This window comes from Streptomyces sp. NPDC048275, assembly GCF_040652275.1.
Classification (GTDB): Bacteria; Actinomycetota; Actinomycetes; order Streptomycetales; family Streptomycetaceae; genus Streptomyces.
The window spans coordinates 1-57,671 of record NZ_JBEZLR010000018.1 but is presented as its reverse complement, the minus strand read 5'-3'; the positions used below and the strand labels follow the sequence as shown (position 1 = coordinate 57,671).

The window sequence follows — 57,671 nt, the reverse complement described above, 5'->3', positions numbered from 1 at the left end:
CAACCCCGCGGTGTGCGCGAGCAGTTCAGCAATCGTGGCCTCCCCCGCGCCAGTACCCGGCAGGTGCTTCTCCAGCGGGTCACCCAGGTCGAGCAGCCCCTCGTCGCGCAACCGCAGCACCAGCACGGCGGTGAAGGTCTTGGTGATCGAGCCGATCCGGTACTGCACGTTCTCGTCCGGCCCGTGCCCGTCCACCGATGTGCGCGACCCGTGCCACACCGGCTCCCCGCCCCGGACGATCGCCGCGATCAGTGACGGCGCCCGCCCCTCGGCCTGAGCAGCGGCGATACGGTGCAACAGGGCTCGGCGTGTGGCCGGCAGCAGCTCTTCCTGAAGTGTCGTCATGCCCCCAGTCCACCTGGCCCGACACCTCGCGTCGAGTCCATTTTCCGCATGCGGACCGCATGTCTCCTGTGCCCACGCCACGAAGCCGGATCAGGTCTGTGCCATGTCCACGAAGCGCGAGTAGTGGCCCTGGAAGGCCACGGTGATCGTGGCCGTCGGGCCGTTACGGTGCTTGCCGACGATGATGTCCGCCTCGCCCGCGCGCGGTGACTCCTTCTCGTACGCGTCCTCGCGGTGCAGCAGGATCACCATGTCTGCGTCCTGCTCGATCGATCCGGACTCACGAAGGTCGGAGACCATGGGCTTCTTGTCTGTGCGCTGCTCGGGGCCACGGTTGAGCTGCGACAGTGCGATCACCGGCAGCTCCAGCTCCTTGGCCAGCAGCTTCAGGTTTCGCGACATGTCGGAGACCTCCTGCTGTCGGCTCTCGGACCGCTTGCCGCCGGACTGCATCAGCTGCAGATAGTCGATGACCACGAGCTTCAGGTCACTGCGCTGCTTGAGGCGGCGGCACTTGGCGCGGATCTCCATCATCGACAGGTTCGGGGAATCGTCGATGTAGAGCGGCGCGGCCGAGACGTCCGGCATGCGGCGCGCGAGCCGGGTCCAGTCCTCGTCGGTCATCGTGCCGGATCGCATGTGGTGCAGGGCGACGCGGGCCTCGGCGGACAGCAGACGCATCGCGATCTCGTTGCGCCCCATTTCGAGCGAGAAGATCACGCTGGGCATGTTGTGCTTGATCGAGCAGGCTCGCGCGAAGTCCAGTGCCAGGGTCGACTTACCCATGGCCGGACGCGCGGCGATGATGATCATCTGGCCCGGGTGCAGCCCGTTCGTGAGCGAGTCGAGGTCGGTGAAACCGGTCGGCACTCCGGTCATCTCGCCCGACCGCGAGCCGATCGCCTCGATCTCGTCGAGCGCGCCCTCCATGATGTCACCGAGCGGCAGATAGTCCTCGGTGGTGCGCTGCTCGGTAACCGCGTAGATCTCGGCCTGGGCGCTGTTGACGATCTCGTCGACGTCGCCGTCGGCCGCGTATCCCATCTGCGTAATGCGCGTGCCCGCTTCGACCAGACGGCGCAGAACCGCGCGCTCGTGGACGATCTCCGCGTAGTACTCGGCGTTCGCCGCCGTCGGGACCGTCTGGACGAGGGTGTGCAGATACGACGCTCCGCCGACCTTGGTGATCTCACCTCGCTTGGTGAGCTCGGCGGCGACGGTGATCGGGTCGGCCGGTTCACCCTTCGCATACAGGTCGAGGATCGCCGTGTAGATCGTCTCGTGCGCGGGGCGGTAGAAGTCGTGGCCCTTGATGACCTCGACGACATCGGCGATTGCGTCCTTGGACAGGAGCATGCCACCAAGGACGGACTGCTCGGCGTCCAGATCCTGCGGCGGCACGCGCTCGAAGGACGAACCTCCGCTCTCCCACGGTCCGTTGTCCCGGTCGCGGTCGTGCTGTTCGTCGCGACCCCGGCCACCATCGCGGCTCCGACGGGAAGATGGCAGACGATCGCTGGGACCGCTGTCGGCCCACGGGTCGTCCAAGGGCTCGGAAATGCTCACCGAGCCACCTCCTCCCGTCCGCCGAGCGGACCTAGCCGTGCTCTTCATTTCTACGGCACGGCACTGACAAATAAGAGGCCCAACTCCGCTTCTGACGCGTCGGTTTTGCGAGCTTTCCGAGGGCGATGGAGAGAGTGGGCGACGCACCACGTTAGGCCTGCGGGCACCGTCAGCCAATCTGGTTATCCACAGGCCATGTGGACGACGGCCCGGATGCTGTGGAGAACTCCGCGAAACCTGTGCACGACTCGGTGGACAGGCCTGTGAACAAGCCCTCAGCGACCCGGAGGAACTGGCTCTGACCTGCCACTTTCCCGTCCACCGGCTGTGCAGAAGAAAAACTTTCCCGGTCGGGCCAAGATCCCTGCAAGCAGGGCGCTGCGACACGCCCAGCGAGACCGATCGTAAGGACCTCTGGCACCTTGCATCTCTTACCTGTGGAAGATTAGATTGGTGCTCATGACACAGGCTCCCGCGGCGCCCAGGGCCGCCCGACGCCGGCATGACCGAGAGATCGTCGCGCTGGCTGTTCCGGCCTTCGGCGCACTCGTCGCCGAGCCTCTCTTCGTGATTGTCGACAGCGCCATTGTCGGCCACCTGGGCACCGCGCAACTGGCCGGTCTCGGCGTCGCCTCCGCCCTTCTCATGACAGCCGTCAGTGTCTTCGTCTTCCTCGCCTATGCCACCACCGCCGCCGTCGCCCGCCAGGTCGGCGCGGGCGATCTGCCCGCCGCCATCCGTCAGGGCATGGACGGCATCTGGCTGGCGCTGCTGCTCGGCACCGCCGTCATCGCGGCTGTCCTGCCCTCGGCGCCCGCTCTGGTGGAACTCTTCGGCGCCTCACACACCGCAGCCCCATACGCGACCACGTACCTGCGCATCTCGTCGCTCGGCATCCCCGCGATGCTCATCGTGCTCGCCTCCACGGGGGTCCTGCGCGGGTTGCAGGACACGAAGACGCCGCTCTACGTCGCCGTCGCGGGCTTCGTCGCCAACGCCGTGCTCAACGCGGGCCTTGTCTACGGCGCCGACCTGGGCATCGCGGGATCCGCCTGGGGCACCGTCATCGCCCAGTTCGGCATGGCCGCGGTCTACCTGTTCGTCGTTGTCCGCGGAGCCAGGAAGCACGGTGCCTCGCTACGACCGGACGCCACCGGGATACGGGCCTGCGCCCAGGCAGGTGTACCCCTGCTCGTGCGCACGCTGTCGCTGCGGGCGATCCTCATGATCGCGACTGGCGTCGCAGCCCGCCTGGGGGACACCGACATCGCCGCGCACCAGATCATCATGGGGCTGTGGAGCCTCCTCGCCTTCGCGCTCGACGCGATCGCCATCGCCGGGCAGGCCATCATCGGGCGCTATCTCGGCGCGAACGACATACAAGGGGCCCGCGAGGCCTGCCGCCGGATGGTCCAGTGGGGCATCGCCGCCGGTGTCGTCCTCGGCCTGTTGGTGATCGCCGCCCGCCCGCTCTTCCTTCCCTTGTTCACCAGCGATTCGGCCGTCCAGAACACGGCGTTGCCCGCTCTGGTCCTGGTGGCAGTCTCGCAACCGATCAGCGGGATCGTCTTCGTCCTGGACGGGGTCCTGATGGGCGCGGGGGACGGGCCGTACCTGGCCTGGGCGATGCTGCTCACCCTGGCGGTCTTTACTCCGGTCGCACTGCTGGTGCCCGCGGCCGGTGGCGGGCTCACCGCACTCTGGGGAGCGATGACGCTGATGATGGCGGTAAGGATGCTGACCCTGTGGCTACGCTCCCGCTCAGACCGCTGGATCGTCACGGGCGCGACACGCTGACCAAGCCGCCCGACCAAGCGGGCTGACCGAACACCAGCAAGCGGCTCGTTTCACGTGAAACCCACCCCCCCGTTTCACGGGAAACACCACCTTCCCCGAACCGCCGCTTCCCCCTGAACTCCCGTTTCACGTGAAACGAAGAAGGGCCGCACCCCAACGGGTACGGCCCTTCTCTCAGCTATGCCGAGCGCAGCGATCAGGCCGCGACGACCTCGATGCTGACCTTGGCGGCAACCTCGGGGTGCAGACGCACGGACGTCTCGTGGGCGCCCAGGGTCTTGATCGGCGAGCCCAGCTCGATGCGGCGCTTGTCGACCTCGGGGCCACCGGAAGCCTTGATCGCGGAAGCGATGTCGGCCGGGGTGACGGAACCGAAGAGACGACCGGCGTCGCCGGAGCGAACGGCCAGACGGACCTTCACGCCCTCGAGGCGGGCCTTGATCTCGTTGGCCTGCTCGATGGTCGCAATCTCGTGGATCTTGCGAGCACGACGAATCTGCTCGACGTCCTTCTCGCCGCCCTTGGTCCAGCGGATCGCAAAGTTCCGCGGGATCAGGTAGTTGCGAGCGTAACCGTCCTTGACGTCGACGACGTCGCCCGCAGCACCGAGGCCGGAGACCTCGTGGGTGAGGATGATCTTCATGTGTCAGTCACCCTTCCCTTATCGCGCGGTGGAGGTGTAGGGCAGCAGCGCCATCTCACGGCTGTTCTTCACGGCCGTGGCGACGTCACGCTGGTGCTGCGTGCAGTTGCCGGTCACGCGGCGGGCACGGATCTTGCCGCGGTCGGAAATGAACTTCCGCAGCATGTTCGTGTCCTTGTAGTCCACGTACGTGACCTTGTCCTTGCAGAAAGCGCAGACCTTTTTCTTCGGCTTGCGCACAGGCGGCTTCGCCATGGTGTATCTCCTGTGTGATCAAGAAGTGGGGGTACGGCCCACCCTCGGCCCGGGGGCCTAGAAGGGGGGCTCGTCCGAGTAGCCGCCGCCAGAGCCGCCGGAGGATCCGCCGGAGCTTCCGCCCCAGCCGCCACCGCCGCCGCCCTGGTTGCCACCACCAGCGGGAGCGCTGGTCGCCCAGGGGTCGTCAGCGGGAGCACCGCCGCCGCCCTGCTGACCGCCGCCGGAGCCACCGCCCCAGCCGCCGCCCTGCTGGCCGCCGCCACCGCCGCCGCCGTAACCGCCCTGGCCACCTCGACCGGTGGTCTTGGTGACCTTGGCCGTGGCGTTCTTCAGGCTGGCGCCGACTTCCTCGACGTCCAGCTCGTAGACCGTGCGCTTGACGCCCTCACGGTCCTCGTAGGACCGCTGCTTCAGCCGGCCCTGCACGATGACGCGCATGCCTCGCTGGAGCGACTCGGCGACGTTCTCCGCCGCCTGACGCCAGACCGAGCAGGTCAGGAACAGGCTCTCGCCGTCCTTCCACTCATTGGTCTGACGGTCGAAGGTGCGGGGGGTGGACGCGACACGGAACTTCGCGACCGCCGCACCGGAAGGGGTGAAGCGCAGCTCGGGGTCGTCGACAAGATTGCCGACGACCGTGATGACGGTCTCGCCTGCCATGGGGGTACCTCTCGGCGGGTTTGCTGCTGGCTGCTTGCTGCTACTCGTTGCCCGAGATCAGCTGAGCTGGAGAGCTCAGTGGGTCTCGGGACGGAGGACCTTGGTCCGGAGGACCGACTCGTTCAGGTTCATCTGGCGGTCGAGCTCCTTGACGACCGCAGGCTCGGCCTGCAGGTCGATGACCGAGTAGATGCCCTCAGGCTTCTTCTTGATCTCGTAGGACAGACGACGACGGCCCCAGGTGTCGACCTTCTCGACCTTTCCGTTGCCCTCACGGACGACGGAGAGGAAGTTCTCGATCAGCGGGGAGACAGCGCGCTCTTCGAGATCGGGGTCGAGGATGACCATCACTTCGTAGTGACGCATGTGGAACCCACCTCCTTTGGACTCAGCGGCCACGGTCGTTCCGTGGCAGGAGGGTTGTGATGCGTACGCAACGGTATCGGCCGCCACTGACAACGGGGCTTCCCGATCGGGGATCCGAACGGGACGACCTGTCGTGGCTTGTCGAGGCCTGGCATGGCCTGGGCAGACACCGGTGCAGAGGGTACAGAGTACCCGCACACCCGCTTCCGGTTGAAATCCGGCCGGGGTGACCGTCAATCTGTACACATCGGGTGTGTATGGCGCTACGATGCGCCGCCTTCCGCAGGAGGTGCCCCATGGCACAGACAATGCGACCCACCATCGCCGGCTCCCTGCTCGCGACGGACCACAAACGCCACCTTCTCCAGGACGCGCTGCTCGCGGTGACCCTGGTGCTCGGCGCGACGGCTTTCATCACGGCACAGTTCCACAGCCTGCATCTGATCAGCTCGTGGACGGGACTGCTGGGCATCATCACCGGTGCCAGCGGCCAGTTCATCTCGGAGACGACCCGGGAGCGCTTCGGGCTGATCCTGGGTCTCGGTGCCTCGGCCTTCGGCTTCTTCCTCGGCATGTCACAAGGCGGCCTCTTCGGCGGCCTCATCGGCTGAGGTCGACGAACCACTCGGGCACCAATACCCGCCCGGGTAGACCGACACAACATCCCATAACGTCCTGACCACGCATCGGTCCGGACGCAGGATCCATACGGCCAGACGGGGCGCTCGCAGGGCGCAGTAGGCTTCGGCGCGAGAGCCGGAGCCCCTGTACCCATGGGGACACACCAGCCCGAGGAGCGCCCCGAATGAGCCTGACCCTGAGGACCATCAGCCGAGAGCAGCATCTGGCATACATCCAGAGCCTGCCTTCGGCGAGCCACATGCAGGTCCCGGCGTGGGCTGATGTCAAAGCGGAGTGGCGCTCGGAGAGCCTCGGCTGGTTCGACGACAGGACCGGCGAGATGGTGGGCGCCGGGCTGGTGCTGTACCGCCAGCTGCCCAAGATCAAGCGCTATCTCGCCTATCTGCCCGAGGGCCCGGTCATCAACTGGTACGCGCCGAACCTCGACGAGTGGCTGCAGCCGATGCTCGCGCACCTCAAGCACCAGGGCGCCTTCTCCGTGAAGATGGGCCCGCCGGTGATCATCCGGCGCTGGGAGGCCACCTCCATCAAGGGCGGCATCCAGAACCCGGACGTGAAGCGCCTGCGCGACATCGAGGCCGACTTCATCGAACCGCGCGCCTTCGAGGTCGCCGACAAGCTGCGCCGCATGGGCTGGCAGCAGGGCGAGGACGGCGGCGCGGGCTTCGGCGACGTACAACCGCGCTACGTCTTCCAGGTGCCGCTGGCGAACCGCTCCCTGGAAGAGGTGCACAAGAACTTCAACCAGCTGTGGCGCCGCAACATCAAGAAGGCCGAAAAGGAACGCGTCGAGGTCGTCCAGGGCGGCTATCACGACCTTGAGGAATGGCAGCGGCTGTACGAGATCACGGCCATCCGCGATCACTTCCGGCCCCGCCCGCTGTCGTACTTCCAGCGCATGTGGACGGCCCTCAACACCGAGGACCCCAACCGGATGCGGCTCTATTTCGCCCGGCGCGACGGCGTGAACCTGTCCGCGGCGACGATGCTGGTCGTCGGTGGACACGTCTGGTACTCGTACGGTGCCTCGGACAACATCGGACGTGAGTTCCGGCCCTCGAACGCGATGCAGTGGCGGATGCTGCGCGACTCGTACGCCCTCGGGGCGACCGTCTATGACCTGCGCGGCATCTCCGACTCGCTGGACGAGACCGACCACCTTTTCGGCCTGATCCAGTTCAAGGTGGGCACGGGTGGGCAGGCCGCCGAATACCTCGGAGAGTGGGACTTCCCGCTGAACAAGCTGCTTCACAAGGCGCTCGACATCTACATGTCGCGCCGCTGAGCCAGTCCGAAACAAGCCCCCCACCGCGTCCCGAACCGCATGTCGAGCCACTGATCCGGCCCGGTATCGCCACGTCGGCCCGGCGGATCCGCCACAATTTCCTTTCACACCTCTGATACACCGCAGCCACAAGAAAGGTTCCGGGACCGGCCATGGCGCTCACGCTCTACGTCGACACCGCGCGCTGGCGGGCACACCACAAGCAGGTGTCCGAGCAGTTTCCGGGGCTGGTCCCCGTCTGCAAGGGCAACGGCTACGGCTTCGGCCACGAACGGCTCGCGGACGAGGCCACCCGCCTGGGCGCGGACGTCCTCGCTGTCGGCACCACGTACGAAGCCGCCCGGATCAAGGACTGGTTCGGCGGCGACCTGCTGGTCCTGACGCCGTTCAGGCGGGGCGAGGAGCCCGTACCGCTGCCCGACCGTGTCATCCGCTCGGTGTCGTCCATCGACGGCGTGTACGGCCTCGTGGGCGCCCGTGTCGTCATCGAGGTGATGTCCTCGATGAAACGGCACGGCGTGAGCGAGCAGGAACTGCCGCATCTGCACTCCGCCATCGAGAACGTCCGGCTGGAGGGCTTCGCCATCCACCTGCCGCTGGACCGCACCGACGGCTCCGACGCCGTCGAGGAGGTCATCGGCTGGATGGACCGGCTGCGCGCCGCCCGCCTGCCGCTGCACACGATGTTCGTCAGCCACCTCAAGGCCACGGAACTCGCGCGGCTGCAGCAGCAGTTCCCGCAGACCCGCTTCCGGGCGCGGATCGGCACGCGGCTGTGGCTGGGGGACCACGAAGCGACCGAGTACCGCGGGGCCGTCCTGGACGTCACGCGCGTCTCCAAGGGCGACCGCTTCGGCTACCGGCAGCAGAAGGTGGCCTCCGACGGCTGGCTCGTCGTCGTGGCGGGCGGTACGTCGCACGGAGTAGGGCTGGAGGCTCCCAAGGCGCTGCACGGTGTCATGCCGCGCGCCAAGGGTGTCGCCCGCGCCGGCCTCGCCACGGTCAACCGGAACCTTTCTCCGTTCGTCTGGGCGGGCAAGCAGCGCTGGTTCGCCGAGCCCCCGCACATGCAGGTTTCGATCCTTTTCGTGCCCGCCGAGGCCACGGAACCGAAGGTCGGCGACGAGCTCGTGGCCCATCTGCGGCACACCACCACACAGTTCGACCGCGTCGTCGAACGCTGACGTCAGGGTCGTACGCCCCCCAGCACCCCTCCGACAGCCCAAAGGCCGTACACGGACCCCGTGTACGGCCTTTCGCGTGGCGTTTCCCTACGACCTGCTCACAGACCTGCTCACACCCCGCACGCGCACTGTTCGCTCAGGGCGAACCGTCCCCCGCGGCCGGCGCGGGCGAACCCTGGCTGCCCCAGTCCACCGGCGGCCCGTCGAAGTGGGCCGCATGCCGCGGCGGATGGGACGCCGGACCGAACACGAACACGTCCTCCGCGCCGTCCAGAACACCGCCCGACGGATCGTCGTCGCCGGCCTTGCGCACCATGTCCCGCTCCGGCATGAAGATGTCGCGCACGACCACGGCGCACAGGTACAGCGTCCCCAGCAGATGGGCGGCGATGGCGATCTGGTACCCGTCGGTCGGCAGGCCCTTGTGGGCGTCCCCGCTGGTCGTGTACGCGAGGTACATCCAAATCCCCAGGAAGTACGCCACCTCGCACGCCTGCCAGATCAGGAAGTCCCGCCAGCGCGGCCGGGCCAGCGCGGCGAGGGGGACGAGCCACAGTACGTACTGGGGCGAGTACACCTTGTTGGTGAGGATGAAGGCGGCGACGATCAGGAAGGCGAGCTGGGCGAAGCGCGGGCGGCGCGGAGCGGTGAGCGTGAGCGCGGCAATGCCCGCACAGACGAGCACCATCATGACCATCGCCAGCGTGTTCGCCATGTCGGAGGTGATCGTGACCTTCCACCAGTTCGAGACGAACAGGAAGACCGAACCGAAGTCGATGCCCCGTTCGCGACTGAAGCTGTAGAACTTCGCCCAGCCTTCCGGGGCGAGGTACATCACCGGAAGGTTCACCACGAGCCAGGCCCCGACGGCGCCCATGAGCGCGTTCCCGAACTCGCGCCACTTGCCGGCCCGCCAGCACAGCACGAGAAGCGGACCCAGCACCAGGAACGGATAGAACTTGGCGGCCGTGGCGAGTCCGGTCAGGATGCCGAAGGCGAGCGCACGGCCCCGCGACCACATGAGCATCGCCGCGGCCAGCAGGGCCACGGCGAGGAGGTCCCAGTTAATGGTGGCCGTCAGCGCGAAAGCGGGCGCGAGGGCGACCAGGAGGCCGTCCCAGGGGCGCCTGCGGTGAATGCGCGCGGTGCATACGGCGATGACCGCCGCGCACACCATGAGCATCCCGGCGTTGACCATCCAGTAGATCTGCTCCTGGTCCTGGATGCTGCCGCCGCCCGGCGTGAGCCAGGCCGCCACCTCCATGAACACACCGGTCAGCACCGGATACTCGAGGTAGTCCATGTCGCCGGGAAGCTTGTCGAAGTACGGCACGAGACCGTCGGCGAATCCGCGCCCCTGGTACAGGTGCGGGATGTCCGAGTAGCACGCGTGCGTGTACTGCGAGCTGGCCCCGAAGAACCAGCCGCCGTCGTAGCACGGCAGCTTCTGCACCATGCCGAGGGCAAACATGCCGATCGCGACGAGCGCGACGACCCGTACGGGGGTCCACCAGGACGTCCCGAACAGGGCCCTTCGTCCGATGGGGCCGCCGATCAGCTCACTTCCGGCCGCGGCGACCTCGTCCTCCTTGGTCGGCCGCACCGGCTCCGGCTCGCGCACGCTCGCTCGCGTCGTCTCTGCACTGGGCATGGCGCACATCCTGCCGTACGGAGCTGAGAGCGCGCGGTGCGGCGACCGATGCCTTCCCCGCTCCCCGCCGCTTGTGATCAAGACCACACAATGTCCCGGACATGGCACAGGGGCCGTCAGCCAAAGCTGACGGCCCCTGCTTGTGCGGGCTCCGCGTCCCTCGCTCAGCCCGTCTGGCCTCCGAAGATGCCGCCGTTGGTATTACCTCTGGTATTTCCATTGGCGGTGTCGGTCGCCGTGGGCGTGGGCGATACGTCTCCGGTCGGATCACCGGTTTCGGTGCCCCCCGTTTCCGTCCCGCCGCTGTCATCGCATTTCCAGAAGTTGTTACATGTCTCGCTCGCCGAGGGCGAGGGACTGGCCTCGGACTCGCTGGGCGTGATGCTCGGCGTCGGGCTCGGCTCCTCCGACTCCGTGACCGACGGGGTCACGCTCGGGCTCGGGCTGGGGTCAATAATCTCGCCCCACTTCTCGGCCTCCGGGAAGGGCTCATGTTCGGAGTTCTTGAGAGCCTCGGCCATGTAGTCCTTCCAGACCTGGGCCGGAATGTCACCACCGTGGATGGACTCCACACCGCCGGTGCCGTTCATGGAGAGCAGCTTGCCCTTGTCCGGGTCCGTCCTGAACAGGGTGACGGCCGTGGACAGTTCCCTGGTGTAACCGACGAACCACGCCGACTTGTTCTTGTCGGTCGTACCGGTCTTGCCGGCCACGGGGAATCCGATGTCCGCGACCTTCTTGCCGGTGCCGTTCTTGACGACGTTCTCCAGGACGTCGGTCACGTTGTCGGCGACCTTCGCGTCCATCGCGGTCTGCTTCGCGGGGGGCTTGAACTCCGGGAGCGTATCGCCGTCCTTGATCACCTTGGTGACCGAGTACGGCTCGTAGTGCGTCCCCGACGCGGCGAAGGTGCCGTACGCGTCGGCCATGCGGATGGCGCTGGGGGTCGAGGTGCCCAGCGAGAAGGACACGTTGTTGATATTCCCCTGGTCGAAGGAGGACGGCAGGATGCCCATCGACTCCGCGACCTTCTGGGTCGTTTTGAGACCCACGTCGACGCCCAACTGCGCGAATGGCGAGTTGATGGACTGTTCCATGGCTTTCTTGAGGGTCACCATCCCCCAGGCCGTGGTTCCCTCGTTCTTCTGACGGAACGGCTTGCCTTTGGATCCCATGATCGGATCGCCGTTCTGATCCTTGATCACGAGGAGGTCGTTGCCGTTGTAGCGGCTCATCGGCGAGAGGGGCTCCCCGTCGCTGGCGACGGTCCCGTACTCCATCGCGGAGGCCAGCACGATGGGCTTCCAGGTCGAGCCGACCGGCACACCCGTCGTATTGGCGTTGTTGGAGTAGTGACCCTTGTCGAAGCCGGCGCCACCGTAGAGCGCCACGATCGCGCCGCTCTTCGGATCGACCGAGGCCGCGCCGAACTGCACGTTCTTGTCGGTCTTGGGGCGCTTCTTGGCGTCGAGGAAGCTCTCCTCCGTCGCCTTGACGGCCTTGGTCAGCTCGTTGACCTTCTCCTTGTCGAAGGTCGTGTAGATCCGGTAGCCGCCCTGCTCCAGTTGGTCCTGGGTGATGCCGGTCTTCTTCGCCACGTATTCCTTGGCGATGTCGACGAGATAACCGGTCTGTCCGGACAGGGTCGACGTCAGCTTCTTCAGCTTGGGGAAGCTGCCGACCTCGTCCCGCTCGGCCTGGGTCATGTTTCCGACCGTCACCTCACGGTCCAGAATCCACTTCCAGCGGTCCTTGACCCGCTCCGTGTTGAGCTCGCGCGTGGCGTTCGCTCCGACACCACCGTCGGGGTTGTACAGGTTCGGCCCCTTGAGGACGGACGCGAGGAAGACGCACTCCTCAGTGGTGAGGTCCTCCGAGTCCTTGCCGAAGTAGGACTGGGCGGCCGCCTGGATGCCGTAGGAGTTGCGGCCGTAGAAGGCGGTGTTGAGGTAGCCCGCAAGGATTTCGTCCTTGCTCAGCTTGGAGCCCACCTTGATGGAGATGAAGAGCTCTTTGAACTTGCGGGTGACGGTCTGGTCCTGACTCAGGTACGTGTTCTTCACGTACTGCTGAGTGATGGTCGAGCCACCCTGCGTCTGACCGCCCCGCGCCATGTTGAAGAGAGCCCGACCGATACCCATCGGGTCGACGCCCCGGTCCGTGTAGAAGGACGCGTTCTCGGCGGAGACCACTGCCTTCTGCATGGCGTCGGGGATCTTGTCGATCTTCACGTTCTGCCGGTTCGTGTCACCACCGGTCGCGGCCATCTGGGTCTTCCCATCAGACCAGTAGAAGACGTTGTTCTCGGCCTCGGCGGCCTTGTTCGCGTCCGGGATGCCCACCATGGCGTACCCGATGCCTGCCGCGACCATCAGCCCGCCCATGAAGCTGAGGAACGTACCCGTCACCAGCTTCCAGGACGGCACCCAGCGTGCGGCTCCATACTTGCCCGCGCGCGGGTAGTCGATGAAGCGCTTCTTGACAGGCCCCGAGGCCCGGCCACGCCCAGGACCGGACGGGCCGCCGGGATCGCCGCGGCGACCGCCGAGCCCCGCGGCATCGGCGCCTCTGCGCCGGCTGCCACCACTACTGCTTTTCTGCGCCGCCCGCCGGGCCTCGGCACGGCTGGCGTACGGGCGCTCCTCTTCACCCCCCGACTCATAGGAGTCGGAGGGTGACCCGGTGGCGCCTCGCGGCGCCGCGCGGCGGCCGGAGGACGAGCCGGGCTGGCCGCGTCGTGCCGCGGCGCGTCCGCCGCCTTGCGGCTGCGGCGGTTTGCGACGGTGCTCGCTCATCGAACGATTACTCCTCGGGCAGGCGCACCCGTGCGCGCCTGGAAACGGCGGCTGGTTTCCGGTCCCCCCGAAGTACGGATGTGGTCGTGTGCATATTCACCCGTACTGCACCGAGGACGAAGACGTCCCCAGGCGTCACTTGGTTCCCGGCGGTCTGCATGCCGCACAGACTACGCACCGTCAAAACCCACCTAGCGCCGAAGTTCACCCCAAATCAGGCAACTCGCTTCGTATGAATCGGTGATGTGACGCCGTTCACCTTGACCACTCTTGCCGCATCCGCAGGGTCGTTCTATCGTGCTGATGTATCGAGTCGATACATCAGCTCGGCATAAAGACCGTGCCGAGGAGGTTGCGGCAGAGAGGAGGCGACATGAGCCGGCGTTCCGGGATCCTCGAGTTCGCCGTACTCGGCCTGCTCCGCGAGTCCCCGATGCATGGCTATGAGCTGCGCAAACGTCTCAATACGTCACTGGGTGTGTTCCGTGCGTTCAGCTACGGGACGCTCTATCCCTGCCTCAAGACGCTGGTCGCCAACGGCTGGTTGATCGAGGAGCCGGGGAATCCCCCTGAGGACGCCCTCGCCGCTCCACTCGCAGGGCGTCGCGCCAAAATCGTCTACCGGTTGACGGCGGAAGGTAAGGAGCACTTCGAGGAACTGCTCTCGCAGACGGGTCCCGATGCGTACGAGGACGAGCACTTCGCCGCTCGCTTCGCCTTCTTCGGGCAGACGTCGCGTGACGTGCGCATGCGCGTGCTCGAGGGCCGCCGCAGTCGGCTCGAGGAACGCCTGGAGAAGATGCGCGCCTCTCTGGCACGCACCCGGGAGCGCCTCGACGACTACACCCTTGAGCTCCAGCGCCACGGAATGGAGTCCGTGGAGCGCGAAGTGCGCTGGCTGAACGAGCTCATCGAGAGCGAGCGCGCAGGACGGGACGTCAAAGGTTCCGCCCCCGAGGGCTCCGCTCAGCAGAACAGCACATCTGGAGAGTCGGGCGGCCTGCCCCGGTACCGGGACGAGTCCCGGCCGGATCCGTCCGACGACACCACCACGTGAGGTCCAGTCGGGGCTTCACCTCGTACACACAGGGAGCAACCGGAATGGGTTCGGTTCGCGTAGCCATCGTCGGCGTGGGCAACTGCGCCGCCTCGCTGGTGCAGGGCGTCGAGTACTACAAGGACGCCGACCCGGCGTCCAAGGTCCCGGGTCTGATGCACGTCCAGTTCGGCGACTACCACGTCGGTGACGTCGAGTTCGTCGCCGCCTTCGACGTCGACGCGAAGAAGGTCGGCCTCGACCTCTCCGACGCCATCGGTGCCAGCGAGAACAACACCATCAAGATCTGCGACGTCCCGAACAAGGGCGTCACGGTCCAGCGCGGTCACACCCTCGACGGTCTCGGTAAGTACTACCGCATGACCATCGAGGAGTCCGCCGAGGAGCCCGTCGACGTCGTCCAGATCCTCAAGGACCGCCAGGTCGACGTCCTCGTCTGCTACCTGCCCGTCGGTTCCGAGGACGCGGCGAAGTTCTACGCCCAGTGCGCCATCGACGCCAAGGTCGCCTTCGTCAACGCCCTCCCGGTCTTCATCGCCGGCACCAAGGAGTGGGCTGACAAGTTCACCGAGGCGGGCGTCCCGATCGTCGGCGACGACATCAAGTCGCAGGTCGGTGCGACCATCACGCACCGTGTGATGGCGAAGCTGTTCGAGGACCGCGGTGTCCGTCTTGAGCGCACCATGCAGCTCAACGTCGGCGGCAACATGGACTTCAAGAACATGCTCGAGCGCGACCGCCTCGAGTCCAAGAAGATCTCGAAGACGCAGGCCGTCACCTCGCAGATCCCCGACCGCGACATGGGCGAGAAGAACGTCCACATCGGTCCGTCGGACTACGTGGCCTGGCTCGACGACCGCAAGTGGGCGTACGTCCGCCTCGAGGGCCGTGCCTTCGGCGATGTCCCGCTGAACCTGGAGTACAAGCTCGAGGTCTGGGACTCCCCGAACTCGGCGGGTGTCATCATCGACGCCCTGCGCGCCGCGAAGATCGCCAAGGACCGCGGCATCGGCGGCCCGATCCTGTCGGCGTCCTCGTACTTCATGAAGTCCCCGCCGGTTCAGTACTTCGACGACGAGGCCTTCGCCAACGTCGAGAAGTTCATCAAGGGCGAGGTCGAGCGCTAAGACTCTGGTCTGACTCGCTGGTCTGACTCGGCTGTTGAGGGTCTCCGGGCATCGCGCCCGGGGACCCTCCCCCTATGTGAGGCTGTGCTCCATGGCTGTCGTGCGTGACCTGCGCGTCCTCCTGCGCTTCCAGGGCTTCCGACGCCTGCTCGGCGTACGACTGCTGTCCCAGGGCGCCGACGGGGTCTACCAGGTCGCGCTCGCCGCGTACGTCGTCTTCTCGCCGGAGAAGCAGACCTCCGCGGCCTCGATCGCCTCGGCCATGGCGGTCCTGCTGCTCCCGTACTCCCTCGTGGGCCCCTTCGCGGGCGTCCTGCTCGACCGCTGGCGGCGCCGCCAGGTCTTCCTCTACGGGAACCTGCTGCGAGCCGCGCTGGCGTGCGTGACGGCCATCCTGATGCTGAGCCACGTCCCCGACTGGCTCTTCTACGTCTCCGCGCTGTGCGTCACCGCGGTCAACCGGTTCGTCCTCGCGGGCCTCTCTGCCGCCCTGCCTCGAGTCGTCGACGCCGACCGCCTGGTGATGGCCAACTCCCTGTCACCCACCGCCGGGACACTCGCCGCGACCGCGGGCGGCGGTCTCGCGTTTGTCGTACGACTGGTCGCCTCGGACTCCGACGCGGCGGTGGTCCTCCTCGGGGCAGCTCTCTATCTGTGCTCGGCGCTCGCCTCGCTGCGCATCTCCCCGGAGCTGCTCGGCCCCGACCAGGAGTTGGTGCAGCCACGCCTGGGCATGGCGCTCGCCGGCACCGCACGCGGTCTCGCAGCGGGCGTACGCCACCTCGCCGAGCCCGCGCGGCGTGAGGCTGCCTGGGCACTCGCGGCGATGACGCTGATGCGCTTCTGCTACGGCGCCCTGACGGTCATGGTGCTGATGCTCTGCCGGTACGCCTGGGTATCCGACCCCGACGACGGGCTCGCCCTGCTGGGGCTCGCCGTGGGCATCTCCGCGGCAGGCTTCTTCGTCGCGGCCGTGGTGACGCCCTGGGCGGTGGGACGGTGGGGCCCCGGAGGCTGGATCATCGGGTGCGCAGGCGCGGCCGCGGTCCTGGAACCCGCGCTCGGCCTCCCGTTCGCCGTGGCGCCCATGCTGGCCGCCGCCTTCGTCGTCGGCCTGGCCACGCAGGGTGCGAAGATCGCCACGGACACGATCGTGCAGTCATCGGTCGACGACGGCTACCGCGGCCGGATCTTCTCCGTTTACGACGTCCTGTTCAACGTCGCGTTCGTCGGCGCGGCCGCCGTAGCCGCACTGATGCTGCCTTCCGACGGCCGGTCGGTTCCCCTCGTCGTCACCGTGGCCGCACTGTACGCAGCAATTGCTGCCGCGATGACCCGCTTCGAAAAGCAGTAAGTGTCACATCAACGCCACAGAGCCCCTCTGAGCTACTGCATTGTCACAGGGTCCCGATAGCTTACGTGCGTCTTATTTCGCGTCATGCGCCTACATTCCAGGGGGACCCCAAAGTGACCACTCCGCCGCCACAGGGCCAGAACCCGTTCGCCCAGGGCCAGCAGCCCTACGGCCAGCCGCCCCAGGGACAGACGCCCTACGGCCAGCAGCAGCCGCAGGGGTACCCACAGCAGCCGAAGCGCGGCATCAAGCAGTACCTGCGCATCATCGGCTTCATCGCGGTCCTCAGCGTCGTCGTGGGCGGTTGGTTGCTCAGCAGCAGCGATGACGCCAAGAAGCTGGCGGTCGGCGACTGCGTGTACAACAAGGGGACGTCGGACGACCCCGAAGTCGTCCAGGTTGACTGCAGCGACTCCAAGGCCACGCACACGGTGCTGAAGAAGGCGGACGGCGCGACGCTGCCCTCGCTGACGTGCGGCAGCGTCACGAACACGACGGCGACGTTGACATGGGAGGAAACCGGCGAGTCCTTCACGCTCTGCCTGGGAGACAACAAGTAGCCCGCTGAGCCGGACGTGCCGAGGGGCGGTGTTTCACGTGAAACACCGCCCCTCGGCATTGCTCGTTGCGGACACCCGGGGTCATGTTTCACGTGAAACATGACCCCGGGTGTCGAGCTTCAGCCCTGCTCGGCCCACCACTCCTTGAGTGCGGTCACCGCCGCGTCGTGCTCCATCGGCCCGTTCTCCAGCCGCAGCTCCAGGAGGAACTTGTAGGCCTGACCGATCGCCGGGCCGGGGCCGATGCCCAGGATCTCCATGATCTGGTTGCCGTCGAGATCGGGACGGATCGCGTCCAGCTCCTCTTGCTCCTGGAGCTGGGCGATGCGCTCTTCCAGGCCGTCGTAGGCGCTGGAGAGTGTGGCCGCCTTCCTCTTGTTGCGGGTGGTGCAGTCGGAGCGGGTCAGCTTGTGAAGGCGGTCGAGGAGGGGGCCCGCGTCGCGTACATAGCGACGAACCGCGGAGTCCGTCCACTCACCGGTGCCGTACCCGTGGAAGCGGAGGTGAAGTTCGACCAGACGCGAGACATCCTTCACGAGATCGTTGGAGTACTTGAGCTCCGTCATCCGCTTCTTGGTCATCTTGGCGCCCACCACCTCGTGGTGGTGGAAGGAGACCCGTCCGTCCTTCTCGAAGCGCCGTGTCCGCGGCTTGCCGATGTCATGCAGCAGCGCGGCAAGCCGCAGCGTCAGGTCCGGACCCTTCTCCTCCAGCGCCATGGCCTGCTCCAGGACGATCAGCGTGTGCTCGTAGACGTCCTTGTGCCGGTGGTGCTCGTCGCGCTCCAGCCGCAGCGCGGGAAGCTCCGGCAGTACATGGTCGGCGAGTCCGGTGTCGACGAGCAGCGTCAAACCCTTGCGCGGGTACGCGGAGAGGACCAGCTTGTTCAGCTCGTCCCGCACCCGCTCGGCCGACACGATCTCGATGCGCTCGGCCATGTCCGTCATCGCGGCGACGACGTCGGGGGCCACCTCGAAGTCGAGCTGCGCGGCGAACCGCGCGGCGCGCATCATCCGCAGCGGATCGTCGGAGAAGGACTCCTCAGCCGTGCCTGGTGTACGCAGAACGCGAGCCGCCAAGTCGTCCCGGCCGCCGTACGGGTCGATGAACTCCTTCTCCGGCAGGGCCACGGCCATCGCGTTCACCGTGAAGTCGCGGCGCACGAGGTCTTCCTCGATGGAGTCGCCGTAGGACACCTCGGGCTTGCGGGAGGTCCGGTCGTACGCCTCGGAGCGGTACGTGGTGATCTCGATCTGGAAGGACTGCTGTACGTCGCCCACGTGGGCGTCCTTCTGCGCGCCCACGGTGCCGAAGGCGATCCCGACCTCCCATACGGCGTCCGCCCAGGGCCGCACGATCTTCAGCACGTCCTCGGGCCGGGCATCGGTGGTGAAGTCCAGGTCATTGCCGAGCCGGCCGAGGAGCGCGTCCCTGACCGAGCCGCCGACGAGTGCGAGCGAGAATCCCGCCTCCTGGAAACGGCGGGCGAGGTCGTCGGCGACAGGGGACACCCGCAGCAGTTCACTCACCGCGCGGCGCTGCACCTGGCTCAGGGCACTGGGGTTGTCTTCGTTGGCGTTCGGCACAACAGAAAAGGGTACGTGGCCGAGGCACCCGCGGGCGCCTTCATAAAACGTGCACAGGCCGCCCCCCTGTCTGTGCACGCATTAATACGTACACATAGAGGACAGTCGGCCCAGTTCTCCGATCTTGTGGAGCAGTCCGCGGCACTTACCCTCAGCGCGCATCGTTACCATGCGTGGACGCACATTCCGACGACCACTGACGATGACGAGGACGGACGAGCGCGTGGCCGAGGCGGCAGACTTCCAGGGGATGAGTCCCTCACCTGCCCGCCGGTGGCTGCGGCGCACCGGGGCACTGCTCGCCGGTGCGCCCCTGCTGGCCGGCGTGCTCCAGCTGCCCGCTTCCCCGGCCGCACACGCCGCCCAGGAGACCGCTGTGGCCGACGCCACCGGGTCCAGCACGGTCGATGTCGTCCTCGACTCCCTGAGTCCCAGCGTCCCCACGGACGACGACACGCTCACCATCTCCGGCTCGGTCACCAACAAGGGCAAGCAGGCAGTCAAGGACGCCCACGTGGGCGTCCGCGTGGGGCCGTCGCTGAACAGTCGCGCGGCCATCGACAGCGCCGCGAAGCGCACTGGTTTCCAGGTGGGCCTCGATCCTCTGGAGGTCGGCGGCAAGTACGTCACGGAGTTCTCCGAGCTCGCCGCAGGTGTCTCGCAGCGCTTCACCATCTCGGTACCCGTCAAGGAGCTGGACCTCGGCGCGGACGGGGTGTACCAGCTCGGTGTCTCGGTCTCGGGCGAGACCGCCGCGCAGCCGTGGGAGCAGGTGCTCGGCATAGAGCGGACGTTCCTGCCCTGGCAGCCCGACGAGGCGGACACGAAGACGAGGACGACGTATCTCTGGCCGCTGATCTCGACGGTCCACCTCAGGGCGGAGACCGGCTCGGACGCCCAGCAGACCCCCGTCTTCGAGAACGACGACCTGGCCAAGGAGATCTCTCCGGGCGGCCGTCTGGACCAGCTGCTGTCCCTGGGCAGCGACCTCAACGTCACCTGGGTCCTCGACCCGGACCTGCTGGCCTCCGTCGATGCCATGACGCGCAGCTACCGGATCCAGAACGGCGACACCACCACGGCCGGCAAGAACCAGGCAGTCGCCAACCAGTGGCTCGACAAGCTCGAGACGACGGTCGCGGACAAGGAAGTCGTCGCTCTGCCCTTCGCCGACCCGGACCTCGCGTCGCTGGCGCACAACGGCAAAGACGTCACCGGTTCGCTGAGCCACCTCAAGGACGCCACGGACGTGGCCGCCACCACAGTGGACACGATCATCCATGTGACGCCGAACACCGACTTCGCCTGGCCTGCGGAGGGCGCCATCGACCCGTCGATCGTCAAGGTCGCCACCTCCGCCGGCGCCGACAAGGTGATCGCCCGCAGCGACAGCCTGCGCGAGAACAGCGGACTGTCGTACACACCCAACGCGGCCCGCCCGATCGGTGGCGGTACGACGGCGGTGGTCGCGGACTCCCGGCTGTCGACCGCGTTCCAGAGCGACATGGCGAAGGCCGACAACTCCACGGAGGCCGTGCAGGAATTCCTCGCGCAGAGCCTGCTGGTCAACCTGCAGGATCCGGGCAAGCAGCGCAGCATCGTCGTCGCGCCGCAACGGATGCCGTCGGTGAGCCAGGCCCAGACGATGGCGACGGCGCTCAGGGCCCTCCAGGACGGAAACTGGTCCGACACCCAGGACCTGTCCGCGGCCGCCAAGGCCAAGCCGGATCCACGCGCCACCACGAAGGTACCCTCGGCCTCTTCGTACCCGTCCTCCCTGCGCAAGCAGGAGCTGCCGAGGTCGGCCTTCGAGCAGATCCAGGCCACGCAGAGCGCGCTCGACAACTTCCAGGTCATCCTCACCGACAAGTCCCGCGTGGTCACTCCGTTCGGTCGGGCCATGGACCGGGGGATGTCCACGTCGTGGCGCGGCCGTGCCGCGCAGGCGGAGACCTTCCGCGAGGACGTCGAGTCCTACCTCGGTGACCTCACCGATCTCGTGAGGCTGATCGACAAGTCCGACGCGAAGCTCTCGGGCCGCAGCGCCACGATCCCCGTGACCGTGCAGAACAACCTCGTACAGGGCGTCGACAACCTGGTACTGCGCCTCACGTCGCAAAAGCCCAACCGCCTCAAGATCGGCGATGGCGCGTACGACGAGCAGCCGATCACGGTGGCGGGCGAACACAGTCAGTCGGTGAAGTTCACCACCTCGGCCGAGGCGAACGGTCCGGTGGCGGTGGTCGCCCAGCTGTTCACGGCGGACGGCCAGGCGTACGGTCCGGAGGTCACCTTCGAAGTGAAGGTCACCGAGATCACCCCCACGGTGATGCTGGTCATCGGTGGTGGCGTCCTGCTGCTCGTGCTCGCCGGATTCCGGATGTACACGCAGCGCAAGCGGGCGGCCGCCCGGCAGACCGAGCAGGAGCGGGAGAACACACCCGAGGCCGAGGAAGAGATCGCCGTGAACACGGACGCCGGAAGCACCGTAGACACTGAGAACACCGAGCGCTCCACGGAGGATCCCAAGGGGGAATCCACAACGGAGCCCGGGGCAGGCGACCCTGAGCACCCGAGTGACCCGACACCGGACACCGCACAGGAAAGCACCGACCCGTCCGGCACGGGTGAGAGAGTGGACCGTTGAGCGATGTCGTGGCCGGTGGGCCCGGGGACGATGAGGTGGGGTAACCATGAACGCGCCGTACGACGGTGACCGCGGCCAGGGCGCGGGCAGCTCGGGCTACCCCGAGGGCTACCCGGACCAGGGCGCGGGCAGCGCCGGTTATCCCGAGGGCTACCCCGAGGGACCGCCGCCCGAGCCCGGCCAGATGCGGCCGGGCCCCTACCCGGACATGTACTTCCAGGACGCGTATACACAGGACCCGTACCGGGCGCAGGATCTCTCCGCCCAGGACCCGGTGTCCGAGGCGCTCTACGACCGTGCCGCGCACCCCCCGCCGCCCCCGGGCACGTACTACCCGCAGCAGTCGCTCTACGCCCAGCCGCCCACCGCGCAGTACGCCCCCGACCCGCGTGTATGGGCCCAGACGCCGCCCCCTGAGCCAGCCGGTCCGACACGGCACCTGCCGTACGGCGAGGACGCGCGCACGACCCAGTTCGTGGGCGTCGACGACCTCGTCACCCAGGCCGGAGAGCAGCACCACGAGCCCGACGCCTTCGCCCACCTTTTCCGCGACCAGGGCCAGGTCGGCTCCCGCCCCTATGTCGCCACGCCCGGCGTGCCGTCTCCGACCCCGGAACCGGCCCCGGCCGCCCCAGAGCCCCCTGCGCCCGCAACGGCACCCACCGCGAAGAAGGCCGGCGGGCGTGCGTCAGGGTTGCTGAAGTCGAGCGCGGTGATGGCAGCGGGCACGATGGTGTCCCGGCTGACCGGCTTCGTACGCACCATGATCATCACGGCCGCTCTCGGCGCCGCGACGCTCGGTGACGTCTGGACCGTCGCGTACACCCTCCCGACGATGATCTACATCCTGACCGTCGGTGGCGGACTCAACTCGGTCTTCGTGCCCCAGCTGGTGCGGTCCATGAAGGACGACGAGGACGGTGGCGAGGCCTACGCCAACCGTCTGCTGACCCTTGTGATGGTCGCCCTCGGGGTGATCGTCACTGCTGCCGTCTTCATCGCACCGCTGCTGATCCAGCTGATGTCGGACTCCATCGCGAGCGACCCGGTGTCGAACAACGTCGCCGTCTCCTTCGCCCGCTACTGCCTGCCCACGATCTTCTTCATGGGCGTCCACGTGGTCATGGGCCAGATCCTCAACGCCCGCGGGAAGTTCGGCGCGATGATGTGGACCCCGGTCCTGAACAACATCGTGATGATCTCCACCTTCGGGATGTTCCTCTGGGTGTACGGGACCGCCGAGGACTCCGGCATAAGGGTGACCAACATCCCGCCGGACGGCATCCGTCTGCTCGGCATCGGTACCCTGCTCGGCCTGGTCGTGCAGGCCTTGGCGATGATCCCGTATCTGCGTGAGACCGGGTTCCGGTTCCGCCCGCGCTTCGACTGGAAGGGCCACGGCCTCGGCAAGGCGGTCAAGCTCGCCAAGTGGACGGTCCTTTTCGTCCTCGCCAACCAGGCGGGCGTCCTCGTCGTCACCCAGCTGGCCACCGCGGCGGGCAAAGCGTCCGGCAAGAGCGGTGCGGGCATCCTTTCCTACTCCAACGCCCAGTTGATCTGGGGCATGCCGCAGGCGATCATCACGGTCTCCGTCATGGCGGCCATGCTCCCCAGGATTTCTCGTGCGGCCCACGACGGGGACCCGGGTGCCGTCCGTGACGACATCTCCCAGGGACTGCGGACCTCAGCGGTGGCGATCGTCCCGGTCGCCTTCATGTTCGTCGCCCTGGGCATCCCCATGTGCACCCTGCTCTTCGGCTCCAGCGGTATCCCCGCCGCCCAGTCCATGGGCTATGTCCTCATGGCCTTCGGCCTCGGTCTGATCCCGTTCTCGGTGCAGTACGTGATCCTGCGTGGCTTCTACGCCTACGAGGACACCCGCACCCCCTTCTACAACACGGTCATCGTGGCCGCCGTCAATGCCGCCGGGTCGGCAGCCTGCTACTGGCTACTGCCCGCCCAGTGGGCCGTCGTCGGCATGGGAGGCGCGTACGGCCTGGCGTATGCCGTCGGCGTCGGAGTGGCCTGGCAGCGACTGCGCAGGCGACTGGGTGGAGACCTCGACGGCGCCCGCGTGCTGCGCACGTACGCCCGCCTCTGCCTGGCATCCATCCCGGGCGCTCTGGTGGGCGGCGCCGTCGGCTACGGGACCACCCGGGTCCTCGGGTACGGGGCCCTCGGATCGATCGCGGCACTCCTCGTAGGATCGGTCGCCCTGCTCGGCGTCTTCTACATCGCCGCGCGGAAGATGCGCATCGAAGAACTCAACTCAATGGTCGGAATGGTCCGCGGGCGCCTGGGGCGCTGAGGCGGGGGTAGGCGCACAACCATCGTCCGTCGCCGTGTGTCGTGCATAGCGTGGGACTGTGGGCACAATTGGTTTCTGCGTCGGACAGCGCGCAATTGGATGGGGAGGCAGGGACGACGGTGGCGGAACGGAGCACAGCTGCCGTCGACGTGGCAGACAACAGCGGTGACGAGCCGCTGACCGCCAAGGCGGACCAGTCCACGTCCGACGGGGTGGCCCAGAACCGGGAGCGGGACACGGACAGCGAAGAGGCACAGGGGAGCGGCGGGACCGAGAGTCCTGAAAAGGCCTCACCGCCCGAACTGCACAGCGGCTACAAGCTCGCCAGACGCTACCGCCTCGAAGAGTGCGTCACCCGTCTGGACGGATTCAGCAGTTGGCGTGCGGTTGACGAGAAACTCCGTCGCGCCGTCGGGGTGCACCTGCTGCCCGCCGACCATCCGCGGGCTCGTTCCGTGCTGGCGGCGGCCCGTTCCTCCGCCCTGCTGGGCGATCCCCGCTTCGTCCAGGTCCTGGACGCGGTCGAGGAGAACGACCTCGTCTATGTCGTGCACGAATGGCTCCCGGACGCCACGGAGCTGACGACGCTTCTGGCATCGGCTCCGCTGGAAGTGCACGAGGCCTACCAGATGGTCAGCCAGGTCGCCCAGGCCATGGCCGCCGCGCATCGCGAAGGCCTCGCGCATCTGCGGCTGACTCCGAGCGCCGTGCTGCGTACCTCGACCGGCCAGTGGCGCATCCGCGGACTCGCCGTGAACGCCGCGCTGCGCGGCATCAGCTCCGACACCCCGCAGCGCACCGACACGGAGGCGATCGGCGCACTGCTGTACGCCGCACTGACCCAGCGCTGGCCGTACGACAACGACGCCTATGGTCTGTCCGGGCTGCCCAAGGGCGTCGGCCTCATCGCGCCCGACCAGGTACGCGCCGGTGTCCACCGCGGCCTGTCCGAGCTCGCCATGCGCGCGCTCGCCAACGACGGCGCGACCGCCTCCCGCCACGAAACGCCGTGCACCACGCCGGAGGAGCTGGTGAAGGCGATCGGCGAGATGCCCCGCATCCGCCCGCCGGAGCCCGCGTTCACCGCCCCGCCGGACTACCAACGCACGACGTACCAGCAGGGCAGCTACGGCCGCCCGGCGCCTCACATGGGGGCTACCCAGCCCGTAGCGCCCCCGCCGCCCCCACTGCAGAGCCGTACCGGCAAGGCCCTCAAGTGGGCGGTGTCGGCACTCCTCATCGCGGCGCTGGGCCTCGGCAGTTGGCAGCTCGCTGAAGCACTGATGGATCGCGGCGGCGAGTCCGACGACACCAACCAGACGCAGCCGACGGACAACAACGACAAGGACACCGACAAGGCCAAGCCGGTCGAGCCGATCACGATCCAGGGTGCGCAGGAGTACTACCCGGACGGCAAGGCTCAGCACGCCAGCGACGTGGGACTCACCTACGACGGTGACAGCTCCACGTACTGGCGAACCAAATCCTTCAACGGTGGGCCCGTGCTGGCGCCGTACAAGCAGGGCGTCGGCATCGTCTACGACCTCGGGTCCACACAGAGTCTGTCGGCGGCTTCGATAGGGCTGAACTACGGCGGCGATCACACGGCGGTGTCGCTGTACGCGGCGGACTCCCTCTCGTCGTCGGCCCCGCTCAGCTCCATGACGGAGATCGCAGCCGCCACGACCTCCGGCCAGGAACTGAAGATCTCCGCCAAGGAGGCGGTGAAGACCCGGTACGTGCTGGTGTGGATCACCGCAGCCCCTTACTCGGGCGCGGACGAGTACAGCGGCGCCGGCTACAAGCAAGCCATCACGGACGTGAAGTTCACCGGCTGACGCTCGTCTACGGAGGGGAGGGGGTCCGATGGCCGATAAAGCCGGGTACGGCGATGTAAGCGATCAGGACCTCCTCGCCCGCCATGTGGAGGGCGACCCCGAGGCCTTCGGTGAGCTTGTGCGGAGGCACCGCGACCGGCTCTGGGCGGTGGCCCTGCGAACGCTGGGAGACCGCGAGGAGGCCGCTGACGCGGTCCAGGACGCACTGGTCTCCGCCTACCGGGCCGCCCACACCTTCCGCGGCCAGTCGGCCGTGACGACCTGGCTGCACCGCATCACGGTGAACGCCTGCCTGGACCGAGCCCGCAAGGCCGCCTCCAGGAAGACGTCGCCCGTGGACGACACCGAACGCCTGGAACAGCTCCTCGAGCCGCACGAGTCCGCCTCCGCTCCCGCCGAGCGCAATGATCTGCACCGCGAGCTGCTGGCCGCCCTGGGCACCCTCCCGCCCGACCAGCGCGCCGCCCTCGTCCTGGTGGACATGCAGGGCTACCCCGTGGCGGAGGCCGCGCGTGTCCTCGACGTGCCGATCGGGACGGTAAAGAGCCGCTGCGCACGCGGCAGAGCCAGACTGCTCCCGCTGCTCACCCATCTCCGCACGGAGAAGGGAAACGGCGAGGGCAGCGACAAGTCGGGCGGCGTAAGGAACCGGACGCAGGGGACATCCGTCCCACCGGCAGCGGGACCACACGACGCTGGTCCCCACGAGGCAGGGTCAAGCGATTCAGCTGCTGTGAAGGGCGGAGGTGGGCGAGCGTGACATCCACGACGGATACGGCCGGGCACCCGGACGTCGCGGAGATCTCCGACCTCACTGAGGGACTGCTCCCGCCCTCCCGGACCGCGGACGTACGGCGGCACCTTGACGACTGCGTGCTCTGCGCCGATGTGTATGACTCCCTGGAGGAGATCCGAGGACTGCTCGGCACGCTGCCAGGCCCGACGCGTATGCCCGACGACGTGGCCGGTCGCATCGATGCCGCCCTGGCAGCCGAGGCTCTCTTGAGTGCCACGACGCCTGGCCGTGAATCCGAGGCGGAGGATGACCGCGCCACCGTTTCACGTGAAACATCGGGCGCAGGGGTCTCCGTTGGACAGGCCGACCCGAACTCTGTTTCCTCCGCAGACCGTCCCTCGGGACATCCCCACGCTTCCACCGGCCCTGGCCGTTCACATCGGGCACGCCGTGGGCGCCGCAGGGCGGCCGTTCTCGGCACGGCGTTCACAGCCGCCGCTCTGGGACTGGGCGCAATCCTCCTGCAGTCGATGGGCGACAACAGCTCCGACAAGGACCGGACAACGACACAGCAGGGGCCGACGACCACCTTCTCCGAAGGCGAGCTGGAAAGTCAGGTCGCGGATCTCCTCACGAAGAACAAGGCCCCGGAGAACCGCACCGACAGCGCGAAGCCTCCGTGGGGAGTCGAATCCCACGACACAGGCTCCGGGTCCGGCGGGGTCGACACCTTCATCACACCCGCGGTGCCGGTTCCTGACTGCGTACAGAAGGGCACTGGAAGCAGCGCAGCCGTCCTCGCCGCTCAGAAGGGCACATACAAGGGGACGAGCGTCTATCTCGTCGTGCTGCCCGACGCCTCTGACAGCACAAAGGTCACGGCCTATATCGTCGACGCCGCCTGCACGAAGCAGGACCCGTCAACCCCCGGCAAGCTCCTGCTGACGCACTCGTACGCCCGCTCCTGAGCGCGTAGGCGTCGAGCAGCCTGTTTCCCAGTAACCCCACGGCCTCTCTGCGCGACGTGTGCCCGGACACACCGGGAATGCAAGCCCCTTAGGATCCGTTGGGTGGGGTGAGAGTTCTGAGAGAGGCTCCCACCGGCAGTACGCAGCAGTCTCCAGAGACGAGGAATCAAGCCGTGACCGACGTCCGAAACGTGATCATCATCGGCTCCGGGCCTGCCGGCTACACAGCAGCGCTTTACACCGCGCGCGCGTCGCTGAAGCCGCTGGTCTTCGAGGGCGCCGTCACCGCAGGCGGCGCGCTGATGAACACCACCGAGGTGGAGAACTTCCCCGGCTTCCAGGACGGCATCATGGGTCCCGAGCTCATGGACAACATGCGCGGTCAGGCCGAGCGCTTCGGTGCCGAACTCGTCCCGGATGACGTCATCGCCGTCGATCTGACGGGCGAGATCAAGACCGTCACGGACACCGCGGGCACCGTGCACCGCGCCAAGGCCGTCATCGTCACCACAGGGTCGCAGCACCGCAAGCTCGGCCTGCCCAACGAGGACGCCCTCTCCGGACGAGGCGTCTCCTGGTGCGCCACCTGTGACGGCTTCTTCTTCAAGGAGCACGACATCGCCGTGATCGGCGGCGGCGACACCGCGATGGAGGAGGCGACCTTCCTCTCCCGCTTCGCCAAGTCCGTGACGATCGTGCACCGTCGCGACACGCTGCGCGCCTCCAAGGCGATGCAGGAGCGCGCGTTCGCCGATCCCAAGATCAAGTTTGTCTGGGACAGCGAGGTCGCCGAGATCGAGGGCGACCCCAAGCTCTCCGGCCTGAAGCTGCGCAATCTGAAGACGGGCGAGATCTCCGATCTGCCGGTGACCGGTCTGTTCATCGCGATCGGTCACGACCCTCGCACCGAGCTCTTCAAGGGCCAGCTCGACCTGGACGACGAGGGCTACCTCAAGGTCGAGGCGCCCTCGACCCGGACGAACCTGACCGGTGTCTTCGGCGCCGGTGACGTCGTCGACCACACGTACCGCCAGGCGATCACCGCGGCCGGCACCGGCTGCTCCGCCGCCCTTGACGCCGAGCGCTACCTCTCCGTCCTCGCGGACAACGAGGCCGCCGCGGCTGCCACCATCTGACCCCCGTTCGCCCCACCGCACCAACCAGCTAAGGAGCCCGCCGTGGCCGGCACCCTGAAGAATGTGACCGACGACTCCTTCGAGCAGGACGTCCTCAAGAGCGACAAGCCCGTCCTGGTGGACTTCTGGGCCGCCTGGTGCGGTCCGTGCCGTCAGATCGCGCCGTCGCTCGAGGCGATCGCCGCCGAGTACGGCGACAAGATCGAAATCGTCAAGCTCAACATCGATGAGAACCCTGGCACGGCCGCCAAGTACGGCGTCATGTCCATCCCCACCCTGAACGTCTACCAGGGTGGCGAGGTCGCCAAGACCATCGTCGGTGCCAAGCCGAAGGCCGCGATCGTCCGCGACCTGGAGGACTTCATCAGCGACAGCGTCGAGAAGACCGTCTGATCGACATCGGCGCGCCACAACGGCAGCGGTGTTTCACGTGAAACACGAATGGGCCAACCCACACGGGTTGGCCCATTCGCTTTACAACCCTTTCGCCTACAGGGGACGCAGCGCTGGTTCCTTCTGTACCGCCCCCAGGAGGCGATCCAGCGCCAGCTCCACGTCTTCCTTCCAGGACAGCGTCGTCCGTAGCTCCAGCCTCAGGCGGGGGTACGTGGGGTGGGGACGCACCGTCTTGAAGCCCACCGCCAGGAGATGCTCCGCGGGCAGCACACAGGCCGGTTCCCTCCACCGGGCATCCCCGAAGGCCTCGATCGCCTTGAAGCTCCTACGCAGCAGATCCTTGGCGACCGTCTGGACCATCACCCGGCCGAGTCCCTGGCCCTGATAGCCCGGCATGATGAAGGCAGTCATCAGCTGGACGGCATCCGGCGACACCGGGCTTGTGGGGAACGCGGTAGAGCGGGGGACATAGGCAGGAGGCGCATACAGCACGAAGCCCACCGGTACGTCGTCCACGTAGACCACGCGTCCGCAGGATCCCCACTCCAGCAGGACGGCGGAGATCCACGCCTCCTTCTCGAGTTCGGGCGTTCCCGCCCTTAGCGCGGCTTCCCCGCTGACTGGGTCGAGTTCCCAGAAGACACACGCGCGACAGCGCTGGGGAAGGTCCTGAAGGTTGTCCAGCGTGAGCGGTACGAGCCGACGCCCCATGAAGGATGTTCCTCGCTTCCTTCGCCCGCGGCGTCGCGGGCGGCTGTCAGAGCGCTTCGCTCCCTGAGCAGGCTGCCGACGAACCCTCCGACGGCCCCCAACCCCAGTCCCGCAGTCACCAGTCCGGTACGGCTCGCGATTTGCATGGCCCCCGCCTCCCCAATAAAGGTGCCCCAGGTGGATGCGCCATACCCGATCGCATCGTATCGACGATGTGATGGCATCGATACCGCCGGACACCAAAGAGCGGGCCGTGTTCCGGTACACGCCGGACACGGCCCGCTCTCGTGGTTGGCCTTCGAAGACAGGGCAACCACCGAACGACTCAGGCCTCCGTGTCCTCGGAGCCGTCGTCCAGAAGACTCTTCTGAAGGACCGGGCCCTCGCCCGGGGCGAGGGTGCCGAGGATCCGCTCAAGGTCGTCCATCGAGGCGAACTCGACCGTGATCTTCCCCTTCTTCTGCCCCAGGTCGACCTTCACCCGCGTCTCGAAGCGATCCGAAAGACGGGTGGCCAGATCACCCAATGCCGGAGAGAGCCGGGTGCCGGCCCGCGGCCCCTTGGAGCGCGGAGCAGTCTGTGGGCGCGATCCCATCAGGGTGACGATCTCTTCGACCGCCCGCACCGACAGACCCTCGGCCACAATGCGGTGGGCCAGCCGGTCCTGCTCCTCGGAGTCCGCAACAGAGAGCAGAGCCCGTGCATGCCCCGCGGAGAGGACTCCGGCGGCAACACGACGCTGAACCGCCGGAGAGAGCTTCAGCAGACGCAGGGTGTTCGAGACCTGCGGGCGCGAGCGGCCAATGCGATCCGCCAACTGGTCGTGCGTGCAGTTGAAGTCCTGAAGCAGCTGGTCGTAGGCGGCCGCCTCTTCCAAGGGATTCAGCTGAGCGCGGTGCAGGTTCTCCAGCAGCGCGTCCAGGAGGAGCTTCTCGTCCTCCGTGGCCCGCACGATCGCCGGAATGGCCTCCAGGCCGGCCTCACGGCAGGCCCGGAAGCGCCGCTCGCCCATGATGAGCTCGTAGCGCGCCGGACCTACCTGACGTACGACGACGGGCTGGAGAAGCCCGACCTCCTTGATGGAGGTGACGAGCTCAGCGAGAGCGTCCTCGTCGAACACCTCACGAGGCTGGCGCGGGTTGGGCGTGATGAAATCGAGGGGCAGCTCGGCGAAGTGAGCACCGACAGGCGCCGGGGGCACCTCCGGGGCTCCGTTCGCTGGCGGCGCCTCTGTTTCATGTGAAACAGGCGGCAGCGTGGCCACCTTCGCTGCTGCCACCCCGCGCTCCGCGGTGAGCACGGGTCCGGCCGTCGGTGAGGACACTCCACCCGCCGCCAAGGAACCCGACTTCTCCCCTGTCGGAGCCGCAGGGATGAGGGCGCCGAGGCCCCGCCCCAACCCCCGTCGTCGCTCGCTCACTGGATCCCCTCCACCATGCTCTGATCATTCTGTGCGCCCACATGGACGTGTTGCGCGTCGTATGCCACACCGACTCCTCGGAGCGCGATTTCTCGTGCGGCCTCAAGATACGACAGGGCACCGCTCGATCCTGGATCGTAAGTCAGCACCGTCTGCCCGTAGCTCGGGGCCTCGGAGATACGGACCGAGCGCGGAATGCTCGTCCGCAGCACCTCGCCGCCGAAGTGGCTGCGCACCTCATCCGCGACCTGAGACGCGAGGCGCGTCCGGCCGTCGTACATGGTGAGCAGGATCGTCGAGACGTGGAGGCTGGGGTTGAGGTGCGCCCGCACCAGGTCGACGTTCCGCAGGAGCTGGCCCAGGCCTTCCAGCGCGTAGTACTCGCACTGGATGGGGATGAGAACCTCCGCACCGGCGACCAGCGCGTTGACCGTCAGGAGGCCGAGCGACGGCGGGCAGTCGATGAGGATGTAGTCCAGCGGCTGCTCATACGCCTGGATCGCTCGCTCCAGTCGGCTTTCCCGTGCCACCAGGGACACCAGCTCGATCTCCGCACCGGCGAGATCGATCGTGGCAGGTGCACAGAAGAGGCCTTCGACATCGGGGACCGGCTGAACGACTTCGGAGAGCGGCTTACTGTCGATCAGTACGTCGTAGATGGAAGGGACTTCGGCGTGATGGTCGATGCCCAGAGCAGTGGAAGCATTGCCCTGAGGGTCGAGGTCGATCACCAGGACACGGCCGCCGTGCAGGGCGAGCGAGGCAGCAAGGTTGACCGTGGTCGTGGTTTTCCCCACCCCGCCCTTCTGGTTCGCGACCACCATGACGCGGGTTTGCTCGGGCCGTGGCAGGCCCTCACCGGCGCGACCTAGCGCCTCCACCGCCAATTGGGCAGCACGACCGATGGGAGTGTCGTCCATCGGGGGCGGTGTTTCACGTGAAACATCCTCCCCCATCGACTCGGTACGGGGACCGGGGACCGGATCGGTCATCGGTCCCGCGATGTTGGCGTCGGACCGCAAGGATTCACTCTCCTCGACTTCAGGCTCGCAATGAACAGAGCCTCCCATGTCTTCGGGGTCGTGAACCAGCGAGGCCCGTTCTTCTGTGGAGAAAACCACCTCTGTGGACAACTCCGCGCCCTCTCCGAGTGAACCGAGAGGCCTCCGGTCGCGGGGTTCGGCCGCGGCGCGGCCCCGACTGATGATGCCGTGCAGCAGTGAGCGACGTTTCACGTGAAACACGATGCCTAGCGACCGGGGCGATCTCGGCGCGACACTCCGAGATGCGTAGGTTTGGCAGCTTGTGTGGAGTACGGCTCGCCGTCGGGACGGATCAGCGGGAGTGACGAACAACTCCTGGCTCCCCACATGCTGGCTCCACACAAAAAAACTCCTGACCCCACCCCACGGAGCCAGGAGCCGAAGACCAACATCAAGCCTTCAAGGTCAGCGACGCCGCCGTGTGCGCCCCGTCCGGGCGGCCTTCGCCCGCTTCGCCGCAAAGCGCACCCCGCCAGGGCTCTCCCCGACCTCGACCCGCACGACGGTCGACAACGGATCCACGACACCCTCGCCGACATGCAGGATGGACGTCGCCACGGCACCGAGCTTGCTGAGCGCCGTCGCAGCGCTCTTCAGCTCCTCCTCCGCCGTATCTCCCTTGAGCGCAAGCATCTCGCCGTACGGACGCAGGAGCGGGATGCCCCATGCCGCCAATCGGTCCAGCGGAGCGACCGCCCGGGCCGTCACCACATGGACCGAAGGCACCTTCCCCATGACCTCCTCGGCACGGCCTCGCACGACGGTCACATGGTCGAGGCCAAGGAGCTCGACGACTTCAGTGAGGAAATTGGTCCGCCGGAGCAACGGTTCGAGCAACGTGATCTTCAGGTCTTCCCGGACCAGGGCCAGCGGGATACCGGGCAGCCCCGCGCCGGAGCCCACGTCGCATACGGTCACACCCTCGGGCACGACCTCGGAGAGCACAGCGCAGTTCAGCAGGTGCCGCTCCCACAGTCGGGGCACCTCACGCGGGCCGATCAGCCCGCGCTGCACTCCCGCCTCGGCGAGCAGTTCCGCGTACCGGACCGCGTCCGCGAAGCGATCACCGAAAACCTCACGCGCCTGCTCGGGCGCGGGGGGAAGCTCCGCTGCCTCCGTCACGGGGGACCGTCCTTCCGTACCGCATAAGCGCGCTGAGCGCGGGACTATCAGGCTGACAAACTTCGGCCCCGCCTGCTCAACAGACGGGGCCGGAGGAACTGCGTACCGATCAGGCGGGAAGCACAACGACGAAGCGCTGCGGCTCCTCGCCCTCGGACTCGCTGCGCAGGCCCGCGGCCTTGACCGCGTCGTGGACCACCTTGCGCTCGAAGGGCGTCATCGGCTTCATCTTCACCGGCTCGCCGGAGCTCTTGACCTCGGCCGCGGCCTTGGCGCCCAGCTCGGAGAGCTCCTCGCGCTTCTTGGCGCGGTAGCCCGCGATGTCCAGCATCAGGCGACTGCGGTCGCCGGTCTCCCGGTGGACGGCCAGGCGCGTCAGCTCCTGGAGAGCCTCGAGCACCTCGCCGTCACGGCCGACCAGCTTCTGCAGATCGCGGCCGCCGGCGTCGCTGATGATCGAGACAGCGGCCCGGTCGGCCTCGACGTCCATGTCGATGTCGCCGTCGAGATCGGCGATGTCCAGCAGACCCTCGAGGTAGTCCGCCGCGATCTCGCCTTCCTGCTCAAGGCGGGTCAGGGTGTCGCCCTCGGTGGCGGCGGAGGTGGTGCCTTCCGTCACGGGATGGACTCCTTCTTACTTCTTGGACGGGGACTTGGGCCGCTGCGGGCCCTTGCGCTGTCCGGACTGGGCTTTGCTGCGGGTACCGGAGCCGGGCTTGTTGCCGCCGCCCGCGGGCTTGGGGGTCGGCTTGGCGTCCTGGGGCTCATCGGACTTGGTCAGCGAGGTCTTCGGCTCACCCTCACCCGCCGCCTTCGCCACGCCGGACTGGCGCTGCGACTTGGACTGGCGCTTCGGCTGCTGGCGCTTGGGAGCGCCGCCGCCAGTGGCGATCGTGGTGCCGTCCTCGGTTTCGACGACCGTCGTGCTCTCGCCCTTCGCCACAACACCGTCGGCGTTGGCCACGAGGCCCGCCTTGGTCAGACCGTTGATGAACTTGCGCTCGGACTCGTTACGGTCGCGGCCCTTGGCGACGATCGCCTTGACGATGGCCTTCTCGCTGCGCTTGCGGGTCTCGCCGTGGTGCGTGACGTGCTTCTGCAGGCGCTCCAGGTACGCGGCCTGGGCCTTGCTGCCCGGAGTCGGGTTGTTGCGGATGACGTACATCTGCTGGCCCATGGTCCACACGTTGGTGGTCAGCCAGTAGACAAGGACACCGACCGGGAAGTTGATGCCGAAGACGGCGAACATGACCGGGAAGACGTACATCAGCATCTTCTGCTGCTGCATGAAGGGCGTCTTCACCGTGGTGTCGACGTTCTTCGTCATCAGCTGACGCTGGGTGTAGAACTGCGACGCCGACATCAGGACGATCATGATCGCGGTGACGACGCGGACGTCGGTCAGCGTCGCGCCGAGCTGCTCGACCTTGTCGGCGCTGTCGGTGAACTTCGCCGCGAGCGGTGCGCCGAAGATGTGCGCCTTCTGCGCACTCTCCAGCAGGCTCTGGTTGATCACACCGATCGTCTTGCCCGTCGCGATGCCGTTGAGCACGTGGTACAGGGCGAAGAAGAACGGCGACTGCGCCAGGATGGGAAGGCACGAGGAGAGCGGGTTGGTACCCGTCTCCTTGTACAGCTTCATCATCTCTTCGGACTGGCGCTGCTTGTCGTTCTTGTAGCGCTCCTGGATCTTCTTCATCTCGGGCTGCAGCGTCTGCATCGCCCGAGTCGACTTGATCTGCTTCACGAAGAGCGGAATGAGGCAGATACGGATCAGGATCACCAGGGACACGATGGACAGGCCCCAGGCCCAGCCCGTGTCGGGACCGAAGATCGCCCCGTATACGGAGTGGAACTGAACGATGACCCAGGAAACGGGTGTCGTGATGAAGCTGAACAGACTGGCAATCGTGTCCACTAATCAGGCTCCTTGAGCATGGGACGGGGTCTCGGCGGCCGGGCTCGAGGGATGGTCGGACATTCCATGCCCCTCAATGGCCGGTTCGGCGGCGGAGTTCCCGCCCTTGCGTGCGCGCCAGGCGTTACGCAGCATTTCGTGCCACCGCGGACGCTTGCGCGGCGGAACATGGTCCACGCCGCCCAGCGACCACGGATTGCACCGGAGGATGCGCCAGGCGGTGAGTGCCGTTCCCTTGATCGCACCGTGCCGGTCGATGGCCTGGTAGCCGTAGTGGGAGCACGACGGGTAGTACTTGCACACCGGCCCGAGCAGCGGGCTGATCGTCCACTGGTACAGCTTGATAAGAGCCAGCAGCGGGTACTTCATCGCGCGCCCCCTCCCAGTAGCCGCTGAAGGGCGGCATCCAGGTCTCGGGCCAGCTGTTCATGGTCGGCGTCGCCCGCACCGGGCAGCGCTCGTACGACTACCAGGCTACCGGGGGGCAGCAGGGCGACCCGGTCACGCATCAGATGGCGAAGTCTGCGCTTCACCTTGTTGCGTATGACGGCTCCACCCACGGCCTTGCTCACGACGAAACCCGCACGCGTCGGGGGAGCGCTCTCCCCAGGCGCGTGCGGGTCCGTTGCACCGCTACGTAGATGGACGACGAGAAGCGGGCGTCCGGCCCGGCGTCCTCGGCGTACCGCGGTCGCGAAGTCCTCGCGCCGCCTCAGCCGATGCTCGGTAGGCAGCACGACATCATGACCTGTAGGTAATCAGGCGGACAGGCTGGCGCGACCCTTGCCACGGCGGTTCGCGAGAATCGCGCGGCCGGCACGGGTGCGCATCCGCAGGCGGAAGCCGTGGGTCTTGGCGCGACGACGGTTGTTCGGCTGGAAGGTGCGCTTGCTCACTCGGGGGCTCCAGAAAGAATCGGTAGTGGCGGGGTGCCGCCCTGGCTGTCACCGTGCGCCCACGAGAAGCTCGTATTACGCCCGAGTGCACCGCTTCCCGATCACTCACGCGATCTATGCCCATCGGAGGCAGGCGGCAGCAGCCATCGACAACTCGACCTGGTCACGGTACGCGCGGCTACGCCATCCGGTCAAACCGCCATCTGGTGCGAGACACTATCCACAGGCTGGGGACAACAACTTGAACCGCAGCGGTAGCCCTGACTACCGTGGCTGAACTCCGATTCGTTCCCTTCCCACCGCCCCAGCGGATTTGTTCCCACTGCTCCACCCGACTGACTTCCCAACCTGTTCCCAGAACCACACGTTCGTGGGACCCATGAGAGAGCGTGCCCTGTGGCTGACGTACCTGCCGATCTTGCCGCAGTGTGGCCACGAGTGCTCGAAGAACTTCTCGGGGAGGGCCGCGGCCAAGGTGTCGAGGCGAAGGACGAGCACTGGATCAAGCGCTGCCAGCCCTTGGCGCTGGTCGCTGACACCGCGCTGCTCGCGGTCCCGAACGAGTTCGCGAAGGGCGTACTCGAAGGACGCCTCGCGCCGATCGTCAGCGAGACGCTGAGCCGCGAGTGCGGCCGCCCGATCCGTATCGCGATCACCGTCGACGACTCGGCGGGTGAGCCCCCGGCACCACCGGTCCAGCCCCGGTACGAGGAGCCCGAGCTTCCCTCCGGCCCGGGCCAGGGCCGTGACACGTACGACGGCCAGGGTGGCGAAGAACGGAACACGTACGAGAGCCAGGGCCGCGACGAGCGGAACACCTACGGCGGCCAGGGCGACGAGCGAAACGCGTACGGCGGCCAGGGCCGCGACGAGCGAAACGGTTACGACACTCAAGGGCGCGAAGAGCGAGGCGCCTACGACAATCAGCGCCGCGACGGATATGAGGGGTACGGCCGCCACCGCGCCGACGACCACCGGGGCGGTCGCTCCGACCAGCCGCCCGGCGACCATCTCCCGACCGCCCGCCCCGCCTACCCGGACTACCAACGGCCCGAGCCGGGCGCCTGGCCGCGGCATGCCCAGGACGATTACGGCTGGCAGCAGCAACGCCTCGGCTTCCCGGAGCGCGACCCGTACGCCTCGCCGTCGCAGGACTACCGGCCGCAGTCGATGGAGCGCCCGCCCTACGAGCAGCAACGACCGGACTACGACCAGCCACGCTCCGACTACGACCAGCGCCCCGACCGCCGCGACCGTCAGGAGCCGTCCTCCGGTGGCGGTCCCATGCACCGCGGCGGCCCCTCGCTGCCGACGTCCAGCGGCGCACCGGGCCCGCTGGCCGCGAAGCCCGCGCCGGCGTCCGGGCCGGGCGAGCCCACCGCGCGCCTCAACCCGAAGTACCTCTTCGACACCTTCGTCATCGGCGCCTCGAACCGCTTCGCGCACGCCGCCGCGGTCGCCGTCGCGGAGGCACCGGCGAAGGCGTACAACCCCCTCTTCATCTATGGGGAGTCGGGTCTCGGCAAGACGCACCTGCTGCACGCGATCGGGCACTACGCGCGCAGTCTCTACCCGGGCACGCGGGTGCGGTACGTGAGCTCCGAGGAGTTCACCAACGAGTTCATCAACTCCATCCGCGACGGCAAGGGCGACAGCTTCCGCAAGCGGTACCGGGAGATGGACATCCTGCTCGTCGACGACATCCAGTTCCTCGCGGACAAGGAGTCGACACAGGAGGAGTTCTTCCACACCTTCAACACGCTCCACAACGCGAACAAGCAGATCGTGCTCTCCAGTGACCGGCCGCCCAAGCAGCTGGTGACCCTGGAGGACCGACTGCGGAACCGTTTCGAGTGGGGTCTGATCACGGACGTCCAGCCGCCCGAGCTGGAGACACGTATCGCCATCCTTCGTAAGAAGGCGGTGCAGGAGCAGCTGAACGCTCCGCCGGAGGTGCTGGAGTTCATCGCGTCCCGGATCTCGCGCAACATCCGCGAGCTGGAGGGCGCGCTGATCCGGGTGACGGCGTTCGCGTCGCTCAACCGGCAGCCTGTGGACCTCGGTCTGACCGAGATCGTCCTCAAGGACCTGATCCCCGGCGGCGAGGACTCTTCCCCGGAGATCACCGCGCCCGCCATCATGGCGGCGACCGCCGACTACTTCGGTCTCACGGTGGACGACCTGTGCGGCTCCTCACGCAGCCGCGTGCTGGTCACCGCACGCCAGATCGCCATGTATCTGTGCCGCGAGCTCACCGACCTCTCCCTGCCGAAGATCGGCGCCCAGTTCGGCGGCCGCGACCATACGACGGTCATGCACGCCGACCGCAAGATCCGCGCGCTGATGGCCGAGCGCCGCTCCATCTACAACCAGGTCACCGAGCTCACGAACCGCATCAAGAACGGCTGACAGACACGGCAGTACGTCGCTGAAGGCGCCCCGGGAGTGCACTCCCGGGGCGCCTTTCGCCGTCTCCAGAAGGCTTCTCACCCGAGCCTAAGAGTCTGGGGACGCCTCTCTCACACGGCACGAGACACCTCTCGACCGCATCCCGAGGGCAGCCGGCGTCCTCCCGCGGCCACACACTCGGCACCTGCTGTTCGATTACGAGCCGGGTTACGGCCACTCTCCACAGATTTGGTGACTTTCTGGCGTCCACACCCTGGGGACCGCAAAGTTGTCCCGATCGTGTCCACAGGGTGCGCTGTTGAAGGACCATCAGACCAGGTCACCCCCCTGTGGATTCGTGGACGAACGCTCTCCACAGACTGTGGACGAAGAAAAGATCCACAGGCTGTGCACGAAGTTGTCCACCGCAGACCCACAGGCTGGGCTCGGTTGTCCCCAGTGATCCCCAGCTTCTCCACACCCCTGTCCACTGTTCGGCAATCCGACGCGCCCTCTCACCGTGTCGAGTGAAAGGCGTCACACCAAGGTGACTGGTTGGGCTGTGGGGAACGGGGGTAAAGCTGGGGACGGCGCTGGGGAGAAGTGGGCCGAGGCTGTGCATCGAGTGTGCAGAACTTTTCGCCGTCCACAGAAACGCCCAGTTGTCCACCGCCTCCACCCACAGGGTCGGTGGACAAAAAATCCCCACTGAGCTGCGAAAACAGGGTTATCCACGGTTTCCACAGGCCCTACTACTACTGCCAACTAGAGAGAGCCTGGGAATCGTTTCGAAGACGGGGCTGTGCACAACTCGCGCTCGGAGGATCAGGTGCCGCTCGGCACGACTTGACCCCGAGGGGCACCGACTGTCAGCGCGGTGCGTCAGACTGGTCCCCGGTGTCCTTCCCCTCACAAGGACGAGCGACACCGAGTCAGACGACGAAGGCCAGCAGGGCGAGAGCGCCGGCAACAAACGGAGGCGGCAACGGTGAAGATCCGGGTGGAACGCGACGTACTCGCGGAGGCAGTGGCCTGGGCGGCACGCAGCCTCCCGGCCCGTCCGCCGGCGCCTGTGCTCGCCGGCCTCCTTCTGAAGGCCGAGGAGGGTGCCCTGAGCCTCTCCAGCTTCGACTACGAGGTCTCGGCACGGGTCTCCGTGGACGCGGAGGTCGACGAGGAGGGCACGGTTCTCGTCTCCGGCCGTCTGCTCGCCGACATCTGTCGCGCCCTGCCCAACCGTCCGGTGGAGATTTCCACAGACGGTGTACGGGCGACCGTGGTGTGCGGCTCCTCGCGGTTCACCCTCCACACCCTCCCTGTGGAGGAGTACCCGGCGCTGCCGCAGATGCCGTCGGCGACCGGAACCGTTCCCGGTGAGGTCTTCGCCTCGGCGGCTGCCCAGGTGGCCATCGCGGCGGGGCGCGACGACACACTTCCTGTCCTCACCGGTGTGCGCATCGAGATCGAGGGCGACACGGTCACCCTGGCCTCCACCGACCGCTACCGCTTCGCGGTCCGTGAGTTCCTGTGGAAGCCGGAGAACCCGGACGCGTCCGCGGTGGCCCTGGTGCCCGCCAAGACGCTCCTGGACACCGCCAAGGCCCTCACAAGCGGCGACAGCGTGATCCTGGCGCTGTCCGGATCGGGCGCCGGCGAGGGTCTTATCGGTTTCGAAGGCGCCGGACGCCGGACGACCACGCGACTGCTGGAGGGCGACCTCCCGAAGTACCGCACGCTGTTCCCGACGGAGTTCAACTCCGTGGCCGTGATCGAGACCGCCCCGTTCGTGGAGGCCGTCAAGCGTGTGGCCCTGGTCGCCGAGCGGAACACCCCGGTGCGGCTGAGCTTCGAGCAGGGCGTGCTGATCCTGGAGGCCGGTTCCAGCGACGACGCACAGGCTGTGGAAAGGGTCGACTCCCAGCTGGAGGGCGACGACATCTCGATCGCCTTCAACCCGACCTTCCTGCTCGACGGCCTGAGCGCCATCGATTCGCCGGTGGCTCAGCTCTCCTTCACGACGTCCACGAAGCCCGCGCTGCTGAGCGGCAAGCCCGCCGTGGACGCCGAAGCGGACGAGGCCTACAAGTACCTGATCATGCCGGTGCGGCTGAGCGGCTGAGCGGCTGAGCGCTGTCGCCTGCCGGTTCCGTCGGTCCGGCAGGCGAATCCACAGGTGGGGCGTGCGTTTGAGCGGGTATGCCCACAGGTGTGCGTGAGCGTGCGGGTTTAGGCTCGGACACAGGTACGAAAGTGCCTTCACGCCACGTCGCAAACCTAAGGAACAACTGATGGAGCTCGGTCTCGTCGGCCTCGGCAAGATGGGCGGCAACATGCGCGAGCGGATTCGCCGTGCAGGCCACACCGTCATCGGATATGACCGCAATCCGGACCTCGCCGATGTCCACAGCCTGGAAGAGCTTGTGGGCAAGCTCAAGGGCCCGCGCGTCGTGTGGGTGATGGTCCCGGCCGGTGCCGCGACGCAGTCCACCGTCGACGAGCTGGCCGCGCTTCTGGAGCCGGGCGATGTCGTGGTGGACGGTGGGAACTCGCGCTGGACGGACGACGAGAAGCACGCGGAGGAGCTGGCCGCCAAGGGCATCGGCTTCGTCGACTGCGGTGTCTCCGGCGGCGTCTGGGGCCTGGAGAACGGCTACGCGCTGATGTACGGCGGCGACGCCGAGAACATCGCGAAGGTGCAGCCGATCTTCGACGCCCTCAAGCCGGAGGGCGACTTCGGCGCCGTACACGCCGGCAAGGTCGGCGCGGGCCACTTCTCGAAGATGGTCCACAACGGCATCGAGTACGCCATGATGCAGGCTTACGCCGAGGGCTGGGAGCTCCTTGAGCGGGTCGACTCCGTCACGGACGTGCGCGAGGTCTTCCGCTCCTGGCAGGAGGGCACGGTCATCCGCTCCTGGCTCCTCGACCTGGCGGTGAACGCCCTGGACGAGGACGAGCACCTGGACAAGCTGCGCGGTTATGCACAGGACTCCGGCGAGGGCCGCTGGACTGTGGAAGCCGCCATCGACCACGCGGTGCCGCTGCCCGCGATCACCGCGTCGCTGTTCGCACGGTTCGCCTCGCGGCAGGAGGACTCGCCGCAGATGAAGATGATCGCGGCGCTGCGGAACCAGTTCGGCGGCCACGCGGTCGAGAAGAAGTAATCCACAGATCCACAGGCTGAGAGGCCGTGGATCCACAACCCTGGGGGAGGTCGGCGAACGACCATGCACGTCACGCATCTGTCGCTGGCCGACTTCCGCTCGTACGCCCGGGTCGAGGTACCGCTCGACCCGGGCGTCACCGCGTTCGTGGGCCCCAATGGGCAGGGCAAGACGAACCTGGTCGAAGCGGTCGGCTATCTCGCGACCCTCGGTAGCCACCGCGTCTCCTCCGACGCGCCGCTTGTCCGCATGGGAGCCGACCGCGCGATCATCCGGGCCAATGTCCGGCAGGGCGAGCGCCAGCAGCTCATTGAGCTGGAGCTGAACCCAGGCAAGGCCAATCGCGCCCGCGTCAACAGGTCCTCGCAGGTCAGACCCCGTGACGTACTCGGCATCGTCCGGACCGTGCTGTTCGCGCCCGAGGATCTCACCCTGGTCAAGGGCGACCCTGGCGAGCGGCGCCGCTTCCTCGACGAACTGATCACCGCCCGCTCCCCGCGCATGGCCGGCGTCCGGTCCGACTACGACCGGGTTCTCAAGCAGCGCAACACCCTCCTCAAGACGGCCGCGCTGGCCCGCCGCCACGGCGGCCGCACCATGGACCTCTCCACACTCGACGTGTGGGACCAGCACCTCGCCCGCGTGGGCGCCGAGCTGCTCGCCCAGCGGCTCGACCTGGTCGCCGCGGTCCAGCCGCTGGCTGACAAGGCGTACGAGCAGCTGGCGCCCGGCGGCGGTCCGATCGCACTGGAATACAAGCCGTCCTCGCCCGAAATCGTCGGCCACGCGCGCGAGGAGCTGTACGAGCAGCTGATGGCCGCCCTCGCCGAGTCCCGCAAGCGGGAGATCGAGCGAGGCGTCACGCTGGTGGGCCCGCACCGGGACGAGCTGCTGCTCAGGCTCGGCCAGCTGCCCGCCAAGGGATACGCGTCGCACGGCGAGTCCTGGTCGTACGCACTGGCGCTGCGTCTGGCCTCGTACGACCTCCTCAGGGCAGAGGGAAACGAGCCGGTCCTGGTCCTCGACGACGTCTTCGCCGAGCTCGACACCCGCAGGCGGGAGCGCCTCGCGGAACTCGTCGCCCCCGGCGAGCAGGTCCTCGTGACCGCCGCGGTCGACGACGACGTACCGGACGTACTGACGGGGACGCGGTACGCCGTGTCCGAGGGCGCGGTGGATCGCGTATGACGGAAAACACATCGGACGACGCGGCTGCCGCCGAGGCCGCGGAGAAGGCGTCCAAGAAGACCCCCGAACCCTCCGGCGTCGACCTCGCGCGCGTGGCGTTGCGCGCCGCGAAGGAGCAGGCACGCGCGCGGGGGGACGCGGCGCAGCAGAAGAAACAGGCGCGGCGCGGCGGTCTGCGCTCCGGCGCGCGCGCTGATGGGCGCGACCCGATGGCGCTCGGTGCCGCGATCAACCGGCTGCTCACCGAGCGCGGCTGGGAGACCCCGGCCGCCGTGGGGGGCGTGATGGGCCGCTGGCCGCAGATCGTCGGCGACGACCTGGCCAAGCACTGCGTTCCGCTGCGGTACGACGAAGACCCGGCCGAGCGGGTGCTCACGGTGCAGTGCGACTCGACCGCCTGGGCCACACAACTGCGTCTGCTCGCTCCGCAACTGGTCGCGCGGTTGAACCAGGACCTCGGGCACGGCACGGTGCGGTTGATCAAGGTGCAGGGGCCGGGAGGTCCCGCGCGCCGCTTCGGCCCCCTGCGCGCCCCCGGGAGCACCGGGCCCGGGGACACCTACGGGTGACCGGGACCTGCGGGAATCGTCCGTTGCCCGTGACCGAACGCGGTTGCGAACACCGACCTGACTCCGCAGTAGCCAAGGGTTGACACCCGGAAGCGCTGAGTGCCGCTGTAAGCCTCTTTGAGCCCGGGTCCACATATGGGGAGTCGGGAGAGACCGGTTCAGGGCGGCACATGCGGACTCAGGTACCGGCAAACCCCCATCACTGTCGGCGCTACCGGTAGACTGGGAGCTAATCCCGCCCCGCTTGTGGGGACCGTCGGGAGATGGTGTGCAACGCTGACTAAAGGCTTACCAACGCAACACGCCGCAGCCGCTCCGGCCACCGCCGGGAGTTCGGCTTGTGCTGTGCCAGAAAGGGCGCTTCGTGGCCGATTCCGGCAACCCCAACGAGAACATCCCGTCCACCGACGCCGGCGACAACGTCGCGGCCACGACCTCGAACGGCGAGGTCACAGCCTCGTACGACGCCAGCGCCATCACCGTCCTCGAGGGTCTGGACGCGGTTCGCAAGCGACCCGGTATGTACATCGGCTCGACCGGCGAGCGCGGACTGCACCACCTCGTGTACGAGGTCGTCGACAACTCCGTGGACGAGGCGCTGGCCGGCCACGCGGACACGATCGACATCACGATCCTCGCCGACGGCGGCGTGCGTGTCGTGGACAACGGCCGTGGCATCCCCGTGGGCATCGTCCCCTCCGAAGGGAAGCCGGCCCTCGAGGTCGTGCTGACGGTCCTGCACGCGGGCGGTAAGTTCGGCGGCGGCGGCTACGCGGTCTCCGGTGGTCTGCACGGCGTCGGCGTCTCCGTCGTGAACGCCCTGTCGAGCAAGGTCTCCGTCGAGGTCAAGACCGACGGACGCCGCTGGACGCAGGACTACAAGATGGGCGTTCCGACCGCCCCTCTCGCCGAGCACGAGGCCATCGACGAGACCGGCACCTCGGTCACGTTCTGGGCCGACGGCGACATCTTCGAGACGACCGAGTACTCCTTCGAAACGCTTTCGCGGCGCTTCCAGGAGATGGCGTTCCTCAACAAGGGTTTGACAATCAAACTCACTGATGAGCGCGAGTCGGCGAAGGCCACTGCCGGGGCGGACGAGGCGGGTGCTGACGAGAAGGACGAGGTCAAGACCGTCACGTACCACTACGAGGGCGGCATCGTCGACTTCGTGAAGTACCTCAACTCCCGCAAGGGAGAAGCGGTGCACCCCACCGTCATCGACCTCGAGGCCGAGGACAAGGACAAGAGCCTGTCCCTCGAGGTCGCGATGCAGTGGAACAGCGGCTACAGCGAGGGCGTGTACTCCTTCGCCAACATCATCCACACGCACGAGGGCGGTACGCACGAAGAGGGCTTCCGCGCCGCGCTGACCTCGCTGATCAACAAGTACGCGCGCGACAAGAAGCTGCTGCGCGAGAAGGACGACAACCTCACGGGTGACGACATCCGCGAGGGTCTGACCGCGATCATCTCGGTCAAGCTGAGCGAGCCCCAGTTCGAGGGCCAGACCAAGACCAAGCTGGGTAACACGGAGGCGAAGACCTTCGTCCAGAAGGCGGTCTACGAGCACCTCAACGACTGGCTGGACCGCAACCCGAACGAGGCCGCGGACATCATCCGCAAGTCCATCCAGGCGGCCACCGCGCGCGTGGCGGCCCGCAAGGCCCGTGACCTCACCCGTCGCAAGGGCCTCCTGGAGACGGCGTCCCTGCCGGGCAAGCTGTCCGACTGCCAGTCGAACGATCCCACCAAGTGCGAGATCTTCATCGTCGAGGGTGACTCCGCCGGCGGCTCGGCCAAGTCCGGCCGCAACCCGCAGTACCAGGCGATCCTCCCGATCCGAGGCAAGATCCTCAACGTCGAGAAGGCGCGGATCGACAAGATCCTGCAGAACCAGGAGATCCAGGCACTGATCTCCGCCTTCGGTACCGGAGTCCACGAGGACTTCGACATCGAGAAGCTCCGCTATCACAAGATCATCCTGATGGCGGACGCCGACGTCGACGGCCAGCACATCAACACCCTGCTGCTGACCTTCCTGTTCCGCTTCATGCGGCCGCTGGTCGAGGCCGGACACGTGTTCCTCTCCCGCCCCCCGCTGTACAAGATCAAGTGGGGCCGGGACGACTTCGAGTACGCGTACTCCGACCGCGAGCGCGACGCGCTGATCGAGCTGGGCCGCCAGAACGGCAAGCGCATCAAGGACGACTCGGTCCAGCGCTTCAAGGGTCTCGGTGAGATGAACGCCGAGGAGCTGCGCATCACGACCATGGACCAGGAGCACCGCGTCCTGGGTCAGGTCACGCTCGACGACGCCGCCCAGGCCGACGATCTGTTCTCGGTCCTGATGGGCGAGGACGTCGAGGCCCGCCGTGCGTTCATCCAGCGCAATGCCAAGGACGTCCGCTTCCTCGACATCTGAGTCGGTCTCAGCTGACCGCACCAGGAAGGATCTTCACCAGCAATGGCCGACGAGACACCTCTTTCTCCTGCCGATCCGAGTACGCCTGAAGAAGGCGGCGAGATCACTCTGCGCGTCGAGCCCGTCGGGCTCGAGACGGAGATGCAGCGCTCCTACCTCGACTACGCGATGTCCGTCATCGTGTCGCGCGCGCTGCCCGACGTACGGGACGGTCTCAAGCCCGTCCACCGCCGCGTGCTGTACGCCATGTACGACGGCGGCTACCGGCCCGAGAAGGGCTTCTACAAGTGCGCCCGCGTCGTCGGTGACGTCATGGGTACCTACCACCCGCACGGCGACTCCTCGATCTACGACGCCCTGGTCCGCCTGGCCCAGCCGTGGTCGATGCGGATGCCCCTGGTGGACTCCAACGGCAACTTCGGCTCCCCGGGCAACGACCCGGCGGCCGCCATGCGCTACACCGAGTGCAAGATGGCGCCGCTGTCCATGGAGATGGTCCGTGACATCGACGAGGAGACCGTCGACTTCACGGACAACTACGACGGCCGTAACCAGGAGCCGACGGTCCTGCCGGCGCGCTTCCCGAACCTGCTGATCAACGGCTCGGCGGGCATCGCGGTCGGCATGGCCACCAACATCCCGTCGCACAACCTCCGCGAGGTCGCGGCCGGCGCCCAGTGGTACCTCGAGAACCCCGAGGCCACCCATGAGGAGCTGCTCGACGCCCTCATGGAGCGCATCAAGGGCCCCGATTTCCCGACCGGCGCCCTGGTGGTAGGCCGCAAGGGCATCGAGGAGGCCTACCGCACGGGCCGTGGCTCCATCACGATGCGCGCGGTCGTCGAGGTCGAGGAGATCCAGAACCGCCAGTGCCTGGTGGTCACCGAACTCCCCTACCAGGTCAACCCCGACAACCTCGCGCAGAAGATCGCCGACCTGGTGAAGGACGGCAAGATCGGCGGCATCGCGGATGTCCGCGACGAGACCTCGTCGCGCACGGGCCAGCGGCTCGTGATCGTGCTCAAGAGGGACGCGGTCGCCAAGGTCGTCCTGAACAACCTCTACAAGCACACCGACCTGCAGTCGAACTTCGGTGCGAACATGCTGGCGCTGGTGGACGGCGTACCGCGCACGCTGTCGCTCGACGCGTTCATCCGCCACTGGGTGACGCACCAGATCGAGGTCATCGTCCGCCGTACGAAGTTCCGGCTGCGCAAGGCCGAGGAGCGCGCGCACATCCTGCGCGGCCTCCTGAAGGCCCTGGACGCCATCGACGAGGTCATCGCGCTGATCCGGCGCAGCGACACCGTCGAGATCGCCCGTACGGGCCTGATGGGCCTCCTGGAGATCGACGAGATCCAGGCCAACGCCATCCTCGAGATGCAGCTGCGCCGCCTGGCCGCCCTGGAGCGCCAGAAGATCATCCAGGAGCACGACGAGCTCCAGGCGAAGATCACCGAGTACAACGCGATCCTCGCCTCGCCCGTGCGCCAGCGCGGCATCATCAGCGAGGAACTCGCGGCGATCGTCGAGAAGTTCGGCGAGGATCGTCGCTCCAAGCTGGTGCCCTTCGACGGTGACATGTCCATCGAGGACCTGATCGCCGAAGAGGACATCGTCGTCACCATCACGCGCGGTGGCTACATCAAGCGGACCAAGACCGAGGACTACCGCTCGCAGAAGCGGGGCGGCAAGGGCGTACGCGGCGCGAAGCTGAAGCAGGACGACATCGTCGACCACTTCTTCGTGTCGACGACACACCACTGGCTGCTGTTCTTCACCAACAAGGGCCGCGTCTACCGCGCGAAGGCGTACGAACTTCCGGACGCCGGCCGTGATGCACGCGGCCAGCACGTGGCGAACCTGCTGGCCTTCCAGCCGGACGAGGCGATCGCCGAGATTCTCGCGATCCGTGACTACGACGCGGCGCCTTATCTGGTGCTGGCCACCAAGGGGGGCCTCGTCAAGAAGACGCCCCTCAAGGATTACGATTCGCCTCGCTCGGGCGGCGTCATCGCCATCAACCTTCGTGAAACGGAGGACGGTTCCGACGACGAACTGATCGGAGCCGAACTCGTCTCGGCCGAGGATGATCTGCTTCTGATCAGCAAGAAGGCGCAATCGATCAGGTTCACCGCGACGGACGACGCGCTGCGCCCCATGGGCCGCGCCACCTCGGGCGTCAAGGGCATGAGCTTCCGTGAGGGCGACCAACTGCTCTCGATGAATGTTGTTCGACCCGGTACGTTCGTGTTCACTGCCACAGACGGTGGGTACGCGAAGCGGACCAACGTCGACGAGTATCGCGTCCAGGGTCGCGGTGGCCTCGGCATCAAGGCCGCCAAGATCGTCGAGGATCGTGGTTCTCTCGTCGGTGCGCTGGTGGTCGAGGAGACCGACGAGATCCTCGCCATCACGCTGTCCGGCGGTGTGATTCGTACGCGAGTCAACGAGGTCAGGGAGACGGGCCGTGACACCATGGGCGTCCAACTGATCAACCTGGGCAAGCGCGATGCCGTGGTCGGCATCGCTCGTAACGCCGAGGCCGGTCGCGAGGCGGAGGAAGTCGACGGCGATGATGCCGAGGACGAGACCGTTGAAGGCGGCGAGGCCGCCGGTACGGACGAGGGCGAGCAGTCCTCGACCGAGTAGCGCGAGGAGTGAGTCATCGTGAGCGGAGCCACGGGCGCCGGATCGGTCGGTACGGAAACGGACGACGGCGGTCGTGGCTCCGCCACGGAGACGACCGATTCGCATGACACTCATGGATCCCAGGGGGGAACTGTGACGGACACCCGAGGCCCGCAGGCCCAGCAGCACGCGGCCGGAGCGGGCCCGGAGACTCCGGGCGCACCGGCCGCGGCCGGTCCTGCCGCGGCCAGTACCGCAACGACTACCGCGGCCGCTCCGGCAGCCGGCTCCCCGCTGCCGGGGGAGCGGCAGCCGCAGCCTGCACAGCCGTACCACCCGCCGCAGGCGTACCCGGCTCAGGCGCCGGCGGGCGCCGTGCGTCTGCCGCGGACCGGCGCCCGCACCACGCCTCGCACCCGTAAGGCGCGGCTGCGGGTGGCCAAGGCCGACCCGTGGTCGGTGATGAAGGTCAGCTTCCTGCTGTCCATCGCGCTCGGCATCTGCACGATCGTGGCGGCGGCGGTGCTGTGGATGGTTCTGGACGCGATGAGCGTCTTCTCGACGGTCGGCGGAACGATCTCCGAGGCGACGGGCTCGAACGAGTCGAACGGCTTCGACCTGCAGGCGTTCCTCTCCCTGCCGCATGTCCTGATGTTCACGTCGATCATCGCGGTCATCGACGTCGTCCTCGCCACGGCACTCGCGACGCTCGGCGCGTTCATCTACAACCTCTCCGCGGGCTTTGTCGGCGGCGTTGAGCTGACCCTCGCCGAGGACGAGTGACAGCGACTGCTCAGCCCTTCCCGGGGTCCTGGGATACCGATTTTGGGACTGGCCGCGTCGTGCGCTAATCTTCAGAGGTCAGCGCGCGGGACACACACCGCAAAGCGCGGCGGGGCTATAGCTCAGTTGGTTAGAGCGCATCCCTGATAAGGATGAGGCCACAGGTTCAAATCCTGTTAGCCCCACCAGCACAAAGACCCCCAGGCAATTACGTCTGGGGGTCTTTGGCATCTACGGCTGACATCAGCCGATGAGCGGATCTTCCAGCAGCTCGGCAAGCAGCGCGACGGCATCGCGTTCGTCGGAGCCGACCACGTGCGTGTGGTCGTCCATGGGCATGCTGATCCGGCTGTGGCCGCAGGATCGCCTGAGCGACCTTGGGATGCACCGTCAGGGACGCGAGCAGGGTCCTGCAGGGTGCCGGGCGAGCCGGACCGTGATCCTGCGGACGCCGGCCCGTTTCCCCAGGGCGTTGAAGGTACGGGAGGAGCCCACCGGATCGGGGGCACGAGCGGAGAACTCCGGCTGTGGTGGGTGGAGCGAGTCGACCAAGTGCCGACGGGGCGAAGCACCAAGGTCCGAATCAATCAGCAGCGTCGCGATCGCCTCCGGGCCCCTTCGGGTCATCGGGTGCGCTGTGCAACCTTCCCCCCAGCTCAGGAGTCTCCACGCCGTACGTCTTGCCCGCACAGCGTCAGAAGAGTCTCGTCGCTGCCCGGACCGGTGGTGTCATGTCCGCCGTCGTCCTCGGTAGCCTGCTGGTCGCCGCCCCGCAGGCGGCGGCTGCCGACGTCACCTGCTCGACCAACGTCTACAAGAGGACGTTCTACAAGAACACGTCGTTCTCCGGCTCTCCGGTGAGGACCGACTGCGACAGCACCATCAGCCAGAGCTGGTCCGGCAGCCCGGTCTCCGGCGTGCCGTCGAACAACTTCGGTGTCCGCTGGTCGGTGACCCGCGACTTCGGCTCCGGCGGCCCCTTCACGTTCACTGCCTCCGCCACCGACGGCGTCCGCGTCTACCTGGACGGCGTCCGCAAGATCGACCTGTGGAAGAGCACCGGTGACACCGCCCGCTCCAAGAGCGTCAACCTCACCGTCCCCTCCGGCAAGCACACCCTCCGCGTCGACTACGTGAACTGGACCGGCGCCGCGAAGGTCAAGTACACGTACACACCGCGGACGTCGGCGACGTACGACAAGACGAAGCCACTCGCCCCCACCGGCGTGAAGACCGCCTACAACACCACGACCCGCAAGACGACCGTCTCCTGGTCCGCCAACAAGGAGATGGATCTGGCGAGTTACTCCTTTTACCGGCGGCCCGTCGGCTCCAGCACCTGGACGAAGGTCACCGTGACCACCGCCCGCAGCCACACCGACCCTCTCGTGAACCCCGACGACCGCACGCCCTACTACTACGAGGTACGCGCCAAGGACAAGGCGGGCAACACCTCGTCGGGCAGCACGGACACCATCGTCCGTCCCCTGCCCGTCGTCACCTCCCTGACCGGCACCTACGACAAGGCGACCGGCAAGGTCACCCTGAAGTGGCCCCTCAACACCGAACCGCACTTCGACCACTACACGGTCCTGAGCAACGACAAGGTGGACGGCTACTACGTCTGGGTCCCGCTCGGCACCACCAAGGGCAACACCTGGACCACCGGCCCTGTCACGGCCGACGGTGAGTGGCGCCACTACCGCGTCCTCGTCACCAACGACGGCGGCACCACCACCTACAACCCGGGTGGGCTCGACGGCAGCGCCACCAATGAGCTCTGGCTCGGCATCCCTGACGGCATCGCCCCCTACTACGCCCCCGACCTGACCCTGGGCTCCTGCGCGAGCGGCATCCGGGCGACCGCCACCGACAACACGCCGGCCCCGATCCGCGACTTCACCGGCTTCGAGATCGAGCGCCGCGAGGCGGGGACGGGCACCTGGTCGGTCGTCCTGCACCAGGGCTACGACCCGCGCCTCGCCTCCGCCACGGCCACGGTCTGCGACCCGCTGCCCGCCGAGGGGCACACCTATGAGTACCGGGCCCGTACCTATGACGAGGCCGGGAACTACTCGCCGTACAGCGAGATCCGTGCCATGGCCGTGCCGGTCGGCTGACGGTCACGGGGAACACGCGACAGCGGGCCTCTCTTGCTGATCCGGGAACGCGTGCGAGTGTTCGCCGCTGACATGGCGAAGGCCCGGCAGCTCTTTCGAGGTGCCGGGCCTTGGAGTCTGCGTGTGGCGGTGTACGCAAGTTCGCCGCTGGGTCAGGGGGGTGTCGCGCCGGTCAGCGCTGGAGGGGAGCGGCGACGTGCCGGAGAGGTGTGTCGGGCTCGGGGAGGGCCGCGGGATCGGCCGGGGTCTCGGGGGCGCAGCGGGCCGCGGGCTCGGCCGGGTCGACATCGGTCGGCGGGCGGTGGCGGCAGCTCGGCGAGGAACCGTGGGCCTCGGCGCGGATGCGCTGCTTCATCGTGGGGGGCAGGTTCCTGCTGTGGGGACCGGTCCAGGGGGACGTCGTCGGCACCGTTACGGAGGTCGCGCTGTTGCGCGTCGTTCCGGCCTGCGGTACGGCTGCGGCCGCGGTGGTCGTGATGAATCCGAGCGCCGTGCACAGCGCGAGGAAGGCGGTGACGATGGCGGTCCACAGCTTCATGACCTTGTTCTGGGTCATGGCCCCTCACTTTCGGGTCAGGCGATTTGCGTACTTTCCTCATGATGTGTATGTGGGCCGCGAAGTGGTGGACCGACGCCCGTGGCGCGTCGATGTTCCGATGAACAACACCCGGATGGGCGCAAAAGGCCAGGAAAGTGCAGAAAAAGTACGAGAGGGCGATGAACGTCACCGTGTGTGAGGTGCGATCACCCTGTGATCGGGGCGGTCGCGCCCGGTCCTATTGCCATCCGGGGGGCGGGAGTTGGGGGTCGACGCAGGTCACTGATCGATATCGGTCGGTGTGTATAGTCGGGCGCCAGAGGTCCCCTACGTCAAGGAAAGACGAGGTCGCGCGGTGAAGAAGCTTCTCCTGGTCGCACTGGCCGCCATCGGCGGGCTCCTCGTGTACCGCCAGATCCAGGCGGATCGCGCCGAGCAGGATCTGTGGACGGAGGCGACTGACTCCGTGCCCACGGGTTCGTGAGTATCGACACCAGTCTCAGATCAGACCCCGGCCGCCCTCGCGGTCGGGGTTTTGTGTTGCTCGGAACCGCCCCGGGTTCACCTCGGCAAATGGGATGATTGCGTTAGCAAATTCATCGACCCTGTAGACGGGTGCTTTCAGCCGCTTGTACGGATAGCACGGTGGCCCCGGGACCGGCGGGGCAGGATGGGCCACGGTCCGGGGCTACGACGAGGGGTGGCGCGTGATGGGGCGGCGCACGATGAGGCGGCGCGCGGCCGGGCGGCGCAGGGCTGCGGCGTGGTACGGCAAGGCGCTGGCGGCTGTCGTAGCGGCCCTCTGCGCGACGGTCGCGGCGCCGGGGCCGGCCTCCGCGACGGTTACGGCAGCCGAGTCCGGTACGCCGAAGCCGTACGCCTTCGCCGAGGACGCCACGACGGTCGAAGGCGCCACGGACACCACGAACGCCGTACGGCTCGAGCCCGGCAGGACGTACAAGAGCTCCATCGCCAAGGACGGCAAGCTTTACTACCGCCTCGAGCTCGACGCCACGACCAACGCATACGTCTCTGCCACCGTCGTCCCCAGGCCGGGCACGACGGTCTCCTACGCGGACGGCGTCAAGATCTCCGTGCAGGACGGCGACAGCCGCCGCTGCTCCTCCTCCGCGACCGCCCACTTCGGCGCCACCCAGAGCCCGCACCCCATCGCAGCCTGGGCATCGCGCGAGATAGGGGCCGACAAGTTCGCCTGTCAGGCGGCCGGGACGTACTACGTGGTCGTCGAGCGCAGCGACGCGTCCGGCTCCTCGCTCTCCTCGTCCTCCTCCCCCGACGACTGGGATCTGGAGCTGAGTCAGGTGTCGGAACCCCGCCTGGAGAAGGCGGGTTCGACGACCGCTCCGGAGATCTGGAACTCCGCCTCACCCGAAGCGCTCCAGGGGGACGCGGAGGAACGCAAGGGCGGCACGGGGTTCGCCACGGCCGGAGACCTGAGGCAGGGAGTCTGGAAGAACGGGATCAGCCCAGGACAGACGCTCTTCTACAAAGTGCCGGTCGACTGGGGACAACAGTTCTACGCCACTGCGGAACTGGGCAGTTCGGGCGGTGGCGGTGACGGCTTCGTGGCCACGGCGCTGGTCATGTCCCTCTACAACCCCGTGCGCGGATTCGTCGACGATGTCGGCTCCGGATACGACGGAAGCCAGCGGTCGGCCGCGCTGGATCCGCTGCCGCCCGCCGAGTACCGCAACCGGTACGCCTTCACCGACCGGATCAGCACCATGAGGTTCGCGGGTTCGTACTACCTCGTGGTGCATCTCGCCGGGCAGGTCGCCGACAAGTTCGGCGACGGGCCCTTCGGGCTGACGCTACGTGTACGGGTGGAGGGCGGCGCGCATGCAGGCCCGGCGTACGTGGGGTCGGCCGAGCCCCGGGACGTGTTCGACGCCGCGGCCGGCGGCGACTTCGAGGAGGCGTCCGGCGGGGCGGTGGGGGGCGGTGGCACGGTGAGTACCGGGGGCGGAGGGAGCGGCGGCGGCTCCACCATGAAGCTGGTCGCGGCGAGCGGTATCGGCACAGGGACCGTCCTGCTGCTGACGCTCGGGGTGTGGACGGTGGTCGCGCGGCGGCGGGCGGTGGTGGTGGTGTCGGGGGGAGCGGATACGACGGCCACGGCCACGACTGTGGCTCCCGCTCCGTGGGATCACGAGGCGCCGCGGGGCTAGGACCTGTCCGGTCGATCACGGTGGAGGAAAGCCGCGGCACCTCGTCGACCCCGCGTCTCCGCCGTGATGGACCGGACAGGTCCTGGTAGGCGCCGGTTCCAGCGGGTGACAGGGGCACGCGGTGTGGCCGGGAGCGCGTGCGCGTCCGCCGGTCCAGGGTGACGAGCTCGGGTCTGGGTCGCGGATCTGAGGCGCGGGTCTGAGGCTGGGATCTGGCGCTGGGAACTGGGTCTCAGAGCTGGGCCAGCGCCCAGAAGCCCACCGCGAAACACGCCAGCGCCAGCAGCAGGACCGGGATGGCAACCTTCGCGGGCGGTCCCGGGCGGGGCCGCCCGCGCCTGGCACGGTGCCCTGGAATTGGCCCTGTCTGATGCGGAACCTGCGGGGATCGAGCGGTGTATGAATCAGTAGAGGCGTACGCGTGCTGGGGCATCGGGGCGGTCGGAGTGGTGGGCTGAAAGGGGGAGGGCACATGCGCGGGGGTGTGGTCGAAAGGCGGAGCGTAGACGGGAGTTGGAGCCGACAGCGCGACCGAGGTGGGGGGAGTGGGCGTCTGCTCGGGCCCGTGTTGCGGCCGGTGAGGGGTGGAGAGCTGCTGAGTCTCGTGCCATGCCTGCTGTGGCTGGGACAGAGGCTGTGGCTGGGATTGCGGCTGCGACCGCGCTTGGGGAGTGGTCGTCTGGGGCGGCGGCAAGTGGAAGCTGCCGGTGTCCGACATCGTGGATGGCTGCGGGGGCAAGTCGTCGGGGGCGAGGTGTGGTGGTACGCCACCGGGGGCGAGCTCATTCTGTGCGTCGCCTGGGGCACGCTCGGGTCGTGTACCTCTGGAGACGGACTCCGGCCATACGCCCCCGGAGAGGGACCCTTGAGACGGAGCCTCCGATCCGTGACGCCATGGCCCCGAGCCGTGGAGCCGTGGTCCGGAGCTGGAGCCGATCTCAGTCCCAGAGTTATCCGGCCCAGTTCCAGAGTCAGGCCTGGGCCTCAGTGCGGATGCAGGCGCAGGTGCAGGCCCGGAGTCAGGACCAGTGTCGATGCCGAGCCCTGGCTCAGGACCAGAGGCAGGACCAGTGCCGGGACCGGATCCGGACCACGAAGGTGTGTGCTCGGCGTCGAGTCGCTGCGCTGCGCCGCCCAAGTGTGGCCGCGTCTGCCCACCCACGCCCGGACCGCTGTCCGAGCCGCCGCTCACACCCTCACCCGACCCCCCGCCGAAGGTTCTACCCCTCTCTACGCCTGAGGTGTTACCCACCCCTCCGCCCGAGGTGTGGCCTGTGCCCGCCCCCGAGGTGCCGGTCCTGACGCCCGAGGTACCACCTCCGCCTACGCCCAAGGTGCCGCCCGCGCCCGACAGGTCACCCGGAGCCGCGCTCACGCCTGGCGCTGTCCTGAGCGGGCCTTCGGGGCCGAACCCCGGGGGAAGTGGGCCGAGTTGGTCGAAGACCTCGACCAGTTCGTCGTCGGGGCCGGGCTCGGGCAGTAGCTCGGCGGCCGAGGCCAGCGCCTTGCGCGCCCCCGTCGCGGTGCGGAATCGCGCATGAGGGTCTGGCTGTACCAGCGTGGCCACGACCTGCCACAGCGGCTCGGGTATGCCCTGCGGGGCGGCCGGTGTGCCGTGCGCCGCGAAGTACTCGATCAGCGCCTTGGCGTCGGGCTTGGCCCCTTCAAGGAGATACAGGGCAACCAGACCCACGGCGAAGAGATCGGCGGGGAAGTCCGGCTCGGCGCCCATCATCTGCTCGGGCGCGAAGTAACCGGGCGTTCCCACCACGTAGTTGGTCTCGGTCAGCCGCGGCTCACCGAGCCGCATGGCGATGCCGAAGTCGGACAGCCGTAGCCGTGGCCGGGCCGTTCCGGTCGCCTCGAGCAGTACGTTGGCGGGCTTGATGTCGCGGTGCACGACCCCCTCCGCGTGCACCGCGGCAACCCCCGCTAGTAGCTGGTCGAGCAGGGTGCAGACGAAGGGAGGAGGCAGCGGTCCATAGTCGTTGACCAGGTGGACCAGTGACCCTCCGGCGACCAGGTCCATGGTGAACAGGACCTTGTCGTCGTCGGCGGCCCAGCTGGCGGGCGCGAGCACATGGGGGTGATCGATCCGCAGTGCCTGCTCCCGCACGAAGCGCAGCAGCGCGTGCGCGTCGCTCTGCTGGAGCACCTTGGCGGCCACATACCGGCGCCGCCGGTGGTCCCACGCGCGCCAGACCGCACCGACTCCCCCGCGGCCGATCGGGTCGGCAAGTTCGTACCGTCCGGCGAAGACCTCACCCATGGTCGTACGTCGCTCCCTTTCGGCGGTCGGTCCGGCGGCCGCTGCGAGGTGCCCGGACGTCCGGGCACCTGCGAGGGTCCGGTCGGCCTGGCCCTCCATCGGTGCCGGACTGCCCGGACGCCATGAGATGCCCGGCAGCCTGACGTGCGGCGCTGGACGACGGTCCTGGGCCTCAGATGGGGCCGGGCCGTCGGGTCAGTTCTGGTGCGACTGGTAGTGCGCGACTGCGTCGGAGGTGCGGCCGGCGCCGTACACCCGGAGGAACTCTGCCAGTTCCGGGTGGGTCGGGGCGAGGGTGTTGGCCGCCTCGATGATGTCCCCCGCGGCTGCCACGGAGCGCAGCAGCGACTGAATCTCGCGGACCACCCGCTTGACCGTGGGTGCACCCGAACTGCTCGTCGACTGCGTGGTGTTGCTGAGAACCGAGCCCCCCTGCGACTTCTTGATCTCGTCCATGCGCTCGGTGGCCTCGGCGGCGCTGATGCTGCCGTCCGCGACCTGCCCCGCCAGGTCCTGCAGCAACTGCACGCGCTGGACGACCGCAGGGTTGCCGATCTTGGCGCGTTGGCCGCTCATCAGCTGCGACAGCATGGGCGCGGAGAGGCCCAGTACCCCGGCAAGACGCGCCTGGTTGAGGCCCAGATCGTCGATGAGCCTGCGGAAGAGCGCCCCCAACGGCTCCCCGTACCAGTTCCGCTGCAGCTCCTGGGCTCTTGCGGTTGCTTCTTGCTGTGCGGCGTCCATTTGCGTCTCCCCATCGCTTCCCCAAATACCGCGGTTCGCTGTAGCGAACCACGTCGAGCATCTTACGGAGAGTGGTCGTTCACGGGGACCCCCAATCTTTTTGCGAGATCCCGGGGGTGACCCGGTACTCTGGTCTGCGGCGCCCACCGGTATCCGTTTCTTCCGGCCGGACGCTCCTCTTTCGGGGCCTTAGCTCAGTTGGTAGAGCGCTGTCTTTGCATGGCAGATGTCAGGGGTTCGACTCCCCTAGGCTCCACTCAGTAAAACCCTCTGACCTGCGGAAACGCAGGCGGAGGGTCTTTTTTTTGTGCTGGCTCCCGTGCAGGGGGAGGTCTGCTCGCGTCAGTAAGACGCTGTCGCGGGAAGCGTCAGGCGGTCACGCTGATCCGGCTCGACCACCCCGCGCTGCTCGCCGCCGCCCGCTGCGCGTGCCCAGGGCGTTCGGGACCGTGCGCAGACAGCGGCGCCTGCCGATCCTGGCCGACGACAACCCGTTCCCACGTCCCGGATCATCGCTCTCCTGGGTTCCGCCGGTTTCGTCGGTTCCACGTGAAACACCGCCGTGGGGCGGGAGACCCTCGGTCGGCGGGCAGGTCCAGCTCCGGGCAGTCCTTCCACAGCCGCTCCAGGGCGTAGAAGACGCGCTCC

Annotated in this window: 47 protein-coding genes, 2 tRNA genes and 1 pseudogene (1 of these 50 running past the window's edge); 28 read left to right on the top strand and 22 right to left on the bottom strand. The window is 67.6% G+C overall.

Features of this window, described 5'->3' with window-relative positions:
* Positions 1-345: the start of a serine hydrolase domain-containing protein gene (locus AB0D57_RS13935; RefSeq protein ID WP_362071333.1), read on the bottom strand. It extends 1,041 nt beyond the left edge of the window; only the first 345 of its 1,386 coding nucleotides appear in the window; its start codon is at positions 343-345; its stop codon lies beyond the left edge, outside the window.
* Positions 346-435: 90 nt separating this feature from the next.
* Positions 436-1,911: a replicative DNA helicase gene (dnaB, locus tag AB0D57_RS13930; RefSeq protein ID WP_362071331.1), complete on the bottom strand. Its 1,476-nt coding sequence runs from the start codon at positions 1,909-1,911 to the stop codon at positions 436-438.
* A gap of 459 nt (positions 1,912-2,370) precedes the next feature.
* On the opposite strand from dnaB, the gene AB0D57_RS13925 reads away from it, so the two are divergent.
* On the top strand, positions 2,371-3,708 hold the full coding sequence (locus AB0D57_RS13925) for an MATE family efflux transporter (RefSeq protein ID WP_362071329.1): 1,338 nt from the start codon (positions 2,371-2,373) through the stop codon (positions 3,706-3,708).
* Between the two features lie 196 nt (positions 3,709-3,904).
* On the opposite strand, the gene rplI is transcribed toward AB0D57_RS13925, so the two are convergent.
* From rplI to rpsF, 4 genes are all read right to left on the bottom strand, one after another.
* Positions 3,905-4,351: a 50S ribosomal protein L9 gene (gene rplI, locus AB0D57_RS13920; RefSeq protein WP_362071327.1), complete on the bottom strand. Its 447-nt coding sequence runs from the start codon at positions 4,349-4,351 to the stop codon at positions 3,905-3,907.
* Between the two features lie 18 nt (positions 4,352-4,369).
* Positions 4,370-4,606: a 30S ribosomal protein S18 gene (rpsR, locus tag AB0D57_RS13915; protein WP_003949403.1), complete on the bottom strand. Its 237-nt coding sequence runs from the start codon at positions 4,604-4,606 to the stop codon at positions 4,370-4,372.
* A gap of 57 nt (positions 4,607-4,663) precedes the next feature.
* Positions 4,664-5,269 (bottom strand): single-stranded DNA-binding protein, encoded by a 606-nt coding sequence (locus AB0D57_RS13910; protein ID WP_362071325.1) that lies wholly within the window; start codon positions 5,267-5,269, stop codon positions 4,664-4,666.
* A 75-nt stretch (positions 5,270-5,344) separates the two neighbouring features.
* Positions 5,345-5,635, bottom strand: coding sequence for a 30S ribosomal protein S6 (gene rpsF, locus AB0D57_RS13905; RefSeq protein WP_006604399.1), 291 nt, complete (start codon positions 5,633-5,635; stop codon positions 5,345-5,347).
* Positions 5,636-5,931: 296 nt separating this feature from the next.
* Between rpsF and AB0D57_RS13900 the strand changes: the two genes are divergently transcribed.
* From AB0D57_RS13900 to AB0D57_RS13890, 3 genes are all read left to right on the top strand, one after another.
* Positions 5,932-6,246 carry a hypothetical protein gene (locus AB0D57_RS13900; protein ID WP_362071323.1) on the top strand — a complete coding sequence of 105 codons (315 nt, stop codon included), beginning with the start codon at positions 5,932-5,934 and terminating at the stop codon, positions 6,244-6,246.
* A gap of 194 nt (positions 6,247-6,440) precedes the next feature.
* The gene (locus AB0D57_RS13895) at positions 6,441-7,562 is read left to right on the top strand and encodes a peptidoglycan bridge formation glycyltransferase FemA/FemB family protein (RefSeq protein WP_362071321.1); all 1,122 of its coding nucleotides are present in this window, start codon (positions 6,441-6,443) and stop codon (positions 7,560-7,562) included.
* A gap of 152 nt (positions 7,563-7,714) precedes the next feature.
* A complete protein-coding gene (locus AB0D57_RS13890) occupies positions 7,715-8,746 on the top strand; it encodes an alanine racemase (RefSeq protein WP_362071319.1) in 1,032 nt (343 codons plus the stop codon).
* Between the two features lie 136 nt (positions 8,747-8,882).
* Here AB0D57_RS13890 and AB0D57_RS13885 read toward each other — a convergent pair whose 3' ends face one another.
* Positions 8,883-10,397: a glycosyltransferase 87 family protein gene (locus tag AB0D57_RS13885; protein WP_362071317.1), complete on the bottom strand. Its 1,515-nt coding sequence runs from the start codon at positions 10,395-10,397 to the stop codon at positions 8,883-8,885.
* A 164-nt stretch (positions 10,398-10,561) separates the two neighbouring features.
* Positions 10,562-13,192 (bottom strand): transglycosylase domain-containing protein, encoded by a 2,631-nt coding sequence (locus AB0D57_RS13880; protein WP_362071315.1) that lies wholly within the window; start codon positions 13,190-13,192, stop codon positions 10,562-10,564.
* A 373-nt stretch (positions 13,193-13,565) separates the two neighbouring features.
* Here AB0D57_RS13880 and AB0D57_RS13875 point away from each other — a divergent pair, with 373 nt between their 5' ends.
* The 4 genes from AB0D57_RS13875 (at position 13,566) to AB0D57_RS13860 (ending at position 17,290) form a co-directional block, all read left to right on the top strand.
* The gene (locus tag AB0D57_RS13875) at positions 13,566-14,249 is read left to right on the top strand and encodes a helix-turn-helix transcriptional regulator (RefSeq protein ID WP_362071313.1); all 684 of its coding nucleotides are present in this window, start codon (positions 13,566-13,568) and stop codon (positions 14,247-14,249) included.
* Positions 14,250-14,293: 44 nt separating this feature from the next.
* On the top strand, positions 14,294-15,376 hold the full coding sequence (locus AB0D57_RS13870; RefSeq protein ID WP_362071310.1) for an inositol-3-phosphate synthase: 1,083 nt from the start codon (positions 14,294-14,296) through the stop codon (positions 15,374-15,376).
* 91 nt (positions 15,377-15,467) lie between these two features.
* The gene (locus tag AB0D57_RS13865; protein ID WP_362071308.1) at positions 15,468-16,730 is read left to right on the top strand and encodes an MFS transporter; all 1,263 of its coding nucleotides are present in this window, start codon (positions 15,468-15,470) and stop codon (positions 16,728-16,730) included.
* Between the two features lie 113 nt (positions 16,731-16,843).
* Positions 16,844-17,290, top strand: coding sequence for a hypothetical protein (locus AB0D57_RS13860; RefSeq protein WP_362071306.1), 447 nt, complete (start codon positions 16,844-16,846; stop codon positions 17,288-17,290).
* A 119-nt stretch (positions 17,291-17,409) separates the two neighbouring features.
* On the opposite strand, the gene AB0D57_RS13855 is transcribed toward AB0D57_RS13860, so the two are convergent.
* Entirely contained in the window at positions 17,410-18,876 is a 1,467-nt protein-coding gene (locus AB0D57_RS13855) for a CCA tRNA nucleotidyltransferase (RefSeq protein ID WP_362071304.1), read from the bottom strand.
* A 223-nt stretch (positions 18,877-19,099) separates the two neighbouring features.
* Between AB0D57_RS13855 and AB0D57_RS13850 the strand changes: the two genes are divergently transcribed.
* The 7 genes from AB0D57_RS13850 to trxA all read left to right on the top strand — a co-directional run bounded on the left by AB0D57_RS13850 (position 19,100) and on the right by trxA (position 28,902).
* Entirely contained in the window at positions 19,100-21,523 is a 2,424-nt protein-coding gene (locus tag AB0D57_RS13850; RefSeq protein ID WP_362071429.1) for a DUF6049 family protein, read from the top strand.
* 46 nt (positions 21,524-21,569) lie between these two features.
* Positions 21,570-23,831, top strand: coding sequence for a murein biosynthesis integral membrane protein MurJ (gene murJ, locus AB0D57_RS13845; RefSeq protein ID WP_362071302.1), 2,262 nt, complete (start codon positions 21,570-21,572; stop codon positions 23,829-23,831).
* 119 nt (positions 23,832-23,950) lie between these two features.
* Positions 23,951-25,669, top strand: coding sequence for a protein kinase family protein (locus AB0D57_RS13840; RefSeq protein WP_362071299.1), 1,719 nt, complete (start codon positions 23,951-23,953; stop codon positions 25,667-25,669).
* A 28-nt stretch (positions 25,670-25,697) separates the two neighbouring features.
* Entirely contained in the window at positions 25,698-26,429 is a 732-nt protein-coding gene (sigM, locus tag AB0D57_RS13835) for an RNA polymerase sigma factor SigM (protein WP_362071297.1), read from the top strand.
* Complete coding sequence (locus tag AB0D57_RS13830) at positions 26,426-27,373, top strand: hypothetical protein (RefSeq protein ID WP_362071295.1); 948 nt, start codon at positions 26,426-26,428, stop codon at positions 27,371-27,373. The genes sigM and AB0D57_RS13830 overlap by 4 nt, the downstream gene beginning before the upstream one ends.
* Before the next feature lie 173 nt (positions 27,374-27,546).
* Positions 27,547-28,509: a thioredoxin-disulfide reductase gene (trxB, locus tag AB0D57_RS13825; RefSeq protein ID WP_362071293.1), complete on the top strand. Its 963-nt coding sequence runs from the start codon at positions 27,547-27,549 to the stop codon at positions 28,507-28,509.
* Positions 28,510-28,551: 42 nt separating this feature from the next.
* Positions 28,552-28,902, top strand: a complete 351-nt coding sequence (trxA, locus tag AB0D57_RS13820; protein ID WP_362071291.1) for a thioredoxin — start codon at positions 28,552-28,554, stop codon at positions 28,900-28,902.
* 96 nt (positions 28,903-28,998) lie between these two features.
* On the opposite strand, the gene AB0D57_RS13815 is transcribed toward trxA, so the two are convergent.
* The 9 genes from AB0D57_RS13815 to rpmH all read right to left on the bottom strand — a co-directional run bounded on the left by AB0D57_RS13815 (position 28,999) and on the right by rpmH (position 36,015).
* Positions 28,999-29,616: a GNAT family N-acetyltransferase gene (locus AB0D57_RS13815; RefSeq protein WP_362071289.1), complete on the bottom strand. Its 618-nt coding sequence runs from the start codon at positions 29,614-29,616 to the stop codon at positions 28,999-29,001.
* A gap of 325 nt (positions 29,617-29,941) precedes the next feature.
* The gene (locus AB0D57_RS13810; RefSeq protein WP_362071287.1) at positions 29,942-31,036 is read right to left on the bottom strand and encodes a ParB/RepB/Spo0J family partition protein; all 1,095 of its coding nucleotides are present in this window, start codon (positions 31,034-31,036) and stop codon (positions 29,942-29,944) included.
* Positions 31,033-32,106, bottom strand: a complete 1,074-nt coding sequence (locus AB0D57_RS13805) for a ParA family protein (RefSeq protein ID WP_362071427.1) — start codon at positions 32,104-32,106, stop codon at positions 31,033-31,035. Before AB0D57_RS13805 ends, AB0D57_RS13810 begins: the two co-directional genes overlap by 4 nt.
* A 378-nt stretch (positions 32,107-32,484) precedes the next feature.
* Entirely contained in the window at positions 32,485-33,201 is a 717-nt protein-coding gene (gene rsmG, locus AB0D57_RS13800) for a 16S rRNA (guanine(527)-N(7))-methyltransferase RsmG (protein WP_362071285.1), read from the bottom strand.
* 109 nt (positions 33,202-33,310) lie between these two features.
* A complete protein-coding gene (locus AB0D57_RS13795) occupies positions 33,311-33,820 on the bottom strand; it encodes a R3H domain-containing nucleic acid-binding protein (RefSeq protein WP_362071283.1) in 510 nt (169 codons plus the stop codon).
* A gap of 15 nt (positions 33,821-33,835) precedes the next feature.
* Positions 33,836-35,119: a membrane protein insertase YidC gene (yidC, locus tag AB0D57_RS13790; RefSeq protein WP_362071281.1), complete on the bottom strand. Its 1,284-nt coding sequence runs from the start codon at positions 35,117-35,119 to the stop codon at positions 33,836-33,838.
* A 3-nt stretch (positions 35,120-35,122) separates the two neighbouring features.
* Positions 35,123-35,488 carry a membrane protein insertion efficiency factor YidD gene (yidD, locus tag AB0D57_RS13785; protein WP_054236429.1) on the bottom strand — a complete coding sequence of 122 codons (366 nt, stop codon included), beginning with the start codon at positions 35,486-35,488 and terminating at the stop codon, positions 35,123-35,125.
* Positions 35,485-35,856, bottom strand: coding sequence for a ribonuclease P protein component (gene rnpA / locus AB0D57_RS13780; RefSeq protein WP_266626433.1), 372 nt, complete (start codon positions 35,854-35,856; stop codon positions 35,485-35,487). Before rnpA ends, yidD begins: the two co-directional genes overlap by 4 nt.
* Before the next feature lie 21 nt (positions 35,857-35,877).
* Positions 35,878-36,015, bottom strand: coding sequence for a 50S ribosomal protein L34 (rpmH, locus tag AB0D57_RS13775; protein ID WP_006381191.1), 138 nt, complete (start codon positions 36,013-36,015; stop codon positions 35,878-35,880).
* Positions 36,016-36,411: 396 nt separating this feature from the next.
* Between rpmH and dnaA the strand changes: the two genes are divergently transcribed.
* The 10 genes from dnaA to AB0D57_RS13725 all read left to right on the top strand — a co-directional run bounded on the left by dnaA (position 36,412) and on the right by AB0D57_RS13725 (position 51,283).
* Positions 36,412-38,424: a chromosomal replication initiator protein DnaA gene (gene dnaA, locus AB0D57_RS13770; RefSeq protein WP_362071278.1), complete on the top strand. Its 2,013-nt coding sequence runs from the start codon at positions 36,412-36,414 to the stop codon at positions 38,422-38,424.
* 967 nt (positions 38,425-39,391) lie between these two features.
* Entirely contained in the window at positions 39,392-40,522 is a 1,131-nt protein-coding gene (gene dnaN / locus AB0D57_RS13765) for a DNA polymerase III subunit beta (protein WP_362071276.1), read from the top strand.
* Between the two features lie 169 nt (positions 40,523-40,691).
* Positions 40,692-41,567, top strand: a complete 876-nt coding sequence (gnd, locus tag AB0D57_RS13760; protein WP_362071274.1) for a phosphogluconate dehydrogenase (NAD(+)-dependent, decarboxylating) — start codon at positions 40,692-40,694, stop codon at positions 41,565-41,567.
* 63 nt (positions 41,568-41,630) lie between these two features.
* Positions 41,631-42,755 (top strand): DNA replication/repair protein RecF, encoded by a 1,125-nt coding sequence (gene recF / locus AB0D57_RS13755; RefSeq protein ID WP_362071272.1) that lies wholly within the window; start codon positions 41,631-41,633, stop codon positions 42,753-42,755.
* The gene (locus AB0D57_RS13750; RefSeq protein ID WP_362071270.1) at positions 42,752-43,324 is read left to right on the top strand and encodes a DciA family protein; all 573 of its coding nucleotides are present in this window, start codon (positions 42,752-42,754) and stop codon (positions 43,322-43,324) included. Before recF ends, AB0D57_RS13750 begins: the two co-directional genes overlap by 4 nt.
* Positions 43,325-43,664: 340 nt before the next feature.
* Entirely contained in the window at positions 43,665-45,749 is a 2,085-nt protein-coding gene (gene gyrB / locus AB0D57_RS13745) for a DNA topoisomerase (ATP-hydrolyzing) subunit B (protein ID WP_362071268.1), read from the top strand.
* A 42-nt stretch (positions 45,750-45,791) separates the two neighbouring features.
* Complete coding sequence (gyrA, locus tag AB0D57_RS13740; RefSeq protein ID WP_362071266.1) at positions 45,792-48,401, top strand: DNA gyrase subunit A; 2,610 nt, start codon at positions 45,792-45,794, stop codon at positions 48,399-48,401.
* An 18-nt stretch (positions 48,402-48,419) separates the two neighbouring features.
* Positions 48,420-49,163 carry a DUF3566 domain-containing protein gene (locus AB0D57_RS13735; protein ID WP_362071264.1) on the top strand — a complete coding sequence of 248 codons (744 nt, stop codon included), beginning with the start codon at positions 48,420-48,422 and terminating at the stop codon, positions 49,161-49,163.
* 111 nt (positions 49,164-49,274) lie between these two features.
* Positions 49,275-49,351 (top strand) — tRNA-Ile (locus AB0D57_RS13730).
* 543 nt (positions 49,352-49,894) lie between these two features.
* Positions 49,895-51,283, top strand: a complete 1,389-nt coding sequence (locus tag AB0D57_RS13725; protein WP_362071262.1) for a PA14 domain-containing protein — start codon at positions 49,895-49,897, stop codon at positions 51,281-51,283.
* A gap of 172 nt (positions 51,284-51,455) precedes the next feature.
* Here AB0D57_RS13725 and AB0D57_RS13720 read toward each other — a convergent pair whose 3' ends face one another.
* Positions 51,456-51,839 carry a DUF6344 domain-containing protein gene (locus AB0D57_RS13720; RefSeq protein WP_362071260.1) on the bottom strand — a complete coding sequence of 128 codons (384 nt, stop codon included), beginning with the start codon at positions 51,837-51,839 and terminating at the stop codon, positions 51,456-51,458.
* Positions 51,840-52,176: 337 nt separating this feature from the next.
* On the opposite strand from AB0D57_RS13720, the gene AB0D57_RS13715 reads away from it, so the two are divergent.
* A complete protein-coding gene (locus AB0D57_RS13715; RefSeq protein WP_003999697.1) occupies positions 52,177-52,305 on the top strand; it encodes a DLW-39 family protein in 129 nt (42 codons plus the stop codon).
* A 241-nt stretch (positions 52,306-52,546) separates the two neighbouring features.
* The gene (locus tag AB0D57_RS13710; RefSeq protein ID WP_362071258.1) at positions 52,547-54,010 is read left to right on the top strand and encodes a hypothetical protein; all 1,464 of its coding nucleotides are present in this window, start codon (positions 52,547-52,549) and stop codon (positions 54,008-54,010) included.
* 232 nt (positions 54,011-54,242) lie between these two features.
* Here AB0D57_RS13710 and AB0D57_RS13705 read toward each other — a convergent pair whose 3' ends face one another.
* Together AB0D57_RS13705 and AB0D57_RS13700 are read right to left on the bottom strand one after the other, a co-directional pair.
* Entirely contained in the window at positions 54,243-56,279 is a 2,037-nt protein-coding gene (locus AB0D57_RS13705) for a protein kinase (protein ID WP_362071256.1), read from the bottom strand.
* 195 nt (positions 56,280-56,474) lie between these two features.
* Positions 56,475-57,023 carry a DNA-binding protein gene (locus AB0D57_RS13700; RefSeq protein ID WP_362071254.1) on the bottom strand — a complete coding sequence of 183 codons (549 nt, stop codon included), beginning with the start codon at positions 57,021-57,023 and terminating at the stop codon, positions 56,475-56,477.
* A gap of 183 nt (positions 57,024-57,206) precedes the next feature.
* Between AB0D57_RS13700 and AB0D57_RS13695 the strand changes: the two genes are divergently transcribed.
* Positions 57,207-57,279: transfer RNA gene (locus tag AB0D57_RS13695), tRNA-Ala, on the top strand.
* 325 nt (positions 57,280-57,604) lie between these two features.
* Here the strand turns inward: AB0D57_RS13695 and AB0D57_RS13690 are convergent.
* A pseudogene (locus AB0D57_RS13690) lies at positions 57,605-57,671 on the bottom strand (ribosome silencing factor); the annotation flags it as partial.

Bases quoted from the DNA above. Each gene is read 5' to 3' on its own strand.
- AB0D57_RS13710 (WP_362071258.1), top strand. From the start codon at position 52,547: ATGAGGCGGCGCGCGGCCGGGCGGCGCAGGGCTGCGGCGTGGTACGGC.
- rpsF (WP_006604399.1), bottom strand. From the start codon at position 5,635: ATGCGTCACTACGAAGTGATGGTCATCCTCGACCCCGATCTCGAAGAG.
- AB0D57_RS13890 (WP_362071319.1), top strand. From the start codon at position 7,715: ATGGCGCTCACGCTCTACGTCGACACCGCGCGCTGGCGGGCACACCAC.
- AB0D57_RS13750 (WP_362071270.1), top strand. From the start codon at position 42,752: ATGACGGAAAACACATCGGACGACGCGGCTGCCGCCGAGGCCGCGGAG.
- AB0D57_RS13725 (WP_362071262.1), top strand. From the start codon at position 49,895: ATGTCCGCCGTCGTCCTCGGTAGCCTGCTGGTCGCCGCCCCGCAGGCG.
- AB0D57_RS13870 (WP_362071310.1), top strand. From the start codon at position 14,294: ATGGGTTCGGTTCGCGTAGCCATCGTCGGCGTGGGCAACTGCGCCGCC.
- AB0D57_RS13885 (WP_362071317.1), bottom strand. From the start codon at position 10,397: ATGCCCAGTGCAGAGACGACGCGAGCGAGCGTGCGCGAGCCGGAGCCG.
- recF (WP_362071272.1), top strand. From the start codon at position 41,631: ATGCACGTCACGCATCTGTCGCTGGCCGACTTCCGCTCGTACGCCCGG.
- AB0D57_RS13720 (WP_362071260.1), bottom strand. From the start codon at position 51,839: ATGACCCAGAACAAGGTCATGAAGCTGTGGACCGCCATCGTCACCGCC.
- AB0D57_RS13900 (WP_362071323.1), top strand. From the start codon at position 5,932: ATGGCACAGACAATGCGACCCACCATCGCCGGCTCCCTGCTCGCGACG.
- rpsR (WP_003949403.1), bottom strand. From the start codon at position 4,606: ATGGCGAAGCCGCCTGTGCGCAAGCCGAAGAAAAAGGTCTGCGCTTTC.
- AB0D57_RS13815 (WP_362071289.1), bottom strand. From the start codon at position 29,616: ATGGGGCGTCGGCTCGTACCGCTCACGCTGGACAACCTTCAGGACCTT.
- AB0D57_RS13705 (WP_362071256.1), bottom strand. From the start codon at position 56,279: ATGGGTGAGGTCTTCGCCGGACGGTACGAACTTGCCGACCCGATCGGC.
- gnd (WP_362071274.1), top strand. From the start codon at position 40,692: ATGGAGCTCGGTCTCGTCGGCCTCGGCAAGATGGGCGGCAACATGCGC.
- AB0D57_RS13805 (WP_362071427.1), bottom strand. From the start codon at position 32,106: ATGGGAGGCTCTGTTCATTGCGAGCCTGAAGTCGAGGAGAGTGAATCC.
- AB0D57_RS13925 (WP_362071329.1), top strand. From the start codon at position 2,371: ATGACACAGGCTCCCGCGGCGCCCAGGGCCGCCCGACGCCGGCATGAC.
- AB0D57_RS13910 (WP_362071325.1), bottom strand. From the start codon at position 5,269: ATGGCAGGCGAGACCGTCATCACGGTCGTCGGCAATCTTGTCGACGAC.
- AB0D57_RS13880 (WP_362071315.1), bottom strand. From the start codon at position 13,192: ATGAGCGAGCACCGTCGCAAACCGCCGCAGCCGCAAGGCGGCGGACGC.
- AB0D57_RS13865 (WP_362071308.1), top strand. From the start codon at position 15,468: ATGGCTGTCGTGCGTGACCTGCGCGTCCTCCTGCGCTTCCAGGGCTTC.
- murJ (WP_362071302.1), top strand. From the start codon at position 21,570: ATGAACGCGCCGTACGACGGTGACCGCGGCCAGGGCGCGGGCAGCTCG.
- AB0D57_RS13895 (WP_362071321.1), top strand. From the start codon at position 6,441: ATGAGCCTGACCCTGAGGACCATCAGCCGAGAGCAGCATCTGGCATAC.
- gyrA (WP_362071266.1), top strand. From the start codon at position 45,792: ATGGCCGACGAGACACCTCTTTCTCCTGCCGATCCGAGTACGCCTGAA.
- yidD (WP_054236429.1), bottom strand. From the start codon at position 35,488: ATGAAGTACCCGCTGCTGGCTCTTATCAAGCTGTACCAGTGGACGATC.
- AB0D57_RS13875 (WP_362071313.1), top strand. From the start codon at position 13,566: ATGAGCCGGCGTTCCGGGATCCTCGAGTTCGCCGTACTCGGCCTGCTC.
- sigM (WP_362071297.1), top strand. From the start codon at position 25,698: ATGGCCGATAAAGCCGGGTACGGCGATGTAAGCGATCAGGACCTCCTC.
- AB0D57_RS13700 (WP_362071254.1), bottom strand. From the start codon at position 57,023: ATGGACGCCGCACAGCAAGAAGCAACCGCAAGAGCCCAGGAGCTGCAG.
- rplI (WP_362071327.1), bottom strand. From the start codon at position 4,351: ATGAAGATCATCCTCACCCACGAGGTCTCCGGCCTCGGTGCTGCGGGC.